Source organism: Sinorhizobium sp. FG01 (genome assembly GCF_002531875.1).
GTDB classification, from domain to species: domain Bacteria; phylum Pseudomonadota; class Alphaproteobacteria; order Rhizobiales; family Rhizobiaceae; genus Sinorhizobium; species Sinorhizobium fredii_C.
In genome coordinates, this window is record NZ_NWTB01000003.1 from 56559 (window position 1) to 110751 (window position 54193).

58 protein-coding genes and 4 tRNA genes (2 of these 62 only partly in view) are annotated in these 54193 nt (G+C 62.4%); 24 read left to right on the forward strand and 38 right to left on the reverse strand.

Going from position 1 to position 54193, the window contains the following annotated elements; translation table 11 throughout:
* Nucleotides 1–737, reverse strand: partial view of an ATP-dependent DNA helicase RecG gene (gene recG / locus CO656_RS02975; RefSeq protein ID WP_097525041.1) — the beginning only. The gene continues 1369 nt to the left of window position 1, outside the view; the window shows 737 of its 2106 coding nt (coding positions 1–737); the start codon lies at nucleotides 735–737; its stop codon lies off the left edge, out of view.
* A 116-nt stretch (nucleotides 738–853) separates the two neighbouring features.
* On the opposite strand from recG, the gene CO656_RS02980 reads away from it, so the two are divergent.
* A complete protein-coding gene (locus CO656_RS02980) occupies nucleotides 854–1159 on the forward strand; it encodes a succinate dehydrogenase assembly factor 2 (RefSeq protein WP_037421826.1) in 306 nt (101 codons plus the stop codon).
* Nucleotides 1160–1167: 8 nt separating this feature from the next.
* A complete protein-coding gene (gene mfd, locus CO656_RS02985; protein ID WP_097525042.1) occupies nucleotides 1168–4680 on the forward strand; it encodes a transcription-repair coupling factor in 3513 nt (1170 codons plus the stop codon).
* A gap of 39 nt (nucleotides 4681–4719) precedes the next feature.
* Here the strand turns inward: mfd and CO656_RS02990 are convergent, their stop codons facing one another.
* Together CO656_RS02990 and CO656_RS02995 are read right to left on the reverse strand one after the other, a co-directional pair.
* Nucleotides 4720–5385, reverse strand: coding sequence for a DsbA family protein (locus CO656_RS02990; RefSeq protein ID WP_037421829.1), 666 nt, complete (start codon nucleotides 5383–5385; stop codon nucleotides 4720–4722).
* A 179-nt stretch (nucleotides 5386–5564) separates the two neighbouring features.
* Complete coding sequence (locus tag CO656_RS02995; RefSeq protein ID WP_097524773.1) at nucleotides 5565–7379, reverse strand: extracellular solute-binding protein; 1815 nt, start codon at nucleotides 7377–7379, stop codon at nucleotides 5565–5567.
* Between the two features lie 322 nt (nucleotides 7380–7701).
* Here CO656_RS02995 and CO656_RS03000 point away from each other — a divergent pair, with 322 nt between their 5' ends.
* Nucleotides 7702–8325, forward strand: coding sequence for an invasion associated locus B family protein (locus tag CO656_RS03000; RefSeq protein WP_037421835.1), 624 nt, complete (start codon nucleotides 7702–7704; stop codon nucleotides 8323–8325).
* 154 nt (nucleotides 8326–8479) lie between these two features.
* Here CO656_RS03000 and hspQ read toward each other — a convergent pair whose 3' ends face one another.
* From hspQ to CO656_RS03015, 3 genes are all read right to left on the reverse strand, one after another.
* Entirely contained in the window at nucleotides 8480–8809 is a 330-nt protein-coding gene (hspQ, locus tag CO656_RS03005; RefSeq protein WP_037421838.1) for a heat shock protein HspQ, read from the reverse strand.
* A 184-nt stretch (nucleotides 8810–8993) separates the two neighbouring features.
* Nucleotides 8994–10403: a type I glutamate--ammonia ligase gene (glnA, locus tag CO656_RS03010; RefSeq protein ID WP_037421841.1), complete on the reverse strand. Its 1410-nt coding sequence runs from the start codon at nucleotides 10401–10403 to the stop codon at nucleotides 8994–8996.
* A 92-nt stretch (nucleotides 10404–10495) separates the two neighbouring features.
* A complete protein-coding gene (locus CO656_RS03015; protein ID WP_003528058.1) occupies nucleotides 10496–10834 on the reverse strand; it encodes a P-II family nitrogen regulator in 339 nt (112 codons plus the stop codon).
* A 342-nt stretch (nucleotides 10835–11176) separates the two neighbouring features.
* Between CO656_RS03015 and CO656_RS03020 the strand changes: the two genes are divergently transcribed.
* Complete coding sequence (locus CO656_RS03020) at nucleotides 11177–12652, forward strand: NAD(P)H-hydrate dehydratase (RefSeq protein ID WP_097524774.1); 1476 nt, start codon at nucleotides 11177–11179, stop codon at nucleotides 12650–12652.
* 13 nt (nucleotides 12653–12665) lie between these two features.
* Here CO656_RS03020 and gpt read toward each other — a convergent pair whose 3' ends face one another.
* Nucleotides 12666–13163 (reverse strand): xanthine phosphoribosyltransferase, encoded by a 498-nt coding sequence (gene gpt, locus CO656_RS03025; protein WP_037421847.1) that lies wholly within the window; start codon nucleotides 13161–13163, stop codon nucleotides 12666–12668.
* 138 nt (nucleotides 13164–13301) lie between these two features.
* On the reverse strand, nucleotides 13302–14057 hold the full coding sequence (locus CO656_RS03030) for a competence/damage-inducible protein A (protein ID WP_097524775.1): 756 nt from the start codon (nucleotides 14055–14057) through the stop codon (nucleotides 13302–13304).
* 71 nt (nucleotides 14058–14128) lie between these two features.
* Between CO656_RS03030 and CO656_RS30095 the strand changes: the two genes are divergently transcribed.
* The 3 genes from CO656_RS30095 to CO656_RS03040 all read left to right on the forward strand — a co-directional run bounded on the left by CO656_RS30095 (nucleotide 14129) and on the right by CO656_RS03040 (nucleotide 15063).
* Nucleotides 14129–14272, forward strand: a complete 144-nt coding sequence (locus tag CO656_RS30095; RefSeq protein ID WP_158255705.1) for a hypothetical protein — start codon at nucleotides 14129–14131, stop codon at nucleotides 14270–14272.
* A gap of 254 nt (nucleotides 14273–14526) precedes the next feature.
* Nucleotides 14527–14769: a DUF2188 domain-containing protein gene (locus CO656_RS03035; protein WP_037421853.1), complete on the forward strand. Its 243-nt coding sequence runs from the start codon at nucleotides 14527–14529 to the stop codon at nucleotides 14767–14769.
* 75 nt (nucleotides 14770–14844) lie between these two features.
* A complete protein-coding gene (locus CO656_RS03040) occupies nucleotides 14845–15063 on the forward strand; it encodes a hypothetical protein (RefSeq protein WP_037383614.1) in 219 nt (72 codons plus the stop codon).
* 175 nt (nucleotides 15064–15238) lie between these two features.
* On the opposite strand, the gene CO656_RS30100 is transcribed toward CO656_RS03040, so the two are convergent.
* On the reverse strand, nucleotides 15239–15415 hold the full coding sequence (locus CO656_RS30100) for a hypothetical protein (RefSeq protein ID WP_172900171.1): 177 nt from the start codon (nucleotides 15413–15415) through the stop codon (nucleotides 15239–15241).
* Complete coding sequence (locus tag CO656_RS03045) at nucleotides 15412–15669, reverse strand: hypothetical protein (RefSeq protein ID WP_162109143.1); 258 nt, start codon at nucleotides 15667–15669, stop codon at nucleotides 15412–15414. Before CO656_RS03045 ends, CO656_RS30100 begins: the two co-directional genes overlap by 4 nt.
* Before the next feature lie 200 nt (nucleotides 15670–15869).
* Here CO656_RS03045 and CO656_RS03050 point away from each other — a divergent pair.
* Nucleotides 15870–15955: transfer RNA gene (locus tag CO656_RS03050), tRNA-Leu, on the forward strand.
* A 25-nt stretch (nucleotides 15956–15980) separates the two neighbouring features.
* Here the strand turns inward: CO656_RS03050 and CO656_RS03055 are convergent.
* On the reverse strand, nucleotides 15981–16571 hold the full coding sequence (locus tag CO656_RS03055; protein ID WP_037421856.1) for a hypothetical protein: 591 nt from the start codon (nucleotides 16569–16571) through the stop codon (nucleotides 15981–15983).
* Nucleotides 16572–16785: 214 nt separating this feature from the next.
* On the opposite strand from CO656_RS03055, the gene ilvA reads away from it, so the two are divergent.
* A complete protein-coding gene (gene ilvA, locus CO656_RS03060) occupies nucleotides 16786–18033 on the forward strand; it encodes a threonine ammonia-lyase (RefSeq protein ID WP_097524776.1) in 1248 nt (415 codons plus the stop codon).
* 77 nt (nucleotides 18034–18110) lie between these two features.
* On the forward strand, nucleotides 18111–18431 hold the full coding sequence (locus tag CO656_RS03065; RefSeq protein WP_037421859.1) for an HlyU family transcriptional regulator: 321 nt from the start codon (nucleotides 18111–18113) through the stop codon (nucleotides 18429–18431).
* Between the two features lie 126 nt (nucleotides 18432–18557).
* Here the strand turns inward: CO656_RS03065 and CO656_RS03070 are convergent, their stop codons facing one another.
* Nucleotides 18558–20540: a bifunctional 2',3'-cyclic-nucleotide 2'-phosphodiesterase/3'-nucleotidase gene (locus tag CO656_RS03070; RefSeq protein WP_097525043.1), complete on the reverse strand. Its 1983-nt coding sequence runs from the start codon at nucleotides 20538–20540 to the stop codon at nucleotides 18558–18560.
* A gap of 223 nt (nucleotides 20541–20763) precedes the next feature.
* Here CO656_RS03070 and CO656_RS03075 point away from each other — a divergent pair, with 223 nt between their 5' ends.
* Entirely contained in the window at nucleotides 20764–22011 is a 1248-nt protein-coding gene (locus tag CO656_RS03075) for a GGDEF domain-containing protein (protein ID WP_037421865.1), read from the forward strand.
* Nucleotides 22012–22023: 12 nt separating this feature from the next.
* Here CO656_RS03075 and CO656_RS03080 read toward each other — a convergent pair whose 3' ends face one another.
* On the reverse strand, nucleotides 22024–22485 hold the full coding sequence (locus tag CO656_RS03080) for an Lrp/AsnC family transcriptional regulator (RefSeq protein WP_037421867.1): 462 nt from the start codon (nucleotides 22483–22485) through the stop codon (nucleotides 22024–22026).
* A gap of 156 nt (nucleotides 22486–22641) precedes the next feature.
* Between CO656_RS03080 and ald the strand changes: the two genes are divergently transcribed.
* A complete protein-coding gene (gene ald / locus CO656_RS03085) occupies nucleotides 22642–23760 on the forward strand; it encodes an alanine dehydrogenase (protein ID WP_037421870.1) in 1119 nt (372 codons plus the stop codon).
* A 46-nt stretch (nucleotides 23761–23806) separates the two neighbouring features.
* On the opposite strand, the gene CO656_RS03090 is transcribed toward ald, so the two are convergent.
* The 5 genes from CO656_RS03090 to CO656_RS03110 all read right to left on the reverse strand — a co-directional run bounded on the left by CO656_RS03090 (nucleotide 23807) and on the right by CO656_RS03110 (nucleotide 27606).
* Complete coding sequence (locus CO656_RS03090; RefSeq protein WP_037421872.1) at nucleotides 23807–24274, reverse strand: DUF1203 domain-containing protein; 468 nt, start codon at nucleotides 24272–24274, stop codon at nucleotides 23807–23809.
* Between the two features lie 81 nt (nucleotides 24275–24355).
* On the reverse strand, nucleotides 24356–24919 hold the full coding sequence (locus CO656_RS03095; RefSeq protein WP_097524777.1) for a GNAT family N-acetyltransferase: 564 nt from the start codon (nucleotides 24917–24919) through the stop codon (nucleotides 24356–24358).
* 5 nt (nucleotides 24920–24924) lie between these two features.
* Nucleotides 24925–25788: a 3-mercaptopyruvate sulfurtransferase gene (gene sseA / locus CO656_RS03100; RefSeq protein WP_097524778.1), complete on the reverse strand. Its 864-nt coding sequence runs from the start codon at nucleotides 25786–25788 to the stop codon at nucleotides 24925–24927.
* Nucleotides 25789–25808: 20 nt separating this feature from the next.
* The gene (locus CO656_RS03105) at nucleotides 25809–26558 is read right to left on the reverse strand and encodes an alanyl-tRNA editing protein (protein WP_097524779.1); all 750 of its coding nucleotides are present in this window, start codon (nucleotides 26556–26558) and stop codon (nucleotides 25809–25811) included.
* 7 nt (nucleotides 26559–26565) lie between these two features.
* Complete coding sequence (locus CO656_RS03110) at nucleotides 26566–27606, reverse strand: cysteine synthase A (RefSeq protein ID WP_097524780.1); 1041 nt, start codon at nucleotides 27604–27606, stop codon at nucleotides 26566–26568.
* 311 nt (nucleotides 27607–27917) lie between these two features.
* Here CO656_RS03110 and CO656_RS03120 point away from each other — a divergent pair, with 311 nt between their 5' ends.
* Nucleotides 27918–28766 (forward strand): SDR family NAD(P)-dependent oxidoreductase, encoded by an 849-nt coding sequence (locus tag CO656_RS03120; RefSeq protein WP_234819680.1) that lies wholly within the window; start codon nucleotides 27918–27920, stop codon nucleotides 28764–28766.
* On the opposite strand, the gene CO656_RS03125 is transcribed toward CO656_RS03120, so the two are convergent.
* The 3 genes from CO656_RS03125 to CO656_RS03135 all read right to left on the reverse strand — a co-directional run bounded on the left by CO656_RS03125 (nucleotide 28754) and on the right by CO656_RS03135 (nucleotide 29591).
* Entirely contained in the window at nucleotides 28754–29080 is a 327-nt protein-coding gene (locus CO656_RS03125; RefSeq protein ID WP_097524782.1) for an SMR family transporter, read from the reverse strand. The two genes, CO656_RS03120 and CO656_RS03125, sit on opposite strands and share 13 nt — an antisense overlap.
* Complete coding sequence (locus CO656_RS03130) at nucleotides 29077–29433, reverse strand: SMR family transporter (RefSeq protein ID WP_037421890.1); 357 nt, start codon at nucleotides 29431–29433, stop codon at nucleotides 29077–29079. Before CO656_RS03130 ends, CO656_RS03125 begins: the two co-directional genes overlap by 4 nt.
* An 83-nt stretch (nucleotides 29434–29516) precedes the next feature.
* Nucleotides 29517–29591, reverse strand: a tRNA-Asn gene (locus tag CO656_RS03135).
* Nucleotides 29592–29732: 141 nt separating this feature from the next.
* Here CO656_RS03135 and CO656_RS03140 point away from each other — a divergent pair.
* Together CO656_RS03140 and CO656_RS03145 are read left to right on the forward strand one after the other, a co-directional pair.
* Nucleotides 29733–30020 carry a hypothetical protein gene (locus CO656_RS03140; RefSeq protein ID WP_037422022.1) on the forward strand — a complete coding sequence of 96 codons (288 nt, stop codon included), beginning with the start codon at nucleotides 29733–29735 and terminating at the stop codon, nucleotides 30018–30020.
* Between the two features lie 200 nt (nucleotides 30021–30220).
* Complete coding sequence (locus CO656_RS03145) at nucleotides 30221–31009, forward strand: YrbL family protein (protein WP_037422025.1); 789 nt, start codon at nucleotides 30221–30223, stop codon at nucleotides 31007–31009.
* 218 nt (nucleotides 31010–31227) lie between these two features.
* Here CO656_RS03145 and CO656_RS03150 read toward each other — a convergent pair.
* The 8 genes from CO656_RS03150 to CO656_RS03185 all read right to left on the reverse strand — a co-directional run bounded on the left by CO656_RS03150 (nucleotide 31228) and on the right by CO656_RS03185 (nucleotide 37807).
* Nucleotides 31228–31301 (reverse strand) — tRNA-Cys (locus CO656_RS03150).
* A gap of 265 nt (nucleotides 31302–31566) precedes the next feature.
* Complete coding sequence (gene lexA, locus CO656_RS03155; RefSeq protein ID WP_097525044.1) at nucleotides 31567–32277, reverse strand: transcriptional repressor LexA; 711 nt, start codon at nucleotides 32275–32277, stop codon at nucleotides 31567–31569.
* A gap of 234 nt (nucleotides 32278–32511) precedes the next feature.
* Nucleotides 32512–32679: a hypothetical protein gene (locus CO656_RS30105; RefSeq protein WP_086022770.1), complete on the reverse strand. Its 168-nt coding sequence runs from the start codon at nucleotides 32677–32679 to the stop codon at nucleotides 32512–32514.
* A 312-nt stretch (nucleotides 32680–32991) separates the two neighbouring features.
* Nucleotides 32992–33067: transfer RNA gene (locus CO656_RS03165), tRNA-Ala, on the reverse strand.
* Nucleotides 33068–33154: 87 nt separating this feature from the next.
* Nucleotides 33155–33925, reverse strand: coding sequence for a sugar phosphate isomerase/epimerase (locus CO656_RS03170; protein WP_037422027.1), 771 nt, complete (start codon nucleotides 33923–33925; stop codon nucleotides 33155–33157).
* The gene (locus CO656_RS03175; RefSeq protein WP_097524783.1) at nucleotides 33922–34932 is read right to left on the reverse strand and encodes a hydroxyacid dehydrogenase; all 1011 of its coding nucleotides are present in this window, start codon (nucleotides 34930–34932) and stop codon (nucleotides 33922–33924) included. Before CO656_RS03175 ends, CO656_RS03170 begins: the two co-directional genes overlap by 4 nt.
* A complete protein-coding gene (locus tag CO656_RS03180; RefSeq protein WP_097524784.1) occupies nucleotides 34929–36782 on the reverse strand; it encodes a DUF2264 domain-containing protein in 1854 nt (617 codons plus the stop codon). The genes CO656_RS03175 and CO656_RS03180 overlap by 4 nt, the downstream gene beginning before the upstream one ends.
* On the reverse strand, nucleotides 36779–37807 hold the full coding sequence (locus tag CO656_RS03185) for a LacI family DNA-binding transcriptional regulator (RefSeq protein ID WP_097524785.1): 1029 nt from the start codon (nucleotides 37805–37807) through the stop codon (nucleotides 36779–36781). The genes CO656_RS03180 and CO656_RS03185 overlap by 4 nt, the downstream gene beginning before the upstream one ends.
* Nucleotides 37808–37950: 143 nt before the next feature.
* Here CO656_RS03185 and CO656_RS03190 point away from each other — a divergent pair, with 143 nt between their 5' ends.
* Nucleotides 37951–39237, forward strand: coding sequence for an ABC transporter substrate-binding protein (locus CO656_RS03190; protein WP_097524786.1), 1287 nt, complete (start codon nucleotides 37951–37953; stop codon nucleotides 39235–39237).
* A gap of 68 nt (nucleotides 39238–39305) precedes the next feature.
* Here the strand turns inward: CO656_RS03190 and CO656_RS03195 are convergent, their stop codons facing one another.
* Nucleotides 39306–40199 carry a LysR substrate-binding domain-containing protein gene (locus CO656_RS03195; protein WP_037422042.1) on the reverse strand — a complete coding sequence of 298 codons (894 nt, stop codon included), beginning with the start codon at nucleotides 40197–40199 and terminating at the stop codon, nucleotides 39306–39308.
* 229 nt (nucleotides 40200–40428) lie between these two features.
* Between CO656_RS03195 and CO656_RS03200 the strand changes: the two genes are divergently transcribed.
* Genes CO656_RS03200 through CO656_RS03220 form a run of 5 tightly spaced genes read left to right on the forward strand, consistent with a single transcriptional unit; the run spans nucleotide 40429 to nucleotide 45683 of the window.
* Nucleotides 40429–41427 (forward strand): ABC transporter substrate-binding protein, encoded by a 999-nt coding sequence (locus CO656_RS03200; protein ID WP_050988304.1) that lies wholly within the window; start codon nucleotides 40429–40431, stop codon nucleotides 41425–41427.
* 38 nt (nucleotides 41428–41465) lie between these two features.
* Nucleotides 41466–42827, forward strand: a complete 1362-nt coding sequence (locus tag CO656_RS03205; RefSeq protein WP_097524787.1) for an MATE family efflux transporter — start codon at nucleotides 41466–41468, stop codon at nucleotides 42825–42827.
* Nucleotides 42824–43834 carry an iron ABC transporter permease gene (locus CO656_RS03210; RefSeq protein ID WP_037422048.1) on the forward strand — a complete coding sequence of 337 codons (1011 nt, stop codon included), beginning with the start codon at nucleotides 42824–42826 and terminating at the stop codon, nucleotides 43832–43834. Before CO656_RS03205 ends, CO656_RS03210 begins: the two co-directional genes overlap by 4 nt.
* Entirely contained in the window at nucleotides 43831–44868 is a 1038-nt protein-coding gene (locus CO656_RS03215; protein WP_097524788.1) for an iron ABC transporter permease, read from the forward strand. The genes CO656_RS03210 and CO656_RS03215 overlap by 4 nt, the downstream gene beginning before the upstream one ends.
* A gap of 8 nt (nucleotides 44869–44876) precedes the next feature.
* Nucleotides 44877–45683 (forward strand): ABC transporter ATP-binding protein, encoded by an 807-nt coding sequence (locus CO656_RS03220; RefSeq protein WP_097524789.1) that lies wholly within the window; start codon nucleotides 44877–44879, stop codon nucleotides 45681–45683.
* Nucleotides 45684–45705: 22 nt separating this feature from the next.
* Here CO656_RS03220 and CO656_RS03225 read toward each other — a convergent pair whose 3' ends face one another.
* Nucleotides 45706–46260: an alpha/beta hydrolase gene (locus CO656_RS03225; RefSeq protein ID WP_037422273.1), complete on the reverse strand. Its 555-nt coding sequence runs from the start codon at nucleotides 46258–46260 to the stop codon at nucleotides 45706–45708.
* 160 nt (nucleotides 46261–46420) lie between these two features.
* On the opposite strand from CO656_RS03225, the gene CO656_RS03230 reads away from it, so the two are divergent.
* Nucleotides 46421–47230, forward strand: a complete 810-nt coding sequence (locus tag CO656_RS03230) for a DUF2189 domain-containing protein (protein ID WP_097524790.1) — start codon at nucleotides 46421–46423, stop codon at nucleotides 47228–47230.
* A 39-nt stretch (nucleotides 47231–47269) separates the two neighbouring features.
* Here the strand turns inward: CO656_RS03230 and CO656_RS03235 are convergent, their stop codons facing one another.
* The 7 genes from CO656_RS03235 to CO656_RS03265 all read right to left on the reverse strand — a co-directional run bounded on the left by CO656_RS03235 (nucleotide 47270) and on the right by CO656_RS03265 (nucleotide 53208).
* Nucleotides 47270–47575: a PilZ domain-containing protein gene (locus CO656_RS03235; RefSeq protein ID WP_097525045.1), complete on the reverse strand. Its 306-nt coding sequence runs from the start codon at nucleotides 47573–47575 to the stop codon at nucleotides 47270–47272.
* Nucleotides 47576–47708: 133 nt separating this feature from the next.
* Complete coding sequence (purB, locus tag CO656_RS03240; RefSeq protein WP_097524791.1) at nucleotides 47709–49016, reverse strand: adenylosuccinate lyase; 1308 nt, start codon at nucleotides 49014–49016, stop codon at nucleotides 47709–47711.
* Nucleotides 49017–49085: 69 nt separating this feature from the next.
* A complete protein-coding gene (locus CO656_RS03245; protein ID WP_179864690.1) occupies nucleotides 49086–49625 on the reverse strand; it encodes a hypothetical protein in 540 nt (179 codons plus the stop codon).
* Nucleotides 49622–50365, reverse strand: coding sequence for a DUF2259 domain-containing protein (locus tag CO656_RS03250; RefSeq protein WP_097524793.1), 744 nt, complete (start codon nucleotides 50363–50365; stop codon nucleotides 49622–49624). The genes CO656_RS03245 and CO656_RS03250 overlap by 4 nt, the downstream gene beginning before the upstream one ends.
* On the reverse strand, nucleotides 50362–51039 hold the full coding sequence (gene rpe, locus CO656_RS03255; protein WP_097524794.1) for a ribulose-phosphate 3-epimerase: 678 nt from the start codon (nucleotides 51037–51039) through the stop codon (nucleotides 50362–50364). The genes CO656_RS03250 and rpe overlap by 4 nt, the downstream gene beginning before the upstream one ends.
* Nucleotides 51040–51112: 73 nt before the next feature.
* Nucleotides 51113–52123, reverse strand: a complete 1011-nt coding sequence (locus CO656_RS03260) for a P1 family peptidase (RefSeq protein WP_179864691.1) — start codon at nucleotides 52121–52123, stop codon at nucleotides 51113–51115.
* On the reverse strand, nucleotides 52120–53208 hold the full coding sequence (locus CO656_RS03265; RefSeq protein WP_097524796.1) for a branched-chain amino acid ABC transporter substrate-binding protein: 1089 nt from the start codon (nucleotides 53206–53208) through the stop codon (nucleotides 52120–52122). Before CO656_RS03265 ends, CO656_RS03260 begins: the two co-directional genes overlap by 4 nt.
* Nucleotides 53209–53368: 160 nt before the next feature.
* On the opposite strand from CO656_RS03265, the gene CO656_RS03270 reads away from it, so the two are divergent.
* Together CO656_RS03270 and CO656_RS03275 are read left to right on the forward strand one after the other, a co-directional pair.
* Complete coding sequence (locus CO656_RS03270) at nucleotides 53369–53896, forward strand: flavin reductase family protein (RefSeq protein ID WP_037422072.1); 528 nt, start codon at nucleotides 53369–53371, stop codon at nucleotides 53894–53896.
* 23 nt (nucleotides 53897–53919) lie between these two features.
* Nucleotides 53920–54193 carry the beginning of a MoxR family ATPase gene (locus tag CO656_RS03275; protein ID WP_097524797.1) on the forward strand. 656 nt of this gene lie beyond the right edge of the window, so the window shows 274 of its 930 coding nt (coding positions 1–274); its start codon is at nucleotides 53920–53922; the stop codon falls past the right edge of the window.

Genomic DNA, 54193 nt, shown 5'->3' on the forward strand with positions numbered 1-54193 from the left:
TGGCGCACCAAGGAGAGCGACAGCTGTCCGGCGAGAAATTCGTCATAGGCAAGCCGGCGGCGGGCCGGTGCCTGCGGGGCGATGTCGGTTTCGTCGCGCGGCTCGTGCAGGCGATGGAAGGAATCCCTTGCGCTCGCAAAGCCTTGCTGGCGCAGCAAGGTGTCGTCCAGCCATTCCGGAAGATCGGGAACGCGCGCCAGCGCCGCTTCGATCGATTTTCGCAACGGCCGCGGCGTGAGGCCGGCGGTCAATCCGTAAACCGGTTCGACGAGCGGCAGGCTTTCGGCTTCGGCCGCGCGGACCATGTAGTCCGGGTGCACCATCGAAGCGCGTCCATTGAACCAGTCCACCTTGCCGCTGACGATCACAGTCTCGTCGACCGGCAGGGCTTTTTCCAGCCAGTTTCCCTTGACCCGGAAGAAGGTGAGAGCCAGTTCGCCCGTATCGTCGTGAAGGAAGACGCGATAGGGGACGTTCGGCCGGCCGCGCGGGGATGGCTGGTGCCGGTCCACGCGGCCGGTTATGGTGACGATCGATCCCTGTGGCGCATACGCGATGCCGGGCTGCCGGCGCCGGTCGATCAGCGAGTGGGGCGCGTGGAAGAGGAGATCGATGACGCGGCAGTCGTCGATCGACTCGCGTCCGAGCAGGCGCGCGTAGAGCTCGCCGGTCCTGGGGCCGATGCCGGGCAGGCTATCGAGCGGAGAAAACAGCGGATCAAGCAGGGCAGGGCGCATGACCATGAAATTGCGACAAGAAATCCGGCCTTGGCAAGGCTGACAAGCCGCTTTCCAGCGTTTATAGAGCCCGTGACAGGATCCGCTGCTGCGGCGGGTGACAGGAAGGACGTTCCATGACCGGCATTTCGCGCACGAGCGCCGATCTTGATCCGCGTCGGCGCAGGATCCTCTTCCGCGCCTGGCATCGCGGCATTCGCGAGATGGACCTGATACTCGGGCAATTCGCGGAAGTGGAGCTTGCCACCCTTTCCGAACAGGAACTGGATGAGCTCGAAACGATCATGCGCGAGGAAGACAACGATCTCGTTCGCTGGATCACCGGAGAAATGCCGCTGCCCGAGCGCTTCGCAACGGCGCTGTTTGCGCGCATAGCCGCCTACCGGCCGGACTTCGACCCCGTTCAGCAAGAGGCGGAATGAATTCGACGATGATCCCTGGCCTTGACGCGAAGAGAATTCTTTCTGCCGCGCGGGAAGTGACGATCGGGCCGGTACCCTCCGGCGCCGAAGCGCTGATCCTTGCCGATCTGGCACGCTCCGGCGCGCCGGTAGCCTATTTTCTGTCCGACGGCCAGCGGATCGGGGATCTCGAGCAGGTGCTCGGTTTCGTGGCGCCCGACATCCCGGTTCTCACTTTGCCGGGTTGGGACTGTCTGCCCTATGACCGCGTTTCCCCGAGCGCCGACACTTCGGCGAGAAGGCTCGCGGCGCTCAGCGCCCTAATTGCGCATCGGCACAAGCCGCACCCGGCAATCCTGCTGGTGACGGTCAATGCGGCCCTGCAAAAGACCTCGCCGCAGGACGTGATCGAGAGTCTCGCCTTTTCGGCGCGACCCGGAAATCAAGTACAGATGGACGATCTCGCCGCGCGGCTGGAGCGAAACGGCTTCGAGCGCGTGCCGACCGTGCGCGAGGTCGGGGAGTTTGCCGTGCGCGGTGGTATCCTCGACGTCTATGTGCCTGGCAGCGGCGAGCCGCTCAGGCTTGATTTCTTCGGCGACACTCTGGAAACGATCCGCTCCTTCGATCCGGCGAGCCAGCGAACCACCGGGCAGGTGCGGTCGCTCACTCTCAATCCGATGAGCGAAGTGTCGCTGACGCCGGAGACGATCAGCCATTTCCGCACGCGGTATCTGTCGCTTTTCGGCGCCGCGACGCGCGACGATGCGCTTTATCAGGCGGTCTCCGAAGGACGCCGCTATGCCGGCATGGAGCATTGGCTGCCGCTCTTCTACGATCGCCTGGAAACGATCTTCGACTATCTCGATGGCTTCCGCATTGTCACGGACCACCTGGCGCGCGAAGCGGCGGCGGAGCGGTCGAAGCTCATTCTCGACTATTACGAGGCGCGCCAGGCCTCCGCATCTCCCGGCAAGTCGCAGATATCGCAGGGCACGCCCTACAAGCCGGTGCCGCCGGACCTGCTCTATCTCAGCGCGAAAGGTTTCGGGGCCGGCCTAGCCGAGCGCAATGCCGTGCGCCTGTCGCCGTTTTCCGAACATGAGGGCGAAGCCCGTCAGGTCGTCACCATCGAGGCGCGGCAGGGGGTGCGCTGGGCGAAGGCCGCAGGGGAAGCAGAGGAGAGTGACCGCGCTCGCGCCAATGTCTTCGATCAGGCCGTCAAACACATAGCCGAGAAGCGGGCGAAGGGCTCGAAGGTCGTCATTTCCGGCTGGTCGGAAGGTTCGCTCGACCGCCTGCTTCAGGTGCTCGCCGAGCACGGTCTCGCCAATATCCGTCCGGTGAAGGCGCTCGCCGATCTGCGCTCGCTGAAGGCGGGCGAGGCCGCATCAGCGGTTTTGAGCCTCGAATCCGGATTCGAGACCGGCGATCTCGTCGTCATTGGCGAGCAGGACATTCTCGGCGACCGGATGGTGCGGCGCTCGAAGCGCCGCAAGCGCGGCGCCGACTTCATCGCCGAAGTGACGGGGCTCGACGAGGGCAGCTACGTCGTGCATGCCGAACACGGCATCGGCCGCTTCGTCGGCCTGCGCACGATCGAGGCCGCCGGCGCACCGCATGATTGCCTGGAGCTCGTCTATGCCGACGATGCGAAGCTGTTTCTGCCGGTGGAGAACATCGAGCTTCTGTCGCGCTACGGCTCCGAGGGGACCGATGCGATCCTCGACAAGCTTGGCGGTGTCGCCTGGCAGGCGCGCAAGGCGAAGCTCAAGAAGCGGCTGCTTGACATGGCCGGCGGGCTCATTCGCATCGCTGCCGAGCGGCACACGCGGCACGCCCCGGTCCTCGTTGCGCAGGACGGCGTCTATGACGAGTTCGCAGCCCGCTTCCCCTATGACGAGACCGAGGATCAGCTGAACTCGATCGAGGCGGTCCGCGACGATCTCGGCGGCGGCCGGCCGATGGATCGCCTCGTCTGCGGCGACGTCGGCTTCGGCAAGACCGAGGTGGCGCTGCGTGCCGCCTTCATAGCGGCGATGAACGGCGTGCAGGTTGCCGTCGTCGTGCCGACGACCTTGCTGGCGCGGCAGCATTTCAAGACCTTTTCCGATCGCTTCCGCGGGCTGCCGATCCGCATTCAGCAGGCCTCGCGCCTCGTCGGCTCGAAGGATCTGGCGCTGACGAAGAAGGAAGTCGCCGACGGCAAGACGGATATCGTCGTCGGCACCCACGCGCTGCTCGGCTCCTCGATCAAGTTCGCCAATCTCGGCCTGCTGATCATCGACGAGGAGCAGCACTTCGGCGTCAAGCACAAAGAACGCTTGAAGGAGCTGAAGACCGACGTCCATGTGCTGACGCTCTCGGCGACCCCCATTCCGCGCACGCTGCAGCTTGCGCTGACCGGCGTCCGCGAATTGTCGCTGATCACCACGCCGCCGGTGGACCGCATGGCAGTCAGAACCTTCATCTCGCCTTTCGACGCGCTGGTGATCCGCGAGACGCTGATGCGCGAGCACTATCGGGGCGGCCAGAGCTTCTATGTCTGCCCCCGGCTGAGCGACCTTTCCGAGATCCACGACTTCCTGAGATCCGACGTGCCGGAACTGAAGGTCGCGGTGGCGCACGGCCAGATGCCGGCAACCGAGCTCGAAGACATCATGAACGCCTTCTACGAAGGCCGCTTTGACGTGCTTCTGTCGACGACGATCGTCGAGTCGGGGCTCGACGTGCCGACGGCCAACACGCTGATCGTGCACCGCGCCGACATGTTCGGCCTGGCGCAGCTCTATCAGCTTCGCGGGCGGGTCGGGCGCTCCAAGGTGCGCGCCTTCGCGCTCTTCACGCTTCCGGTCAACAAGACGCTGACCGGCCCGGCGGAACGCCGTCTCAAGGTGCTGCAGTCGCTCGACACGCTCGGCGCCGGTTTCCAGCTTGCCAGCCACGACCTCGACATTCGCGGCGCCGGCAACCTGCTCGGCGAGGAGCAATCCGGACACATAAAGGAGGTCGGTTTCGAGCTCTACCAGCAGATGCTGGAGGAGGCGGTCGCCGAGCTCAAGGGTGAAGAGGAAATCCACGACACCGGCTGGTCGCCGCAGATTTCCGTCGGCACGCCGGTGATGATCCCGGAGGACTATGTTCCCGATCTCAATTTGAGGCTCGGCCTCTATCGCCGCCTCGGTGAACTGACCGATCTCAAGGAGATCGACGGCTTCGGCGCCGAACTGATCGACCGCTTTGGCCCGCTGCCCATCGAGGTCCAGCACCTCTTGAAGATCGTCTACATCAAGGCGCTCTGCCGCACGGCGAATGTCGAAAAGCTCGACGCCGGGCCGAAGGGCGTCGTGGTGCAGTTCCGCAACAAGGAGTTTCCCAATCCGGCAGCCCTTGTCGGGCATATCGCCAAGCAGGGAACGCTCGCCAAGATCAGGCCGGACCAGAGCATCTTCTTCCAGCGCGAACTCGTCACGCCGGACAAGCGCCTCTCGGGCGCGGCCATGGTGATGACCCAGCTCGCGACGCTCGCCAAGCCAGCGTGAAAGGAAATTGGCGCCGCAGGCCGGCGCCGCTATTGACGATCAGTTGGCCGGGCGGGCCGCCTTCATCTGGGCGATTTCGCGAAGCGCATTTGTCAGCACTTCGACGGATTGCGCCCCCATCACCGCATATTGCTGTTCGATGATGAAGCAGGGAACGCCCGTCACGCCGATCTCCCGGGCCATGTCGATCTCCTGCTTGACGGCATCCTTGTCGGCATCGGAGGAGAAAAGCGCGGCGATGACGGGCCGGTCCAGGCCCGCCTGTTCGGCGATGTCGAGCAGAACGGCGTGATCGCCGACATTCTTGCCTTCCTCGAAATTCGCCTTGAAAAGCAGTCGCACGGTCTCGGCCTGGGCAGCGGTGCCGCTGGTGGACGCCCAGCGAATGAGGCGATGGGCATCGAGCGTGTTGGGGCTGATCTTCACGGCATCGAAGTCAAAGGCGATTCCGGCTTCCCGCCCTAAGCCGTCGAGCGTCTGATGCGCCCGGTCGACCGCGTCCTGACCGCCGAGCTTTGCCGCAAGATGGCGCTTGTGATCGACACCTTCCGGCGGCAGGTCGGGGTTGAGCTGATAAGGGCGCCACTGGATCACGACATCGATTTCGCCTGCGACATTGGCGATCGCCTGGTCGAGGCGGTTCTTGCCGAGATAGCACCACGGGCAGACGACGTCCGAGACGATATCGATATTGACGGTTTCCATGGTGGCGGCCTTTCTGTTCGACAGAGCGGGATGCGCTCCGTTCGCGCTGCCCTCTGCTTGTTTTCTGCCGCATTCGTGCGGCGTCGGGTGATGCCAACTGACCGCAAAATGCTCCGAAGCAGCGACATAGGCCGGCCGGGCACGTCTTTCAATGCGTTACCAAAAGGGAACCAGGCTACCTACTGCACCCGCTCGTCCCACCAGGTCGGCAGTTGATAGCCGTAGAGCGGTACCGCCGAGGGGCGGCCGATGTGTTTCCAGCGGGCAATCCATTGTTCATCCAGATGGTATAGCGGCACGACATAGGCGTTGTTGACCAGCAGCCGGTCATGCGCCCGGACGGCGGCGGTGAAATCCTCCGGTGTGCGCGCTTGAAGGATGTTGTTGATCAGCTTGTCGACATCCTTGTCGGCAACGCCTGCGAAGTTTTCGCTGCCCTGCCTGTCCCGCGCCTGCGAGCCCCAGCGGCCGACCTGTTCCACGCCGGGCGACAGCGAGGAAGGATAGGACTTGATGATCACGTCATAGTCGAAGGATTGGCTGCGCAGCTGGTATTGGGAATCGTCGACCGTTCGGACCGTTGCCGCAATCCCGAGCGGCGCAAGGAAGCGCTGGTAGGCGAGCGCGATCTTCTCCTGGCCGGCATTCTGGCTCATGATCTCGAAGGCAAGGGGCGCGCCCTTGGCATCGACCATCTTGCCGTCCTTGATCGAGTAGCCTGCCTCGCGAAGCAACGTCACCGCCTCGCGCAAGACGTTGCGGTCGCGACCGGAGCCGTCGGTGACCGGCAGCCGATAGGTCCCGTCGAGGATGGCCGGGTTGATTTTCTCCCGGACGTCGCCCATCAGGCCGAGCTCACGATCGTCGGCCGCGACACCAAGGAAGGAGAGCGACGAATTCTGCCAGTAGCTCTGTGTCCGCGTATAGGCGCCGTCGAACAGGTTCTTGTTAACCCATTCGAAGTCGAACACCAGGGCAAGGCCCTGCCGCAGCTTGACGTTGTTGAACATCGGCCTGCGGGTGTTGAAGACGAAGCCGAGCATGCCGGAGGGCGTTTTCGGCTTGAAGCTCTCCTTGATCACGTCGCCCGAGCGAACGGCGGGGAAATCATAGGCGCGCGCCCATTTGGTGGCGCTGCCTTCCGGATAGAGGTCGATCTCGCCCTTCTTGAAGGCTTCGAACAACGTGTTGTCCTGGAGGAAATATTCGACCGAGATCTCATCATAATTGTCGACGCCGGTCTTCGAGGGCAGATCCTTGCCCCAATAGTCGGGATTGCGGCGATAGACGATCCGTTCGCCCGGTCTCACCTCGGCGACGCGATAGGGGCCGGAACCGAGCGGCGGCTCGAGCGTCGTCCTGTCGAAGGCTTCGACATTGATGGCATGTTTCGGCAGCACCGGCGAAAGCGCCAGCAACAGCGGGAACTCGCGGTCGGCATCTTCCTTCAGGGCGAAGCGCACGCTGCGCTCGCCGACCTTCTCCATCTTCTCGACTTTCGCCAGCCGGTTGCTGAAGGGCGCGCGTCCTTTGTCGCGCAGCAGTTCGAAGGTGAAGATCACGTCCTCGACGGTCACCGGCTCGCCGTCGGCCCAGCGCGCCTTGGGATTGAGATTGAACTGGACGAAGGTTCGGTCGTCGTCCCACTCGACCGATTCCGCAAGCAGCCCATACATGGTGAAAGGCTCGTCCTGGGAGCGCTGCATCAGCGATTCGTAGACCAGGTTTCCGAAGCCCGGATCCCACATTCCCCGCGCGGTGGTGCGCATGCTCTTCAGGATGAAGGGGTTGAGGCTGTCGAAGGTGCCGACCACGCCGTAGGAGACCTTTCCGCCCTTCTTGACGTCCGGCTTGACGTAGGGGAAATGCTTGAAATCAGCCGGGAGGGCCGGCTCGCCGTGCATGGAGATGGCGTGCACCGGTGCGGCGGCGGCTTCATTGGCCGATAGGCTGGTCGCCAGAAGCATGACCAGGCCGGATAGAACTGCGCGCAACTTCACCTCCCGTAGGAACAGACGGTCCGATTCCCGGCACGTTACCAATGCGCAGGGATATTTCCAACACGGCAGCGGCAAGACGTCCGCGCGCCGTCCGCATGGACCGACGATGTCATAGTGCGCCTGGCAGACGGTGTCCGCTGTCGCCGAGTTGCAAAAAATGCAACGAAACACTGGATAAACGGCACGAGCCAATGTAACAGGTGTTTCCGGAATCGGGGCCATTCAAAAGCCTCATTTGGCCAACAGGACGGCGGGCTGACGATACTCACCAGCGGAACAATTGTTCCGTGGCCGGTTTTCAGGAGACGGAATCACAATGATCTTCAAGTCGAACTTCACCAAACGCGCGGGTATGGCAGCGCTGGCGCTCTCCGTAGCAGCAGCCGGCGCGCCGGGCATCGCCTCTGCACAGCAGGGCAAGCCGCCGCAGGGTTGGTTCAAGGTTTGCACGAAGCAGGAGGACAACGACGTTTGCATCGTTCAGAACCTGCTCACCGCCAACAATGGTCAGCTTATCACCGCGGTCGGACTTATCACGGTCTCCGGCAAGGTGAACCGCAAGGTCGTGCAGGTTTCCGTCCCCTCCGCGCGCATGATCCCGCCGGGCGTTCAGATGCAGATCGACGGTGGCAAGGGCGTCAAGCTCGACTACGCCATCTGCATGCCCGACAAGTGCGTTGCCGAGGCGCCGCTCTCCGACGCGCTGATCGCCAACCTGAAGAAGGGCAATGAAGTCGTCTTCACGTCGGTCAATTTCCAGCGCGCGCCCAACCCGATCAAGATGACGCTCGAAGGGTTCACCGGCGTCTTCGACGGCGAGCCGATCGAACAGTCGCAGCTCGAAGAGCGTCAGCGCCTGCTGCAGGAAGAAATGCAGAAGAAGGCGGAAGACGCGCGCAAGAAGCTGGAAGAGGCGCAGAAGGCTGCCAAGAAGCAGTAATCGCTTCACTTCTAAAATTGAAAAAGCGCCCGGCTATCCGCCGGGCGCTTTTCTATTTGGAAGCCGCAGTAAAAAGGTGCGAACGGTTTCCCGTCGCACCTTGCGTATCCATGAGCCGGTCTGACCTTGGCCGTGGACGAGCCGTACCATAAGCTCAATGGCGATAGTTGGACTTCGGCCTATAATGCCCCACATCCGCCTTCTCGAACAAGGCGTCTACCTGAGCATGGCGGATCGGCTGGTCACTCTCGTCGGAGACGAGGTTCTGTTCGGAGACATAGGCGACATATTCGCTTTCGTCGTTTTCGGCGAACAGATGATAGAAGGGCTGGTCCTTGCTCGGGCGGATTTCCTGGGGAATGGAGTTCCACCATTCCTCGGTGTTTGCATATTCCGGATCGACGTCGAAGATGACGCCCCGAAACGGAAAGAACCGGTGGCGAACGATCTGGCCGATTTCGAATTTCGCGTTTCTTTGTTTCATGACGCAACACATCCTTTCAGACGATTATTTGGGGTGTCGCATGTGGAACATCAATAGCCCCATGAACCTCGCGGAAATGCATCGCTTCTGTCGCATTTGAGAAAAGGCGGGCTTCGATCGAAACCCGCCTTTCGCTTTCATGTCGATTGGACCAGCCGCATCTGATGCGCCGACAATCCCGTCATCAGACGGAATAGTACATGTCGTATTCGACCGGATGCGGGGTCATTTCGAAGCGCATGACTTCCTGCATCTTGAGCTCGATGAACGAGTCGATCTGGTCGTCGTCGAAGACGCCGCCGGCGGTGAGGAACTTGCGGTCCTTGTCGAGGCTTTCCAGCGCTTCGCGCAGACTGCCGCAAACCGTCGGGATCTTCTTCAGTTCCTTCGGCGGCAGGTCGTAGAGGTCCTTGTCCATCGCCTTGCCCGGATGCAGCTTGTTCTTGATGCCGTCGAGGCCGGCCATCAGCATGGCGGCGAAGGCGAGATAGGGGTTGGCGCTCGGATCCGGGAAGCGGACCTCGACGCGCTTTGCCTTCGGGTTGCTGCCGAACGGAATGCGGCAGGAGGCCGAGCGGTTGCGGGCCGAATAGGCAAGCAGAACCGGTGCCTCATAGCCCGGGACGAGACGCTTGTAGGAGTTCGTTGACGGGTTGGTGAACGCGTTCAGTGCCTTGGCGTGCTTGATGATGCCGCCGATGAAGTAGAGGCAAGTTTCGGACAGTCCGGCATATTCGTCGCCGGCGAAGGTCGGCTTGCCGTCCTTCCAGATGGAAAGATGAACGTGCATGCCCGAGCCGTTGTCGCCGAAAACAGGCTTCGGCATGAAGGTCGCGGTCTTGCCATAGGCGTTGGCAACCTGGTGCACCACATATTTGTAGATCTGCATCTTGTCGGCGTTGCGCACGAGCGCGTCGAACTTGACGCCGAGTTCGTGCTGGGCGGCGGCCACTTCGTGGTGATGCTTTTCGACAGTGACGCCCATTTCGGCAAGCACCGTCAGCATTTCGGAGCGCATGTCCTGGCAGCTGTCGACCGGCGGCACCGGGAAATAGCCGCCCTTGATGCGCGGACGGTGACCGAGGTTGCCGGTCTCATAATCCGTGTCGTCGTTGGAGGGCAATTCGGAACTGTCGAGCTTGAAGCCGGTATTGTACGGGTCGGCCTTGTACTTGACGTCGTCGAAGACGAAGAACTCGGCTTCGGGACCGACGAACACCGTGTCACCGATGCCGGATGCCTTGAGATAGGCCTCGGCCTTCTTTGCCGTGCCGCGCGGATCGCGGTTATAGGCTTCACCGGAAACCGGGTCGAGAATGTCGCAGACGATGACCATGGTGGACTGGGCGAAGAACGGGTCCATATGGGCCGTTTCCGTGTCGGGCATCAGCACCATGTCGGACTCGTTGATCGCCTTCCAGCCGGCAATCGAGGAGCCGTCGAACATCACGCCGTCGGCGAACATATCCTCATCGACCACGGCAACATCCATCGTCACATGCTGCAGCTTGCCCTTCGGGTCGGTAAAGCGCAGGTCGACGAACTTGATGTCGTTGTCCTTGATCTGCTTCAGAATTTCACTGGCAGTCGTCATGGTTTGCAATTCCCTGTGTGAGATGACGCAGTTGGAAAATCGGGGCCGGGCGGCCCCCAGGATCGGATGGGGGTATTTGGACGGTCAGTCAGTCAGATGGCGTCGAGGCCGGTCTCACCGGTGCGGATTCGGATCACTTCCTCCACATTGGACACGAAAATCTTGCCGTCGCCGATGCGGCCTGTCTGGGCGGCGTTGCGGATGGCCTCAATGACGGCTTCCGCATTCTCGTCCGCCAGCACGACTTCCACCTTTACCTTCGGCAGGAAATCGACGACGTATTCGGCCCCCCGGTAGAGCTCCGTGTGTCCCTTCTGCCGCCCGAAGCCTTTGGCTTCCGTGACGGTTATGCCTTGCAGGCCGACTTCTTGAAGGGCTTCCTTCACTTCGTCGAGCTTGAAGGGCTTAATGATCGCTTCGATCTTTTTCATGAGAAAATGTCTCTCCGCTTCTCCCTGTAAAGCTGGGTCTCACCCGCTCGCCTTTCAGTATGCATGTAGCGTGCCAATTTTATAGAGGCATGATGCGAGATGAGGGACTTTTCACCCGCTCAGGTCGAGTCGGCTGCCACCGGCTTGTCTCTCTCATTCGCACCTGCCTATTTTTTATGAAGATTCACTCCCCGCCACGGGTGATCGCAAGGCGTTCGCTGCCGTTTAATGCGATAAGCCTCATATTTGAGCACCAATTATAGGCAAATGCATGAAAAATGCTCAGGCTGCGTTGTCCTGCGGGCTCTTGTCTAGTGCGCGCGGCCGCGCTTAGATCGCGTCATGGATGACGCGCTCGAAGATATGCTGGTGACGCCGGTTGAAATGGCGGCGATCGACAAGGACGCAGCCGATTCCGGCATCGACAGTTTCTCGCTGATGCGCTCGGCAGGGCTAGCGGTGTGCGCTGCCGCGCTGCGGCTGTTCCCGGCCGCCCTGCGCTTCGTCGTACTCTGCGGCCCGGGCAACAATGGCGGCGATGGCTATGTCGCCGCAGAAGTCTTGGCGGAGAGCGGTGCGCAGGTCGCGTTATATATCCTCGGCGACGCCGATAAATTGCGGGGCGACGCAGCCAGGGCGCGCAAGGGCTGTCGGCTCGCAGGACTACCCCTCGAGGCTTACGAGCCGCAGGCGGGCGATATCGTCGTCGACGCGCTGTTCGGGGCGGGGCTCGCTCGCAACCTGCCGGATGCTGCGGAAGCGGTCATCAATCGTGTCAGTGCGAACAGGATACCGGTTCTGGCGGTCGATCTGCCTTCCGGAATTGATGGACGCAGCGGCGAAGTGCGCGGCGCAAGCTTCACCGCCACCCACACGGTCACTTTCATGGCGGCGAAGCCGGGACATGTGCTGATGCCGGGGCGTCAATTATGCGGTACGCTCGAGGTTTTCGATATCGGCATTCCCGCTCGGCTCGTCGCCGCAAGGGCGGGCGCCCTGCGGATCAATGGCCCGGCCGTCTGGAGACACTATGCCGGCGGTCTCGACGCCGGCACGCATAAATTCAAGCGCGGCCACCTTGCCGTCCTTTCCGGCGGGCCGATCTCTACCGGTGCGGCGCGGCTCTCCGCCGCAGCGGGCCTCGTCGCGGGGGCGGGGCTGGTGACGCTCGGCTCGCCGCCGGAGGCACTTGCCACCAACGCTTCGCACCTGACTGCCGTCATGCTCAAGGAAATAGGCAGCGCCGCCGATCTGGCCGAATGGCTGCGCGACAAGCGGCTCAACACCTTCGTGCTCGGCCCGGGTTTTGGCGTCGGCAAGAAGGCGAGGGACTTCGCCCTGATGCTCTGCGACCGCGGTCTGGTCCTCGATGCCGACGGCATGAGTTCCTTTCAGCAGGAAAGGGAAAAGCTGTTCGATAAGATCGCCGAATGCGGCGGCCAAGTGGTCATGACGCCGCACGAGGGTGAGTTCGCGCGCCTGTTCCCGGACGTCGCGGCCGATACCACGCTCTCCAAGATCGAAAAGGCGCAAGCCGCGGCAAGGCTCAGCCATGCGGTGATCGTCTACAAGGGGTCGGACACCGTCGTGGCGGCGCCGTCCGGCCTAGCGGTGGTGAACGGGAATGCGCCGCCCTGGCTTGCCACCGCCGGATCGGGCGATGTACTGGCCGGCATCATCGGCGCACATCTGGCGCAGGGCTTTCCGGCTTTCGAAGCGGCCGCCGCCGCGGTCTGGCGCCACGGCGTGGCGGGCATCCGTGCCGGCCGCGCCTTGACGGCCGAGACGCTGGTTGAAAACATTCCGCCGCGCCCCTGAAGGAGCGAGGGGGTCAGCCGCGGCTGCCCTTGGCGATCGGCTCCTGATAGGTGAAGCCCATGTCCCAGGGGAAGTAGATCCAGGTGTCCTGGCTGACCTCGGTGACGAAGGTGTCGACCAGCGGCCGGCCCTTCGGTTTGGCATACACCGCGGCAAAATGCGCCTTGGGCAGCATGGCGCGCACTTCGGCGGCGGTCTTGCCGGTATCGGTCAGGTCGTCGACGATGAGAACGCCTTCGCCGCCGCCCTTGGCGATTTCCGGCGAGATGCCCTTGAGCACCTTCATCTGCCCCTGCATGTCGTAATCATGATAGGAGGCGATGCAGACGGTTTCGATCATGCGGATGTTGAGTTCCCGGGAGATGATCGCCGCCGGCACGAGACCGCCGCGGGTGATGCAGACCATGGCCCGCCATTCCTGCCCGTTATCGGCCAGCCGCCAGGCGAGCGCGCGCGCGTCGCGGTGAAACTGATCCCAGGATACGGGAAAGGCTTTTTCGGGAAGAGACATATGAGGCGCTCCGATATCTGATCGAATAGGTTGGGAGTCGCTCCTGCGGCGCTTCCCGTTGGCGAATGCAATACCGGCAAGGAAGCCCGCAGCGCAAGGGCTTGTATGGGCAGGATTTGGCCGCGGTGCGGGGCGAGCCTAGGTGCCCTGGCGCGAGCGCGAGATCGCCTCGATCATCGCCGCCACATCGGCTTCGGCTGCTGCAATGGCCGACTCGTCACGGCCGCGGATGACGATATCGGTCGAGAAGCTCTTGCCGTCGAATTTCGGATAGGAACCGATGCTCGTTTCGGGATGGTGCTTCTGCACCTCGGTCAAAAGAGTCCCGATATCTCCTTCACCGAAGGGCGACCGGACCGTACGCGACAGAACCGGCGTACCGGTCGGAAGGCTGGGAAGCAGGCTATCGAGCATCGCCTGAAACACCTGCGGCACCCCGGCCATGACGTAGACATTGCCTATCTTGAAGCCGGGAGCGGTCGATACCGGATTGGCGATGTGGGCTGCGCCGAGCGGCATGCGCGCCATCCGCTTGCGCGCCTCCGTGAATTCCATGCCGCGCCGCTCATACAACGCGCCGAGCAGTTCCATCGCCTTCGGATCGTGGACGCATTCGACCCCGAACGCCTTCGAGATCGCGTCGGCGGTGATGTCGTCATGCGTGGGGCCGATGCCGCCAGAGGTAAAGACATGGTCGTAGCGTCCGCGCAGCGCATTGACGGCCTCGACGATCGCCTCCTCGTCGTCGGCGACGATACGAACTTCGCGCAGATCGATCCCGACCATCGTCAGCATGTCGGCCAGGTGGCCGATGTTCTTGTCCTTGGTCCGGCCGGAGAGAAGCTCGTCGCCAATGGCGAGCATGGCAGCGGTGACAATACTGGCACTGGTCATTTGCGCTCCGGAATGGTTCGGATCGTTCGACACGATCTTACTGCTAGCCCGTTCTGATGGCAGCATGCGCGTTGATAAAACTTGCCGGCGGCGGCGATCAAGCGGAATTGCCGGGCATCGAAGGCGTTTTTCTTCGGTTATCCCGCAACGAGGGTAAATTGGTCGGCAAGCAGGGCGCTCATGTGGCGAGCATGCTCGCCATGCGCGCGGACTGATCAAAGTAGAATTAGCCACGTCTGAGCGAGCGCTGCCGCATCAAGTGGCCGCGCTTGTCGTTGATATCGCTGTTTAATTCTAAAATGGTAGGAGGTGGGCGCACCCTCCTTCAAAAAAGGCACAACGCTAGCCAATTTGTGTTAACATCGCCCCGTCCGAGGTGGACTGCCACAGGCAAGGAGGAGCAGTGCGGCCGTGCGGCAACGGTCCAACCGTGGGCAGGAATGTCCCTGGACATCCATGGGAGTGAAGAATGGCGCGGATCACCTATTCGATCGTTCAACACGACGGAGGCTGGGCCTACAAGGCCGCCGAAGCGTATTCAGAGCCCTTTCCCAGTCGCGAGATGGCGCTGGCGGCCGCAAAGGCTGCCGCCGCGGAACAGCAAGTTGGCGGCGACGACGAGGAAATCAGCTTCCAGGATGAGCAGGGAAACTGGCATTTCGAACACGCTGATGGAGGAGATCGACCTGAAGCAACCGTCGAGGACGGCTGAGATAGGGGCTTTGCCTGCGGACCCCTAAAATCCTGCCCGCCCCTGGCGCGAGCGACAGCGCGACGGAGGATATCTATGCACTACAGCGTTCAGATCTTCACCTGGACCGCTCGGGAGGGCGTTCACCAGGTCGGATCGGTCATCGAAGTCGATGCACCCAACCCGAAGGCAGCCGCAGTATCGCTGCTCGGGTTACGGCTCGAGGACAATGGCGAGTCGTCGAAACTGGCAGTCCGGGTCTGGCGCGGCGAAGACGCCCAGAAGGCCGATTGCGACTGTTTCTTTTATCACTGAGCTGCGTCTGGCGCATCGGCCCGAAAATCGGACGCGATTGTCGGAAGAAACGATGCTTAGTTTCAAAGACTTGCAGCGTGCGTCCTGAAAGGTGCACGGCGCTGCAGGCGTTGTTTTCGTGCACGGAATTTCAGGCGCGAGCCACGCGCCGCGGTTTCACGCCACAGGACGCCTCTCAGCGCGGTTTTCGCACAAGCATGCCAATCCAGCCCGTCCGCTGTCCGGGCAGGTCGCGGGCGCGCAGTTCCGCCTGCCGCGCCTCGATGGCGCTGGCGAAGTCGTCCTTCATCGCGTCGATGACGCGTCGTTTTTCGGCGAGATCCTCGCTGTCGATCGAAACCTGCTGCGTCATGCCGGCCTCTTTTGGGCGAGAGAGCGGTCGATAAACGAGCGGCCTGCCGCCAGCAGCAGGCGCTCGTCCCTGGTGCCGGCCTGATACTCTTCGATCAGCATCCGCCCATATCGCTGCGCCTGGGCACTCTTGCGCGGCCACCGATACTCGTTACACAGCCGGTCGAACACGCGCTGAAGCGCGTCAAGGTCTTCCGGCCACAAAGGTGTGCTGCTAGACGCTCGCAACGGACGCACGCCGATCCCCTCTGCCATCGATGCCAGGACAGTCTTTGGATCGAATATTGCCAGCAACACGCAAGGATTGAACCCCTGGCGAATCAGGGGTTGATGCGAATTTTTGCGCGACTCTCGGTGCAAGATGCGGCTTGAGCATGTTCGCGGAGACGCACATCAAAAAATGCGCTGGCGGCCCTTCCCATCGCTTGAATCGCAAAGTATTCCAAACGCGGTATGCGGACGTGGCGAAACTGGTAGACGCAAGGGACTTAAAATCCCTCGGCCTTAGGCTGTACGGGTTCGATCCCCGTCGTCCGCACCACCACCGAAATGCTGCTGCCTCTCAATCACTCCGCCGCAATCTTGAACGGCTGGTCGACGGTTGCGCTCTTGCCGCTGTTGATGTCGTTGAAGCGGAAGCGCAGGACGTAGTCGCCGGCAGGCGCGCCGCTGACGTCGACGGTCAGCGTCGCATAGATCTCCTGGTTGCGAAGATAGCCGGTGAAGGTGAAGTCGCCGAATGCCTTGCGGGTCGCAAGCACCTCGCCCTTGGGGCTGACGATGTCGAGATCGACGGTGAAGCGCGTTTCGAGCTTGCCCTTGGCGCTTGCGTCCTTCCAGGTGAGGCCGACCGGCTCGACATAGGAGAGCAGCGTCTCGCCGGGCTTGAAGACCGAATCCTGCTTCGGCTCGTACATGGCGTAGCCTGCCGGTTCGGCCGTGACGAAAAGCGCCTTGCCGATCGCGAAGGGAAGGGTCTGCGAGAACGCGCTGACGGCCTGGCGCAGCGTTTCTCGTGCTCCTGCCGCGTCGCCGTCGCTTGCCTGCTTCTCCGCTTTCACCGCGGCATCGGAAAGCGGCCCCGCTTCGGCTCCGGAAACGGCCAGGACAGGGGCGGCCAGAGCCAGCATCGCTAGCATGGAGAGATAGTTCGCCATCGCAGTTTCCCAGCATCCCGATTGCTGAAAACTGTCGGCATTTGGCATGCGCAAGTCAAGCCGAAGGAGACTGCCGTGACCGCAGCCGATCGGCGTAGAGTGATGGTTCGCGAGTCTTTGCCAGGCCAAGCGCCCAGCAAGTCAAATCGGTGGTTTCAGTCGCAGCAATGTGCGATAGCGACAGCGATCAAGATGGAACGGGTGATGGCACGAGATGAAGCAGGATGTTGAACAGGCGGCCGCGGCGATGCGCGAGATCTTTCCGGCGACGCCGCTGCAGCCCAACGATCACCTGAGCGCGCGCTACGGCGCCACCGTCTATCTGAAGCGCGAGGATCTTTCGCCGGTACGCTCCTACAAAATCCGCGGTGCCTTCAACTTCTTCCGCAAGGCACTTGCGGCCGGTGCTTCCGGCAAGACCTTCGTCTGCGCCTCGGCCGGAAACCATGCGCAGGGCTTCGCCTTCGTTTGCCGGCACTTCGGCGTTCCGGGTGTCGTCTTCATGCCGGTGACGACGCCGCAGCAGAAGATCGACAAGACCCGCATCTTCGGCGGCGAATACATCACCATCCGCCTCGTCGGCGATATCTTCGACCAGTGCTACCAGGCCGCCCGCGACCATGTCGAGGCGATTGCGGGCGTCATGGTGCCGCCCTTCGATCACGCAGATATCATCGAAGGGCAGGCGACGGTCGCGGCGGAGATCGTCGCGCAATTGCCGGAGGGGCTGCTTCCCGATCTCGTCGTGCTGCCCGTCGGCGGCGGCGGACTGGCGGCCGGCGTGACCGGCTATTTCCGTGATGCCTTGATGCCCGACCGGTTCATGTTCTGCGAGCCGGAGGGCGCGCCGAGCTTGCGGCGCAGCCTGGAGGCGGGCAGCGTCGTGACGCTCGATCAGGTGGATAATTTCGTCGACGGCGCGGCGGTGGGGCGCATCGGCGATCTCAATTTCTCGGCGCTCCGCGATTTCGCGCCCGAGCAGGTGATGCTTCTCGCCGAAAACGCCATCTGTCTGACGATCATCGAGATGCTGAATGTCGAAGGCGTGGTGCTCGAGCCGGCCGGCGCGCTGTCGATTACTGCGCTGGAAGTACTCGGTCGCGAGCGGCTGGTAGGCAAGACGGTGGTCGCGGTCGTTTCCGGCGGCAATTTCGACTTCGAGCGCCTGCCGGACGTCAAGGAGCGCGCCATGCGCCATGCGGGCTTGAAGAAATACTTCATTTTGCGCATGGCGCAGCGACCGGGCGCCTTGCGCGATTTCCTCAATCTGCTGGGCGAAGAGGATGACATCGCCCGGTTCGAATATCTGAAGAAGTCGGCGCGCAATTTCGGCTCCGTGCTGATCGGCATCGAGACCAAGCACGCGGAGAACTTCCCGCTGCTGAAGCAGCGTTTCGACGCGGCCGGGCTGCGATACCAGGACATCACCGAGAACGAGATTCTCGCCAATCTGGTCATCTGACGCGCTTTGCCGCCGGGCAGCGCAAGCGAACCAATTTTGGCTTTGACAGGGGCCGCAGCCACGGCTAACCATGAGCCATGGCATCGTTTTTCTCGAAATTGTTCGGCCTCTCCGGTGGCTCCGAAAAGCCGGCTCAGCCCGCTTCGGGCAAGACCGAGACCTATGCGGATTGCCTGATCCGCGCGACGCCGATGCGCGAGGGCGCGCAGTTCCGGCTTGCCGGCAGCATCGAAAAGACGATGCCCGAGGGCGGCACGAAAGTGCGTAATTTCATCCGCGCCGATCTCTTCACCTCCGAGCAGGACGCCATCGATTCGGCGCTCCGCAAGGGGCGGCAGATCGTCGACGAGCAGCGCGCGGCGCTCTTTGCCGACGAGGCACAGTCGCGCTCGGTGTAAGCAGGACAATCTTGTTCTGCAGCAATCGGTTGCAGTGTTTTCTTAACATGTAAGTCAAGTTCTTGGGGGCGCTCACCCCTCTGGCCTACCGACGGGGGCCGGCACGCCAGAGGCCACTTGCTCCCGCTATAACCTGATGCGGAAGCGCGCAAAGCCGTCGGCGCCGTCGCCGGCGTCTTCGACGTCGACGGCCTTGACCTGAGCAATAAATTGTCTTGCCTTCGGCCCGCTGTCGAAGACGACGCTGGTGTCCTTGAGCGGTGCAAATTTCCAATTGGCGTCGGCCGACGGATTGATCGTCCCTTGCTCCACGATGTAGCGCACGATCACGTCGCGGTTGGTATCGGGGGCGACGAAGACGACTTTGTCGGCCGCGATTTCCGGGAAGTGCCCGCCGCCGCCGGCGCGGTAGTTGTTGGTCGCCACGACGAATCTTTGGTCCGGGTCGATCGGCTTGCCGTCAAACTGCAGGTCGCGGATGCGGCTTGCCGAGGCGTTTACGAGATTGCCGTCCTTGTCGTATTTGGCCGGTTGCGAAAGATCGATCTGGTAGGTGACGCCGTCGATCACGTCGAAATTATAGGACGGGAAGTCGCCGTTGATGAGGTTCGCGTCGGTCGAGCCCGGCGCGATCTGGTTGAAGATCCCGGAAGACATTTCGAGCCAGTTTCGGACCTGTTCGCCGGTGATGACGACAGCCTGGACCGTATTTGGATAGAGGTAGAGGTCGGCGACGTTCTTGATGGCGATGTCGCCGGCCGGAACGTCGGTATAATAGTCGGCACCGCCGCGTCCGCCGGCCTTGAAGGGGGCCGCTGCCGAGAGCACCGGCAGGTTCTTGTGCTCGGTATCCTTCAGCATGTCGCGGATGTACCAGGTCTGCGCCTGGCTGACGATCTGCACCGAAGGATCGTCGGCAACGAGGGCGAAGTAGGAATAGAGCGGCGCGGAGGTCTTGCCGACCGGGGTGCGGACATAGGCGAGCGTCGCCTCGTGGTCCTTCTGTGCCGCCGCCAGAACTTCCGGCTTGTCGCCGACCTCGGCGATGACCTTCTTCTCCTCCCGCCGGTAGATCGGCCGCGCTTCGCTCGTCGAACCGATCACCCGCCAGGCTCCGCCGTCGCGCTCGAGGAGGAGATCGATCAGGCCGAGATGGGAGCCCCAGAAGCCACCCATCACGCCGGGTTTGCCGGAGATGAGTCCGGTCTTGTTGTCGACGCCTGCGACGGCATCGAACTTCGGCCCCGGGAAATCGAGATGGCTATGGCCGGTGACGATGGCGTCGATGCCGTCGATCGCCGCCAGGGGCACGGAGGCGTTTTCGAGATTTTCGGCATACGCCTGCTGTCCGATGCCGGAGTGGGAGAGGGCGATGACGATATCGGCGCCTTCCTCCCGGATCTGCGGCACCCAGGCTTCCGCGGCCTTGACGATGTCGCGGGCATTCGCCTTACCTTCGAGGTTCTTGGCGTCCCAGGTCATGATCTGCGGCGGCACGAATCCGATCAGGCCGATACGAATCGGGTGTTCCTCCCCGGCGCCGTCCTTCACCTTCCGATCGAGGATGACGTAGGGCTTGAGGAAAAGTTCGTCCTGGCGGGGGCCGGCGGCGAGCGCGCCCTTGGTCAGGTTGGCGCAGACGATCGGAAAATTCGCACCGTTCAACACATTGAACATGAAGTCCAGGCCGTAGTTGAACTCGTGGTTGCCAAGCGTGCCGCAGTCATAGCCGAGGACGTTCATGGCGGCGATGATCGGGTGAATGTCGCCCGCCTTCATGCCGCGCTTGTAGGCGATGTAGTCGCCCATCGGGTTGCCCTGCAGGAAGTCGCCGTTGTCGACGAGGATGGCATTGGTTGCCTCGGCGCGGATCGCGTCGATGATCGAGGCGGTGCGCGCCAGGCCGAGCGTGTCGTTCGGCTTGTCGGCGTAATAGTCGTAGGGGAACACATGCACGTGCAGGTCGGTCGTTTCCATGATTCGGAGGTGGGCCTGGTTGGCGGCAGCTCTGACGGAGAAGGGATGCAGCACGGCGAGGGCGGAGGAGGCGGCCAGCGCGCCGAGCAGGGCGCGGCGGGAAATGGGATGCAGTGCGATCTTCGAAGTCATGGCGGTCTCCGTATTCAAGCTCCGTTCGGGCACGTCAAGAACGTGCAAGGCGCCGGCAATGTCGCGTCGGCAGCGCAACCTTTCCGCGCGACTATGACCGACTGGAGCGGAACGGCAAGCGGCAGAATCTCGCCTGTTTTTCGCCGCCTCGTAGGCCGGTAAAGCTTTGTTCAATTTCTAGCTTTAAGGAACGGGCGAGTGAAAACGGAAGTCTCCTGCGCGCATGCCAAACGCCAATCTCATGCTCCTGCTTGCCGAGGCCTTGGTTTACGTCGCGTCGATGATCGGGCTTCTTCACCTGCGTGCCCGCCTGGGGCTCGGCGTCTTCGTGGCAGCCCTCGGCGTCATGCATTTCATCGAGACCTATCTTGCCGCCGTCTTTTACGTTCAGCTGCCGTTCGGGGTGATCTCTCCGGGCTCTGCCGTGTTCTTTTCCGGCAAGCTCATGATGATCCTTCTCCTTTACGTGAAGGAGGACGCCGCGACAGTCCGGCAGCCGATCTACGGCTTGCTTGCCGGCAATTTTTTGACTGTGGCGCTCAGCCTGCTGTTGCGGCGGCATGATACCGTCTCGGTCGTCGCCGGCCGTGTCGCCGACATCGCCTTCATCGACGAAATGGGCTGGCTGATGGTCTGGGGCACGACGCTGCTATATTTCGATTCGCTGATCATCATCCTGCTTTACGAGAAGCTTGGCCGGTGGTTTCGCCGCTTCGTCACGATGCGCTTCCTAATCTGCGGCGTCGTCGTGCTGACATTCGACCAGCTCGGCTTCTATGCGGCGCTCCGCTTCGTGAACGGTGCGCCCTGGGACGTGTTCTGGGGCGGGTGGATGGCGAAGATGCTGGCCGCCCCCTTCTATGCCGTCGCCATCGGATTCTATCTGAGATCCTCGCGTCATGCCTTCCTGGCGATTTCGGACCGGCCGCTCGGCGACGTGTTCAACGACCTCACCTTTCGCGAGCGCTACGAGGATCTCTTGTCGCGTTCCGGTCACGATACCCTGACCGGTGCCCTGGACCGTGGCCGTTTCGAAGCGGAAGGGAAGCAGATGATACGCGAGGCGGCAGCCGACGGCGCTCCGCTCAGCCTGATGCTCATCGATGTCGACCGCTTCAAGAGCGTCAACGATCAGTTCGGCCACATGGAAGGCGATCGCGTGCTGAAGAAACTGGCAGAAGCGGTCAACGCAAAGCTTCAGCCCGAGGATCGCCTGTTCCGCTATGGCGGCGAGGAATTCGTCGTGCTTTGCCCGGGGCTCCCCTATGCGGGTGTCCATTCGCGGGCCGAGGACATACGGCTGGCGGTCTCCTCGGGAGTAAAGACGCCGAATGGGGACCCGGTGACCACCAGCATCGGCGTGTCGTCGACGCTTGCCGATGGCGCCGGGATCAACGAATTGCTGGCGCAGGCCGATATTCGCCTCTATGCCGCCAAGAATACCGGCCGCAACCGGGTGGTCGGCCGTTAAGCCGCGCGAGTGTCAGATCCCGACATTCGGGCGGTCAATGATTTCGCGAAGCGAGAAGCTCGAATTGATCTTCACCACATGCGGAAGCGCCGACAGCCAGTCGCGGTGAATGCGCTCGTAGTCTTCGAGATCCCGTGCCGCGACACGCAGGATGTAGTCGTATTCCCCGGACATCAGATAGCAGACGAGAACATTCGGGCAGAGTTTGACCGCTGCTTCGAATTCGGCGAGCGTCTTGGCGAACTGGCCGGAGAGCGAAATATGCACGATCACCATAATCTTGTAGTCGAGCGCCTTATGCGCGATACGGGCGTGGTAGCCGGCGATCGTGCCGGTTTTCTCGAGGATATCGACGCGCCGCGAACAGGCGGAAGGCGACAGGCCCACCTTGGCGGCGAGATCGGCATTGGAGATTCTGCCCTCTTGCTGCAGGATCCTCAGAATCGAACGATCGATGGCGTCCAGCTCACTCATTCGAGTTTTCCTTCAATAAAAACGTTTCATACGCAACAAAAGTCGAAAGCAATGCGCTGAGGGGCGCGCCTTTGCAAGGACATTCTCGCCAGCATCTGTTTTCATTGTCTGATCGCCAATGCCGCGAAAGCGCACAGACAGGAGAGGAACGCGAAGATGCGTGTCGGTTGCCCGAAGGAAATCAAAAATCATGAATACAGGGTCGGCCTGACGCCGGGATCGGTGCGGGAATATGTCGCCCACGGCCACGAGGTGATCGTCGAGACCAAGGCCGGGGCAGGGATCGGGGCGGATGACGACGCCTATCGCGCCGCCGGCGCGCGGATTGTTCCGACGGCCAAGGACGTGTTCGAAAAGGCGGACATGGTGGTCAAGGTCAAGGAGCCGCAGCCGTCCGAATGGACGCAACTGCGCGAGGGCCAGATTCTCTATACCTATCTTCATCTGGCGCCGGATCCGGAGCAGACGAGGGGCCTCTTGAATTCGGGCGTCACCGCCGTTGCCTATGAGACGGTGACGGATGAGCGCGGCGGGCTGCCGCTGCTTGCTCCCATGTCCGAAGTGGCCGGGCGGCTCGCCATCCAGGCTGGCGCCACCTCGCTTCAAAAGGCCAATGGCGGCCGTGGCATCCTGCTCGGCGGCGTTCCCGGCGTGCTTCCCGCCAAGGTGGCGATCATCGGCGGCGGCGTCGTCGGCCTGCACGCCGCAAAAATGGCGGTCGGCCTCGGCGCCGACGTTTCGATCCTTGACCGCTCGATTCCGCGCCTGCGCCAGCTCGACGACATCTTCAACGGCCGCGTCCATACGCGCTATTCGACGATCGACGCCCTGGAGGAAGAAGTGTTTTCCGCCGACCTGGTAATCGGCGCCGTGCTGATCCCCGGCGCTGCCGCACCCAGGCTCGTCACGCGCGAAATGCTGTCAGGCATGAAGAAGGGCGCGGTGATCGTCGACGTCGCAATCGACCAGGGCGGCTGCTTCGAGACCTCGCATGCGACGACCCATTCCGAGCCGACCTATGAGGTGGACGGCATCGTGCATTACTGCGTCGCGAACATGCCGGGCGCCGTGCCGATCACGTCGGCTCACGCGCTCAACAACGCGACGCTCTATTACGGCCTTCAGCTTGCCGATCGCGGGCTCAAGGCGATTGCCGAGGACCGGCATTTGCGGGCGGGCCTCAACGTCCATCGGGGCCGGGTGACCAATGCGCCCGTCGCCGAGGCACTCGGCTATGATTCCTACGCGCCGGAAAGCGTCCTCAACGTCGCCTGAGCGGTGAAGCTCAAACCGGTCCGGCGCTGTACTGCCGGACCGGTCCTCAGACCGCCTCTATGCGGCACTGATAGCAATTGTACTTGGCGGAGCGCACATGCACATAGGCGATGTCCGTCCGTGCCAGCAGTTCTTCTGCACGCCGCTCGAGCATCTCCACGGGTACCACGCCGCCACTCCCATAGACGATGCGCTCGTCGCTACCGTATCCGCGAAGCAGGTAGTCCTTGCTGGAGGTCAGGATCGGCGGCCGCAACGCTCCGTCCGGCGCAGGACACGCATCGGCATGCATGAAGATCGGTCCCGTTTCAGCGTAAGGCTGGGCTGACGAAAACGGCCGATAGGCAAGGATCAGGTAAGGCTCACCCTCTTCGACGTTTCGCAGGCAATGCCGGCACGGAACGCCGTCGCCGTCCGAGATGTGCCGTTCGGGCAGGTTGCCATAGGCATCCCGGCCGCCCTGCCATAGCCGTTGCGCATCTTTGTCGGGCATCGCGACATATCGCAGTGTCATGGATCTCTCCTGTTCTTGTCGACGAGGAGATTGGTCCATTGCGCCCGGTTGCGACACCCGAAACTTGCCGGAGAGGTCCGGTCAGAGCTTCTTCGCGAAGCTGAGCAGCTCGTCGTCGCTTAAGGGCCGAACGATCGCATCCCGCGTCGCGACCGGGGAAAAGCCGAACTGCTGGTAGAGCTGCAATGCCCGAGGGTGGTCTAAGCTGTTTGTCGTTACCTTGACTTTGCGCGGGTCCATCGCCCAGGCGGCGAACAGGGTCTGCAGCAGGAACCATTTCCCGAGGCCGAGGCCAAGCGCGTGTTCCATGAGCCCGAAATGGGTAAGCTCCATGATGTCGCCATCGCGCTGCTGCAGTTCGAAGAAGCCGGCGGGCGCACCGTTGACATAGAGGACCGTCAGGTTCGTCCTCTTGTCGTGGAGTACCGCCGCCAGGTCTTCATCGCTCATCCGCAGCCGCTCCGCCCAGTGCCAGCGCTTGCCGACACGCAGATAGAGGAAGCGGTAATAGGGAAGCGGAATGTCGGACACCCGCAGGATCGCGGTGTGGATGTTGACGGGCACCGGCAGGCTTTGCTTCGGCGGCGCCGTCATCTCGAGCTCAGTAACGTGGGCCGTGATCGCAGCAGGCTTCGATCCTTGCATGGTTTTCACTCTCTACCGATGGCAACCGGGGTGTCGGGGCGGCTACCCCATTCCGACCAGGAACCATCATAGAGCGTATTGTCTGTATGTCCCAATGATTGAAGCGCAAGCGTGATGATTGCCGCCGTCACACCCGATCCGCAGGTCGTGACGACCGGCTTCGTCAGGTCGATGCCGGCCTCCGCGAAGCTCTGGCGCAATTCGTCAAGATCCTTGAGTTTGCCCGCTTCTGAGAAGGTCCCGGAGGGAAGGCTTCGAGCGCCGGGCATGTGGCCCGACCGCATGCCGGCGCGAGGCTCCGCTTCCTCTCCGCTAAAGCGCCCGGCGCTACGGGCATCGGCGACCTGGGCGAGACGGTTTTCGACGATGTCCTTCATGCGCTCGAAGGAGGTGATGGCCTTGGCGTCGAAGCTTGCATGGAATGAACGCGGTGCGGGGCTCGAAATCTCGGCGGTCGTGGGGCGTCCCTCGGCCTTCCAGCCGTCCATGCCGCCATCAAGGACAAAGACGTTCTTCGCGCCCATAATGCGGAACATCCACCAGACCCGCGGCGCCGTGAAGATGCCCGGTCCGTCATAAATGACGATCGTGTCGGTCTCGCCGATGCCCATGGCTCCGACGGCTTCGGCAAAGGCTTCCGGCGAGGGCAGCGTATGCGGCAGGTCGCTCGCCTGGTCGGCGATCGCATCCTGGTCGAAGAAGACAGCCCCCGGGATATGTGCTGCCTGGTATTCAGCCTTGGGGTCGCGCTTCTGGGCCGGCAGGTACCAGGCGGCATCGACGATCTTGACGCTGGGATCGTCAAGCCGCTGCTCCAGCCAGTCCGGGGAAACGATGAAGGCGCTTCTTTTGTTGTTCTCGTTGCTCATTGTCGTTTCCTCCGTGGACTTTAAGAGGCGGCACGGTCTTCGGGCGTTCCGAAGCGGATCCGGAACCGCCGGTTTTCTTTACCCTTCTTCTCGATCTTGGCGATGTAAATGGCGCCGACTTCCTGCGTCTCCGAAACATGCGTGCCGCCGCAGGGCTGGCTGTCGACGCAGGACTCTTCGCCGATGCAGACGAGGCTGACGCGTCCCATGCCGACGGGCGGCCGGACATTCTTGGATTTGACGAGGTCCGGATTGGCGGCGAGTTCGTCGTCGGTGATCCATTGCACATAGACCGGATGGTTCGCATCGACGAGCTTCATCAGCGCCGCCGTCACTTCGTCCTTGTCGATCGATTCGCTCATGTCGAAATCGACACGGCTCTCCTCCTCGCCGACGGCGGCGCCGGTGACAGGGAAGGGACAGACGACCGAAAGCAAGTGGCATGCCGTGTGCATGCGCATCAGCCGGTAGCGGCGCGGCCAGTCGATATGGAGTACGAGCTTTTCGCCGACTGTCGGCCGGGGGTGTCCCTCGGCGGGAACATGCACGATGACATCCTTGGTTGCGCCATGCCGGGTCTCGACGATCGGGATCCGGCTGCCGTCCTCGCGCTCGAAAAAGCCCGTGTCGCCAGGCTGGCCGCCGGACGTGGCATAGAAACAGGTCTGGTCGAGTTCGATCCCGCCGTCTTCCAGGACCGCCGTGACGCTTGCTTCGCAGGTCGAGAGGTAGAAATCCTCGCGGAAGAGGGCGGTCACGGTCCTGGTCATCGAGAGACTATCCGACGGGTTCGTATGGAACGGTAATGTTCGAACTTCTATTCAGCCAAGCCGGGACCGGCAGGCCCTTTGAGGCAAGGAAGTCCGGATTGAAGAGCTTCGACTGATAGCGGTTACCATAGTCGCAGAGGATCGTCACGATCGTATGTCCGGGGCCGAGCTCGCGGGCCAGTCGAACCGCACCGGCAATATTGATGCCGCTGGAGCCGCCGACGCAGAGGCCTTCCCTCTCGATGAGGTCGAAGACGTAGGGCACCGCTTCGGAATCGGGAATCTGATAGGCGAAATCCGGCGTAAAGCCGTCGAGATTGGCGGTGACACGGCCCTGGCCGATGCCCTCGGTGATCGAGCTCCCGCTCGCCTTCAGCTCGCCATGGGCATAGTAGTTGAAAAGTGCCGCGCCTTCCGGGTCGGCAATGCCGATCTTGACGGCGGGGCTCTTGGCGCGCAAGCCCTGTGCGACGCCGGCGAGCGTCCCGCCGGAGCCGACGGCGCAGATGAAGCCGTCGACCTTGCCGTCGGTGTCGCGCCAGATCTCCGGTGCGGTCGTCTGGACATGCGCCTCCCGGTTCGCGACGTTGTCGAACTGGTTCGCCCAGATGGCACCGTTCGGTTCGGTCTTGGCGAGTTCGGCCGCCAGCCGCCCGGAGACCTTCACGTAGTTGTTGGGGTTCTTGTAGGGTACCGCCGGAACCTCGACCAGTTCGGCGCCGAGAAGCCGCAACGCGTCCTTCTTCTCCTGGCTCTGGGTTTCCGGGATGACGATGACGGTGCGATATCCGAGCGCGCTGCCGACGACCGCCAGTCCTATGCCGGTATTGCCTGCCGTGCCCTCGACGATCACGCCGCCGGGGCGCAACTGGCCGGCCTTCTCGGCCTCGCGGATGATCCACAGCGCTGCCCGGTCCTTCACCGATTGACCGGGATTGAGGAACTCCGCCTTGCCGAGGATGGAGCAGCCGGTAGCTTCGGAAACGGCATTGAGCCGGATCAACGGCGTATTGCCGATGGCTTCGAGCACGGACGGATGGACACTCATCTTGGAAAACCTCACGCTGGACGGAACGATGGCCGGGCCTCAGCCAAGCATTAACCTCGACGAACGGCAAGCAGCAAACATTTGGAGCAGAATCGCCGAAATATTGGCGTGTTTTCGGCTCAGGCTGTTCAACAGGCAAGAAAAAGCGTTTCGCCGCTTTCCTGTCGCGGGCAAAAATCGTCTCCGCAGTCAATTTGACGGGCGGCAAGCGGAGAACGGGGACAGGATCTGCCGTCGGAGAGGCAACGGGTTCGGACCTGCCGAGCCTTCCGGGAAGGAAAGCTTCCTGAACGACGTGCGAGGACGAAATGATGACTGCATTTACCGCCCGCCCCGAGCATGGATGGGCATGGGTAACCGGGGCAAGTTCCGGAATAGGGCGCGCCGTTGCGCTTCGACTGGTGGGGGAAGGCTATTCGGTCGTCGTCACGGCGCGCAGTCACGAGAAGCTCGTCGCTCTTCAGCATGAGGTCGACGGACCGGGCAAGATCGTCGTTCTCGACGGCGACGTCACCGACCCGCGCGACATGGAGCGGTTGCTGACGGCGATCGAATATGAGCATGGCCGGGTGGCATTGGCGATCCTCAATGCCGGCGTAGCCATACCCGTGCGCGGAGACGACCTCCATCTCGAGGCATTCGACAAGAGCTTCGCGGTCAATCTGCACGGCGTCGTCAACTGTCTCGTGCCCCTGGTTGAGCACATGAAGGCGAACGGCCATGGCCAGATCGCCATCATGTCGTCGGTGGCCGGCTATGGCGGACTGCCGATGAGCGCCGCCTATGGCGCCACCAAGGCGGCCCTCATCAACATGACCGAGAGCCTGAAATTCGACCTCGACCGGATCGGCATCAGGCTGCAACTGATCTGTCCAGGCTTCATCGCGACGCGTGGCTCGGTGAAGAACAACCTGTCGCGCCCGGCCCCCCTTGTCAGCGCCGACGAGGCGGCGGAATGGATTTGCACGGGTCTGAAGTCGAGACATTTCGAGATCACCTTCCCGAAACGCTTCACCTATGCCGTCAAGTTGCTGCGGCTCCTGCCCTACGGCGCCTATTTCGCGCTTGTCGACTGGCTCGTGTCCGGGCCCGGCCCGCATGGTACAGCTCCGAAGCACAAGCAGTCGGCATCCGACAAGCGGCCGCGTCAGGCGGTGTGAAGCACGAGCACTGCGCCGAAGACGAGGATCAGGCCAACCCAGCCGATCGGCTTGAGCTTCTCTCCGAACAAGAGGCGGCCGGAGATCGCCGTGCCGAAAATTCCGGTGCCGCCCAGCACGGCATAGGCGATCGCAAGCTCCATGCCTTTCACCGCCTCGGCGAGCAAGGCGAACGCGGCGAGCACCAGCAGGATCGAAAGCACGCCCCATCCGCGTTTGACGAAGCCATCCGACTTCGACGAAGCGAGATTTGCCGCGACATCGAGCAGGCCGGCCATGAACGCGAAGGCGAAGGAGAGACCGGAGGCCGTCACGGCGCGGCTTCCTCGCCGATGTCGTCGTCGTGAGCCTTGCCCGCATTGACAAGCAGGATGCCGAGCACTGCCATGGAAAGCCCGACCACTTCGCGGCCGCTCAGTACATGGCCGAAGATGAAGACAGAGACGAGGGTGATGAGCGCCACGCCCGAGCCTTCCCAGATGGCATAGGCCACGCCAACCGGTACTGTCTTCACGGCCCTTGCGAGAAACACGTAGGAGAGGGCGATCGAGGCATACATGACCGCGTGGCCGATATAGGCGCACGAGGCCGAGGAGGCCTTCATGACGGTGAGACCGACCACTTCGGTCGCAATCGCGAGCGCCAGGAAAAGCCACGCCAAGCGCATGAAGCACCTTCATGTAAGGTCGAGTAAGGACGACAAATGAAAAGAGCCATTCGGGCGCACGCCGCGAATGGCTCTTTCGAAACTGGCTCCCCGGGCCGGATTCGAACCGGCGACCTATCGATTAACAGTCGAGTGCTCTACCGCTGAGCTACCAGGGATCATCTGCGCCGCAGAAGTGAGGCTGCTAATACAAATGCTTTTCCGATTTGCCAAGCGATTTTTCAAAAAAAATCTTGGGCCGCGGTTGTCACCCTGTGGAGAAGGCACCAACTGTTGGGGAGTTGGATTAAAGAGGCATAATGGCGAACGGCGGCAAGAAGAGATATTTCGGCATCGATCCGCAAACACGTCAAATCGTGCTCGGCAACTGGCGAATTCGGCTGCCCGACTCGCCGGCCCTGCGCATCTTGATCGGGTCGCTGCTCGTCGTCTGTGGCCTGCTCGGTTTTCTGCCGGTTCTCGGTTTCTGGATGGTCCCGCTCGGCCTGCTCGTATTGTCGCATGACATCCCTGCAGTGCGCCGCGCCCGCCGGAAGCTCGCCGTCTGGTGGGCGCGTCGGCGCGGCACTGAGAACTCCGGGAAGTAGGCCGGGCACAGGCCTGCAGTTCCTCCCACGGGGAGGACGGCCGGAAGGTTGCTTTCACCCGTCGCTCCCTGTCACAGTGGCAAGACTGCAACTACCGCATACTATGTACGGTAGAGATAGCGCCGCCAAGCACGCCGCTCTTGAACTTTTCCCCCAGACACAGTTTTTTTACAAAACTGTCACAATCCGGGGTTCAGAAAATGTTCGACGACAGGATCGAACTTTCCGACTGGCGTGAATGCGCTGCCGGCCATCAGCGCAGCATTTTCGAGAATCGTCTCCATCCGAGTGTTCTCATCAAGGTTCTGAAGCTGGGATCCAGAGAAGCAAGCGGCACACGCCAGTCAAAGAGGGCGTTTGCATTCCTCAACCAATTCAAACGTTTCGGGGCCTATCGAACGTTTCGGCGTGAAGTCGACGAATTCCTTGAGCAGGCGAGAAAGTTCTCCCTCGCGGACGCCATCGAACTGCCGATACCGAAGATATTCGGCTTCGCCCAGACCGAGTACGGCCTGGGGCTCGTGGTGGAAAAAATAACCAGACGCGATGGGAAGCTCGCGCCCACCCTCGCTCAGTTGGCGTTTTCGGGGCAGCTCACCGCCAGGCATCTCACGATGATCGACGAAATCTTCGAACGGTTTCGCCGCCTGCACATCGTCATGATGGATGTAAATCCCGGCAATTTCGTCGTTACCGATCGCCGCGGTTACGATGAACTCATCTGCGTCGATGGGACGGGAGAGAAGAGTTTCTTACGCATTTTCGCTCTCTGTCGCCGTGCGAACGACATCAAGCTCAGACGGATGCGTTCGAAGCTGCTGACGAAGCTGGCGAGAATATTGGAGCATCCAGCCGCGATAGACGGAGAACAATCTGTCCACGCCGCACTGATGCGGCATTCAAAGCCGACCGGCCGCTATCTGCGCTTGTCAACTGCCTCGCCGCATCCGGCGCTCTTGGCGGCGGTCTTGTCGAGCGTACCGGTCTAATCGCCTCAACAGCTAAAGCTCCGGGGCAGGTTCGCGCCAAGCTTATATGCCTCGGCAGGCGAAAAATGCCTCGATTCAACTTTGGGTCGCCGATCGACGGGCTATAAACATCGACCTGAGCTGTGGGAAAACCCTGGAGCAGATTGCTACCAGCCAAGGGCGTGGCACCGGATCGAGCACCTGATCTCGTGACGTAGAATCGGCAATTAGATGTGTAATGGAGGCCTCGCCCGGAATTGAACCGGGGTACAAGGATTTGCAGTCCTCTGCGTCACCACTCCGCCACGAGGCCTCTCGTGCTCGTAAAATCGAGCGATGGCGGGCGTTTAAAACGAATCCATGTGGAGCGCAAGAGGGAGACGTTCAAAAAAGACGCCCACAAACAGCTTTGAACAGGCCGGAATACGAGAGCGCTTCTTGCCGGTGGCATGGCGGACGCCGAGACCAATAAACGCCGGCCGCAGTAAGCGAGATCACGGAAGGCAAAGAGAACAGTTCTGTCGTCGCGACCGCGCGAAACGACCGCACACAGGATCGGCACAGGAACCCAAATCGGCCTAGTGATAGCGCCGGATCAGACCGACGAGTTTGCCCTGAATTTTCACGCGGTCGGGTCCGAAGATGCGCGTTTCGTAAGCCGGATTCGCCGCTTCCAGTGCGATCGATGCGCCCTTGCGGCGGAATCGCTTCAAGGTTGCCTCCTCGTCGTCGATCAGGGCGACGACGATGTCGCCCGGGCTGGCGGTGCTGGCGTTGCGGATGATCACCGTGTCGCCATCGAGAATGCCCGCCTCGATCATCGAATCGCCCTTGATTTCGAGGGCGTAGTGCTCGCCGCTGCCGATCATCTCGACCGGCACGGAAATCTCGTGCGTATTGTTCTGAATGGCCGAAATCGGCACGCCGGCGGCGATCCGGCCCATGACCGGCACTGTTATAGACGCGCTCTCGACCGGCGGCGTTGGCGCCGGCTTCGGTGCCGGGGGCTTGCCGAGGCTGCCCTCGATGACGCTCGGCGAGAAGCCGCGCCGCGGCTGGGCTGGGCTCGAATAGGCTTCCGGCAGCTTGATGACCTCGAGCGCTCGGGCCCGATTGGGTAGCCGGCGAATGAAACCGCGTTCTTCCAGCGCAGTGATCAGCCGGTGGATGCCCGATTTCGACGCAAGATCGAGCGCATCTTTCATCTCGTCGAAGGAGGGCGGGACCCCGGATTCCTTCATCCGTTCATGAATGAACAGAAGCAATTCCTGTTGCTTGCGGGTCAGCATGCGCGTCACTCCAGATTCGCGAAACAAATCAAGAACAGAAACTATCCGTTCCATATGTGTTCCGCAAGCACTTAATATTCCGTGAACTCATGCGTCGAGGCGCGTCCGCTATCAGGGCGGCACGGACGGTTTGCGGGTTTCGATGGTGGTGAAGACTTGCGTGCGGCAAGCGTCACACATAGGCGAGCGTTTGCTCACCTTTGACGACGCTGTGCATCGTCTTGACAAGCCGTCCTAGTAGGCGAGGCGCAGCCCGCCGGGGCTAAGAACGTCGAAGTCGGGTTCAGGGTAGGGGCCGTACCACTGGGTGTAGGTCGTGTTGCCCGTAGCGCCTGTCGTGGCGCATCCTGAAAGTGTGAGAAGAGCGATTAAGGCGGCGGCGATCAGAGATTTGAGAGGCATGGTAGTCCCCACTTGCGGGAGTTGCCGATATGCAATGATGCCAGGTGCTAAGTCTCTCTCAAATCAGGCTCTTTGGCAAGCGAGGGGCAAGGCGGGAAGACGGCACATCGGGTGGAAAACACCGCTCCCTCTGACTTCGGGTCGCTCGCTTCTTAACGGAATTCGCGTTCGCAATGGGTCTGCTGCGAACACAGTCTGAAGTGGTGGTCGTCCGAGGGTGACGAGCCACGTCGGATCGGCCCGCTACAGAGATGTCGCTGATGTCTTAGCGATGTTCTGTTACCTATGTCTCCGGGTCGGACAAAGGTCGTTTGGTGGAGTCGAAGGGAGTCGAACCCTCGACCTCCGCAGTGCGATTGCGGCGCTCTCCCAACTGAGCTACGACCCCAGCCGTTCACCTATATAGGCGGATTTGAGCGCCCGCGCCAGTCCCTCCCGGCGTCTCGCGTGGGGAGGATCGGGGCCGTCGTGGATGTCACTCGAGGAGAATTTGCTTGAGCGTCGCGGCGTCCTCGATGAAGGCGGCGGGATCGTCATTGGCGACGAATTCCAGCATTGCAAAGCGTCGCCCGGTCCAGCGCGATGCGGGGAGGGCCGTGAGGACGCTTCGCCAATAGTCGGATGCCGATGCCAGGGGAAAACGGTTGCGATTTCGATCCCAGGCGAAGACGTGGACATGAGATACATGCTGACCGATGCGGGCGACCTCTGCGAGCGCCTCGCCGAGCTCCAGCCCGGGCCGCGGCTGCCAATAGAGATAAACATTGTCGTGGGCGATCGCGTCGATCAGGCGGCTTGCCGAGTCGGTCGTGTCCGTCAGCGATTGCGGGTGATATTCCAGCGAGACGGTCACGCGGTGGCGCGCGGCTTCGGCGCCCATGTCGCGGATCGCCTTTGCGGCATCACGTCTTTCGCCTGCGCTGTAGTCCTTTGAATCGCGCCGGCGGGTGCCTGGCCAGATGCGGATATTCGAGGCACCGAGTGCAATCGCGCTCTCGAGCGCACGCCTGAATTCGATGAGGTCGTCAGTCGGTGGCGCGACATAGGATCCGTAGGATGTCGTCAGTTCGGCCCTTGCGCTGAGGAGCCCGACGATCCGGGCGTTGGACGTGTCGCCCGGAGCAATATGAGCGTCGCCTGCCCATTCGATCGCCGCAAGACCGGCGCTCCGGGCTAAGCCGACGATTTTTTCCGGAGGCAAGCTCCTGAAGGTGACGGTGCAGAGCCCCGGTTCGAAATCGCTCATGCAATGCGCTCCAGGTCGTGCTTGCGGACTTCGAACAGCAGCTGCCGGCCTTCCAGAAAGCGCTCGATTTCGTCGACGGCCATTTCGCCGAGTCGCGTCCTCTCAAGTCCGATGGCGCCGGCAATGTGCGGCGTTAGGAAGACGTTCGGCAAATCATAGAAAGGCGACGTTCCTTCCGGCACCTCGGGATCCGTCACGTCGATGACGGCATTGATTGCGCCCGTCTTCAGCCGGTCTATCAGTGCGGCCTCGTCCACGAGCGCACCCCGCGCCGTATTGATCAGTGTCGCACCGTTCTTCATCAGGGACAGCCGCCGCCCGTCGATCATGTGCTGGGTCTCGGGCAGAGAAGGCGCATGCAGCGAGACTATATCCGAATGCGCCATCAGCGTCTCGAGATCGGCTTTTTCGACACCGATAGCCGAAGCGCTTTCTTCCCCGACCAAGGGATCGTAGAGCAGCACCCGATAATCGAAGGGGCGAAGCAGGTCGATCACCCGCCTTCCGATCCGCGAGGCGCCAACGATGCCGATGGTGCGGCGGTAGTTTCCAATAGCCTGCCCCTGCAGCAGCTGGATGCGCTGACGCCCTCTGTCGGCGGCATAAAGGTCGCGGAAGCGAAAAACGTGCTTGCCCGAAAAAATGATTGCCGCCAGCGTGAACTCCGCGACCGGCACGGCGTTGGCTTCGGCCGCATGGCTGACGGTGATTCCTGCATCGAACACGGACAAATCGATCAGGTCCTTGACCGTTCCTGCCGCATGGACGATGAGCCGAAGGCGAGGGGCCGATCGAAGGGCGTTCGCATCGAAGCTCGGGGCGCCCCAGCCGGTCACCAGGATCTCCGCTTCGGCGAGCAAGCGGCTTCCCCGGCCGTCGCCGAAAACGGTCATGGGTTGCCGATCGAGTATGCGAGCGAGACGGTCTATGCGTGCGAAAAGTTCCGGTGTGAGTACGTGTTCCGTCCTTTCGGGCTGCATCGCGAAGGCAATCGCCGGGGGGGTCATGACATGCGTCCCGGCGCTTGCATGGCGCTGACCCTTACGCCCTCTTCGGCGACGGTGCGCAGTTCGGCGATCTTGGGGACAGCGGGCGGACCTTCCCAATCGCCCGACACGGCCGAGATGTCGCGAACGGCCAGCACGGCGCAGCGGAGAATAGTCTCACCGGCGGGGATCGTGCCGCGCAATTGCGGCACCAGGGTCTTTGCGGCGATGAGATTGGTATTGGGCGCCGCCTTCTGTGCCAGACCTTGGCGCGTGACTGTCGAGCCGAGGTCGTGGATTCCGCTGAAGTCCTCTTTGCCGATGGCATAGGCCCAACCCGCCTGTGCGGAAAGTGTATCGGCTTCGAAGTCCCGTCTGGCAATGGCAAAGCCGCCCTCGGCAGTTTCAAGCGGCCGCGGCGTCGTGATCCTGTGCACCCGGACATGCCAGGGCGTGGCCGGCAGCAGCCAGGTCTCGACGGAGACGTCCGGCCAGGGCGACCACCTCGCAAAGAGCACGTTACCGGCAAGCCGTGCTTCCTCGTTCGCCTCGCGCACACGGTAGTGAATGCCGTCGTCGCTGAAGGCCAGCATCGAATCGAAGGAGCCTCCGCTGAAGGCCCGCTCGTCGCTCTCGACGCTGAAGCCGTAACGCGTCGAGTAGGCGAATTTCGCGTATTTTTCCGAGCCGAACCGCATTTGCCGGTTCTCCTGCCCGGAGGAAAGCGCCACGACGTCGCCCTTGGCGGGCATCATCACCATGCCAGGATGGGGGAGCGCCACCGGGTCGGGCGACGGGCTCGGGGCCGTTTCCTGGGAAGTCCAGAACGGATGGTTCTTGGAAACAGCGAGCGGCAGGAAGGCCTTGAACGCCCAGTAGGGAGAGCCCGCTGAATTGTAGTTTTCCGACATCAACAGGTTCGGATAGCCGTAACCGACCGACAGCACGCCGTCCCGATGGGTGATCGGTTTGTCCGCCCACCATCTGAGGTGGCGAAGGCAAAGGCCCTTGATCTCGCCCCAGGGCAGCGCCTCGAGATCGGCAAAGGCGAGCGCCGACCAGAAGCTGGCGCAGGCGAAGCGATAGGTGAGGCTGCGGCCGAAGGGGACGGTCGCTCCGTCCTCGGCGAACCAGTGGCGAAAATCCTGGGCAAAGGCCAGCGCACGCTCGCGATAGCGCCTGGCATAGTCATCCTCGACGAGGCGCGAATAGATGAGGCCGTAGAAGTGCATCGCAAACGGGATGTAATGGTCGACACGCCGCACATTGCCGTCCCGATACCATCCGTCCGCTATGTAAAATCCGTCGAGTTCCGAGAGATAGGCATCGGTCAGGCTGCGGTCGTAGTCGATACCGAGCCGATCGAGTGCGATGTCGACGAGGATACGGAAGAACTTCCAATTGTTTTCGGCATAATCGAACTCTCGCGCCCGGAGCAGATAGGTGACGAGGTTGTCTCTTGCCCGGCCGCTTAGCGGGTCCCACAGTTTCTCCGGGATCAGGGCAAGGGTGAAGCCGAGGGCGGCGAGTTCGACCATGCGCTGGTCGCGGTTGCCGACATTGCCCCAGAACTCCGGATGGTTCGGGTCGGTGCCGTTTGCGATGCCCTCGACATAGCGGCGCCAATGGGGGAAATCGCCGCCGGCGGCGGCAAACGGTGCAAGCCCCCAAAGCGGCCGCGCGAAGCCCTCGAGATCGGCTGCGGCCCGGTCGAAGTGGGCGGCGGCGGCATCGAGGCGGACGCGCGCGTTCCCTTTTGAAAAATACGGCAACAGCGGATCGAAGAGGCCCAGCAGGGCGTGCTGCATGTCGCTGCGTGTTTCCAGCGGATTGCCGACGAGCGGGTTGGAACTGGCGGGATCATAGGTCATGGGTGCCGTCTCGCCTCCAAGCTTCCGCCGGCGACGGGGAACACCGCGTGCGACACGTGCCGGGCGGGCCTATCGCGATGATGGAGACGGAAGTGCATCATACCGATCGCGTCGCGGCCGAGGGCCACGCGGTTGACACGCATCGTCGCGAGCCGTGGATTTGCCATTTCGGCGCAGGGCAGATCGTCGAAGCCGACGATGGCGAAATCCTCGGGAACGCGCCGGCCGAGCTCGGTGACCGCTTCGAGCACGCCGACGGCGAGAAAGTCGTTCATGCAGAACGCAGCCGTGAAGCCGCCGTCCTCGGCAAGGGCGGCGAGCGTCGCCGCATGCGCCTCGACGCTGGAATTGCCCTCGAAGGGCAGGCGGATGACGCGCCCTTCGCCGCCGTCCGCCGAAGCGATTGCCGCCTCGAAGCCGCGAACACGTTCACGGATCGTATGCCGATGCGATCCGGTCAGGTGAAGGATGCGGCGATGGCCTGCCTCAAGCAATCGCCGGGTCGCCGCATAGGCGCCGTGGAAGTTTGCGGGCGAGATGCCGTCGAAACGCATTTGCGGGTCGGTGCCATTGACCAGGATGACCGGCGTGCGACTTTCCTCGAGCCATTTGCAAAGTGCGTCAGCGGGGTCGATCCCGACCAGGAAGAGCCCTTCCGCTTCGACGGATCCCAGGTGTTCCCGGACCGCTTCAGGTGTCGCCTTCGCCTCTCTGGCAAGGCGGATATCGAAAGGCATGCCCAACTTGGCTGCCTCGGACCGCAGACCCTCGACAATCCCCTCGTAAAAGACACTGAGGCCGCCCGTCACGCCATGGCTTGCGATCAGGGCCAAGGCGCCGGGGCTTGTCGCTGGCGGGGCTTTGATCGGATAGCCGATCTCGGAGGCGACCTGGAGGATCTGCCGGCGGACGTCGTCGCTGATGCCCGGCTCGTTCGCAAGGACACGCGAGACGGTGGAAACGGAGACGCCGGCCCGAGTAGCGATGTCGGCCTGCCGCAGTCGTTTGGAAGAAATGTCTGTCATGGCGCAAAGATCGCGCAATTTGTGCAAATTTGCAAGTCGCGAACAAAATCTTGCAAAATCAATTTTCTTGCATAAGCTTTCGCAGAATGGCTTCGCCTGGCGCTGGAGGAGAGCGCGAGGCAGACAACGACAGGAGGAACGGCATGCTACTCAATCGACGTACATTCCTGCTCGGCTCGGCCGGCACGGCCGCTGGTCTTGCACTCGGCGCGACCTCGGCTTTCGCTGCCGAAAACGTGCAGCTCCGCGCCATGTGGTGGGGATCCAACGATCGCTCGAAGCGGACCTTGAGCGTCGCCAAGCTCTTCCAGGAGAAAAATCCGGACATTGCGATCGTTGGCGAGAGCCTGAGCGGCGACGGATACTGGACGAAGCTTGCGACCCAGATGGCCGGCCGTGCTATCGCGGACGTCTTCCAGCTCGAGCCGAGCACGATTTCCGATTACTCCAAGCGCGGCGCCTGCCTTGCTCTTGATCCGTTCATTCCATCGACGTTGGACGTGGATTCGTTCGGCAAGGATGTGCTGAAGCTGACGACTGTGGATGGGAAACTCTGGGGCGTCGGGCTCGGCCTGAATTCCTTCGCACTGTTCTATGACGCCGACGCCTTTGCGAAAGCAGGCATTACACCTCCGGGAGTCGACACCACCTGGAAGGAATATGCCGACATCGCGACCGAGATGACCAAGGCCGCCGGCAAGAAGAACGTCTGGGGCGGGCCATACGGGGCCCGCTACGCATATGTCTTCGATGCGTGGCTGAGGCAGCGCGGCAGCAGCCTCTATACCGAGAGCGGCCTCGGTTTCGGCGTCGAGGAAGCGAAGGAGTGGTATGCCTATTGGGAGGAACTGCGCAAGCGTGGCGGCACCGTCGGCGCCGATATCCAGACGCTCGATCAGAACACGATCGATACGAACTGCCTTTCGCTCGGCTATTCGGCCATGGGCATGGCCTATTCGAACCAGATGGTCGGCTATCAGCTGATCATGAAGAGCAAGCTCGGCATCGGCATGCTGCCGCGCGCGGAGAAGGGCGGCCCCTCCGGGCACTATTACCGGCCGGCATTGATCTGGAGCATCGGCGCGACCACCAAGCATGGCGAACAGGCCGCGAAGTTCATCAATTTCTTCGTCAACGACGCGGAAGCCGGCAAGATCCTCGGTGTCGAGCGAGGCGTGCCGATGTCGCCCAAAGTGCGCGAGGCGATCCTGCCCTCGCTCAATCCGACTGAGGCGGAAACGGTGAAATACATCAATGCGCTCAAGGACCAGGTGGGCAGCTACCCGGCTCCCGCGCCGCTCGGATCGACGGAGTTCGATCAGCGGGTGCTGCGCCCGATCGCCGACGAACTGGCCTTCGAACGCATTTCGGTCGCCGATGCGGCGACGCGTCTGGTCGAGGAGGGCAATGCGACGGTTCGCGCCGGCTGACGCCTGCCAGCACATCGTCTCATCGAGATTTGACGGCGGACGGGCAGGTCGCTCCGGCCGCCGTCCGTTCACTGTTCGCCGCCGGTCTCCCTCCAGGCGGACAGCCAGTCGTTGAAGGCAAGTGCAGACGGCGTTCCCGTCGAAATGGAAATTTCATAGGCCCCGACGATAGGATTGATCGCCGGGCACAAGGCGATCAACTGACCTTCCCGCAATTCCCGCTCGATCAGCGAGGGACTCGCCTGGCCGATGCCGAGCCCCGAGATGCAGGCGTCGATCGACGCCTCGTCGGTGTCGAAGGCGATGCTGCCGCCGCGCGGTTTGAATGCCATCTGCGCCGCGCCGCACCAGCGCTGCCACGACCAGGCATCCGCTGTGTCGAGCAGGAGCGGCAGATCGAGGAGATCCTGCGGCTGGACATGCGGCCCCGAGCCACCGGAGAGCAAGGGAGAGCAGACGGCGATCGACCTGTCGAGCAGGAAGGCGACCGGGAAGTCGGCTTCCGTCGTGCCGCGCCTATAAGTGATGACGACATCGGGCACGCCGGTCGCCCCGAGCGCCAGCGACTGGATGCTGAGATCGACATTCGGGTTGTCTTGACGGTACGAACCGAGACGCGGAATGAGCCAGCGCCGCGCCAACGTTATCGGCGCCTGTATGACCAGGGTTGCCCGGTCAGGCTGCAGCGCACGTGTACCGTTTTCGATCGTCGCGAGAGCGGCGCTGACATGCGCCAGATATTGCCGCCCCGCGTCCGTCAGCGAGATCGCATTGTGGCTTCGATGAAAGAGCGAGACGCCAAGTGCATCCTCCAGCGACTTGATCTGTCTGCTGATTGCGCCGGGCGTGAGGTTCATCTCGCGGGCTGTGAGCGTCAGGCTGCCGGTGCGCGCGGCGCTCGCGAAAGCCGGCAGGGTCGAAAGCGGAGGCAATTTGAAACGCTGCGTTTGAGTAATTCTCATGCCGGCCTGAAAATCTTTCGCTTGCAAATAAGTTGACCATGACTATCCAGATTCCAGCCAGACAGCAACTGATAACTGGAACTCGCCTGCTTTGAAGCCCGTACAGGACATCGCCTGTTCCCGCGACCGCCGCGTGCGAGCCGCGGGGGCGATTGCACGTCACGCAAGCGCGGCCCGTCAGACCGAGCAATCTACTGATTTCAAGAATTCCCATCCGGAGTGACCGTTCATGTTCCCGAGCCCCGCCAAAATCGAGAATCGCGCCGTTCTCGGTCGGTTTCTTGCCGCAAGCCTTGCGCTGTCGGCATGTATCGCAAGTCAATCGCGTGCCGAAGATGCGACCTTCAACGTCATTGACGACCGCGGCGTTGCCGTCTCGGTTCCGGCGAAGCCGAAGCGGATCGCGTCCGTCTCTTATTTTGCCGCGGACGTGGCGCTTGCACTGGGCCTCAAGCCGGTCGCCGCCACCTACATGGTCGAAGGCCGAAGCCCCGATTTCCTCGGCGGCCTTCTCGATGGGGTGAAACAGATCGGTCAACGCGCGACGCCCAATCTCGAACTGCTTGCCGAGGCAAAGCCGGACGTAACCGTCGCGATCCGGCGCTATACGGAAGGCAATGCCGACCAGTATCAGAAGATCGCCCCCTACCTTGCCTACAGCCTCGAGCTTTTTGCCGATAGCGACCGGACCATCGGCCAGCTCGCGACCGTTCTTGGCGAAACCAAGCGCGGGCAGGAATTGAACGCTCAATTCAAGGCAGATCTGGCGGCCTTCGCTGAAAAGGCGCCGAAGGACAAGCACCCGCGCTTCGTCGTGATGTGGGGCGGCGACACGCCATGGGTCTTCCGTTCAGAAAACATGACGGCCGCGATACTCGTCGCCCTCGGCGCAGAGAACATTGCCGGGCAGAACCCGACCCCGTCGGTCCCGGACAATTGGGGCATGGAGATGAGCCTCGAAACCATGCTGGAAAAGGATCCGGAAGTCATTTTCGTCTATGACTACGGTCCGGATCGTCCGCATGAAAACAATCCGATCTGGCAGCAGCTCTCGGCCGTCAAGAACGGGCGGGTCCACTATGTCGGCGATCACTGGGTCGAGGCGCATGGGCCGATTGCCCGCGAGATGGTCCTGCGCGAGGCAGCGAATCTTCTTTACCCGGATGTCTTCCCGGCCATCGACGTCAAGGCCGAGGCTCGCAAGATGATCCCGGCGACCGTCAACTGATCAGTCGGCGGCCGCGAAAAGCGGCCGCCAAACCGGATATGCCTGCCGTGTCGCTTTCTTATCCCACATTCGCCCAGGCGCGCCGCATCGGCGCGCTCGCCATGCCATTGTCCGCCGTGCAGCTGGCGCAGGTCGCCATTTCCACCACGGACATGATCATGCTGGGCTGGGTGGGCGGCACGGCGCTGGCGGCCGGCGCGCTCGGCTTCACTCTGTTCAATTTGCTGCGAACGATGGGCTTCGGCCTCGTCGTCGGCACGTCCAACCTTGTCGCGGAGAACAGCCGCGCTGGTATCTTCCGAGCACATCTTCTCGCGGGGCTTGCCATCGCGACGGGTGCCGCCGCCATAGGTGCGTTGGTTCTGGCTTTCGGCGGCTTTCTTCTTCTTCCCTGGTTCGGGCAGGACGAGGACGTTTCGGAATTTGCGGCGCGCTATCTTCTCTTCGCTGCGCCGGGGCTGTTCCCCTTGTTCTGGTTCTACGCTTACCGTGGCGTCGTCGTCGGCGGACGGCGCGCCAATCTGCTGCTTCTGATCACCCTCGGCACGGTTGTAGTGAACGCCGTGTTTGACTACGGCTTCCTGTTCGGAGCATTCGGCTTGCCCGCGCTCGGTGTTGCTGGTGTCGCCGCGTCGAGCTCGATTTCCTATCTGTTGCAGTTCGTCGCGATCGCGTCGGTCACCCACGGTACGACGCGTTTCATCCGGGAAAAATCCGCAGTGGAGATCGGATCGGCCTTGAGGCGCACTTTGAAGATCGGCGTGCCAACCGCGGGCTCCTATGCCTTCGAGGCGGGATTCACCACGCTGATCGCCCTCATGGCAGGAACCTACGGGGCGGCCGCGCTCGCGGCGCATGCGGCCGTCAACCAGATCATCTATGTCGTATTCATGCTGTCGATCGGCCTTTCGCACGCCACATCCGTCGGCGTCAGTGAGGCGATCGGTGCGCGCGACGGCGCGGGCGCGCTCGGAGCTGGCCGCAGCGGCCTCTGTCTTGGACTTGCGGTAGTTTCGGCCTTTTCGGCCCTGTTGATGCTTTTCCCATCCGAGGTATTGGCTCTTTTTTCCATAAAGCCGGACGGGGACGCTGGTCTGCATGAAATCGCAACCGGGCTTCTTTTCGCAGCGGCGCTTTTTCAGATCTTCGATTTCCTGCAGAACATCGGCATCGGCGCGGTGCGGGGCATCGGCCGCGCCGGGCAGGGGTTCTGGATCACGTTCGGTAGCTACTGGATCGTTGGAGCCCCGACTGCATGGCTGGTGGGCTTCCACCTCTACCCGGGCGTGCTCGGCGTCTGGATCGGCATGGGTGCGGGACTGGCCGCGGCAGCCACGGGCATGGTGCTGCTGTTCGAACGGGGCGCCGCTCCTGCTGCTGTTGCGGAGCCGGCGCGATGAGCCTCTCTTCCCGCTCAGCCTTCTTGACTATGATCATCTCGGCAACTGCCTTTGCTGTCGCGGTGGCTGGCCTGGTGATCGGCGCAAAGCCGATGACGCTGGCAGAGGCTTTGACGGCACTCGCCTCTCCCAACCAGGGAACTGATGGCATCATCGTCTGGACCCTCCGCATGCCGCGCAGCATTGCCGCCTTTCTCGCCGGCGGCGCGCTGGCGGTTTCCGGGTTTCTTCTGCAGTCGCTCACCAGGAACCCGTTGGCTGCACCCGACCTGACCGGTGTTTCGTCCGGCGCCGTAGCGGCGATCGTCAGCACCTTCGTCTTCTTCCCGGCCATATCGTCGTTCTATTACCCCGGGATCGGCATGGCCGGCGGGCTAGCGGCAGCCTCCATGACGATCTGGGTTGCGCGCGGCGGTCGGGCCTCGGCCCTCCACACCGCGCTCGGCGGCATTACGGTCGCCTTGTTCCTCAACGCGATCACGACCTACGTGCTCCTCAGGGGCGGTCCGCAATCGCCCTCCGTGCTGTTCTGGTTGTCGGGAGGTTTCCAGGGCAGGTCCTGGCCGCAGATCATGTACATGCTGCCCTGGATAGTTTCCGGCCTGGCGGTGGTGGTCGCCAGTCACCGGGTGATTGGCGTGTTGGCGCTCGGAGACGAGGTCGCCGCAGGCATGGGCGTCAATCTCTCCGTCTGGAAGCCACTCCTGTTGCTCGCAGCGATCGGCCTTGTGGCCGGGGTCACCCCGGTTGCGGGACCTGTCGCCTTTGTCGGGCTGGCGGCGCCGCACCTCGTGAGGCTCCTGCGTCCAAGGGATAGCTTCTGGTCGCTCATGCTCAACCTTGCGATTGGCGGCGGCTTGCTCCTGACGGCCGATGTGCTGGCACGCTCGGTCGCGGCCCCGCGTGAGATCCCGGTCAGCATATTCACTGCGATGATCGGCGGTCCGATTTTCATCTATTTGGCGCAGCGCCGTGAGATCTTCATGGGCAGGGGAGCGCTCGCATGACTCTTGCTACCGCCTCCGCTGCAAGGCCTTTCACCCGCCAGCAGGTCGCCGGCCTGACCCTCGGAGCAATCGGCCTCATCCTTCTTTCGGTCTTCTTTGGTGTCGTGGACCTGCCCGCGGCGGAGATCATGGCGGTACTGACCGGCCATGGATCTGACCAGGGCAACCTCATCATCGCAACGATCCGCATACCGAGGATCGCAACCGGGATACTCGCGGGCATGCATTTCGCCGTTGCCGGCGTGTTGCTGCAATCGATCACCCGCAACCCGCTTGCAGACCCGACGATCATGGGAATCTCACAGGGTGCGACCCTCGCCGTGACGGTCTTCCTGTTCTTCGCCGTTTACCGTCTGAACTCGGATTCCAACACGCTTTATGCTTTGCCTGTCGGCTGGCTGCCACTTGTGGGATGCGGAGGCGGGCTCTTCGGCGGCGCGCTGATCTATGTCCTGGCGCTCGGCAAGGGCTTGAGCGCTTTGCGGCTGACGCTATGCGGCATTGCGATCGGAGCCTTCCTGCATGCGATCGCCATGGGGATCGTCGTTGGATGGGGCAGCGCCCGGATCGAGATCGTCATGCAATGGCTTGCGGGCAGTCTCTATGCCCGGGGCTGGGAGCATGTATTGTTTCTCCTGCCATTCACGATCGCCGGATTCCTGGCGCTCCCATTCGTAGTCCGACCCCTGGCAATGTTACGGTTCGAGGAGGATGCCGCCCGCTCCTTCGGCCTCTCTTACCGCCTGTGGTTCAGCCTCGTATTGGCGATCTCCAGCATGCTGGCGGCAAGTGCCGTCGGCGCGGTCGGCCCGCTGATCTTCGTCGGGCTCGTGGTGCCGCACCTGGCGCGCTTCGTTGCGGGCCGGCATTTCCATCTCGTCCTGCCGCTCGCCGCCCTTATCGGTGCGGCGTTGGTAACGGCCGCCGACCTTGCCGGGCGCCTGATCGGTGGCCCGGAGGAAATTCCGATCGGCGTCGTCACCGCCTTCGCCGGTGCCCCCATTCTCCTTATCCTGTTGCGACGCCACCAGTGAGGACTCCGATGCTCCTGTCCGCAAGAAAGATCTCGGTTCGATATGGCGAACTGACCGTGCTCAGCGACTTTTCCATCGATGTCGCTCCCGGCGAGATCATCGCGCTCATCGGCCCGAACGGTTCCGGCAAGAGCACGGCGCTCCATGCCCTTGCCGGCCTAAACCGGCCCTCATCGGGAAGCACGATGATCGAGGGGCGTACCGTAGACCGGTGGACGAGACGGGAACTGGCGAAAAGATTGTCCTTCCTGCCGCAGGCGCCGCTGGCACCCGAGAACATGACCGTGGAACAACTCGCGCGCCAGGGACGCTTTGCCCATCTCGGCCTCTTCGCCGGCTTCTCCTCGCGAGATCAGCAGGCGGTTTCGTGGGCACTGAAGCAGACGGGGTTGGGCGAGCTTGCCGAACGGCGCCTTGACGCGCTATCCGGCGGCGAACGGCAGCGTGCCTGGATCGCGGCGGCGCTGGCCCAGGAAGCGCGGATACTCCTTCTCGATGAGCCGACTTCCTTCCTCGACATCGGTCACCAGGTCGAGATTCTCGAACTGCTTTGCCGGCTCGCGCGGGAACGCAAGGTGGCGGTCGTCCTCTCCATTCACGATCTCAACCACGCGATGGCGATCGCCGACCGGATCGTGCTCATGACCGGCGGCGAAATTCGCTACAGCGGCGATGCCGTCGCACTTGCGCGAAGCGGTTTGGTCGAAAAGGCCTTTGAGGTCGAAGGTGAATTCCTGCTTGCGCCCGCTGACGGCAGTCCGCCTCATTTCCAGGTGCGGATCGCGGTCAGGAATGCGTCAGCCGCGGCTGCATGAAAGGTTCGGTCGTCCGGCTTGGTCAAGCCTGAAGGCGCGTCAAAAATTGGGCGAAGACCATCGTACCTTCCGGCCAGGGCCCGTGGCCGGACTCGGCGTTGATGTGGCCGGCCTCGCCGGCATCGATGAGCAGCGATCCCCAGGCATTGGCAATGTCGCCCGCCTGCTCGTAGGAGCCGAACGGATCGTTGCGGCTGGCGATCACCAGCGATGGAAACGGCAGCGGGTCGCGCGGATAGGGCCCGAAGGTCATCAGATGCTTCGGACGGACATTCGGGTTTGCGACGTCGGGCGGGGCGACTAGAAAGCCGCCCGCGATCTTCTTCTTGCAATGCGGAATTGCATGAACGGCGGTGGCGATGCCGAGCGAATGGGCGACAATCACCACCGGCTTGGTCGCGGCATTGACCTCTTCGATCATCCGCGCCACCCAATCCTCGCGCACAGGTTTCGACCACTCCGCCTGCACGACGCGGCGCGCCGTTGACAGCTTGCGCTCCCAGCGGCTTTGCCAATGGTCCGGACCGGAGTTGGTATAGCCCGGAACGATCAGGATATGTGCTTCTGAAACCTTCATGATCGCCGCGATTTGGCGACGAAAAGAGCCGAAGTCAAGGCGGAGGCGACAAGGGTTGCATTTTCTGTATAATCCGAGATGGCGGTCGCGGTTCGCAACGGCCATTTTTCGCCGCCGCTGCGAATCCATGGCTGCTCTGGTTCGTTGAGGAGTGTGAGCCATGACAACCTTCCATGTCCTCTCGGGGGCGAACGAAAGCGCCGTTCATCCCGAGATACGAAAGATTGGCATTGCAGATGTGTTCGATGCGCTGCGTCGCGGATTTGACGATTTCCGCGAAAAGCCGTCGCATTATGTTTTTCTGTGTCTCATTTATCCTGTTGCCGGCGTCGTGCTGATGACCTGGAGCGCGGGGGCGAACATGCTGCCGTTGCTCTATCCGCTCGCATCCGGCTTTGCCCTCATCGGGCCTGTCGCGGCCATCGGTCTCTACGAGATCAGCCGGCGCCGCGAACTCGGCATGGACGCGTCATGGCCGCATGCGCTGCGGCTGCACCGCAATCCGGCAATTCCGTCGATCCTGGCGGTGGCGGCCCTGCTGTTCGTCATTTTCGTCGTCTGGCTCCTGGTCGCCCAGGGGCTCTACGTAACGATGTTCGGCGCAGCCCCGCCGAACTCCATCGCCGAATTCTGGAACGGCGTTATCGGTACGGAGCAGGGCTGGAACCTGATCCTCGTCGGCAACGCGGTCGGCTTCGTCTTCGCGGTGATTGTGCTGTCGATCAGCGTCATCACCTTCCCGCTGCTGCTCGACAGGGATGTCGGCGCCTTTACGGCAATCGAGACCTCAGTCCGAGCTACACTCGCCAATCCGGTGCCGGTCGCCCTGTGGGGGTTGATCATTGCCACGGGCCTGGTGATCGGGTCGATCCCGGTTTTCGTCGGCCTGGCGGTGATCATGCCGATCTTTGGGCACGCCACTTGGCATCTCTATCGAAAAATGGTGGAGCCGGCCCAGCCGATCCGTTAGACCGCAAAGCGGGCGGTCGGCCGTTTGGCCGGCCGTCTGCTACCGGAAAAATTTGTAATAAGACGAAATCTGCGCAGCCGTATTCGATGACAGTTTGAGCTTGATGCCGATCCTGTCGCCGCGCGACCAGCGCACGATCCCGGTGAGGAAGCCGAGCTCCTCGCTGCGGATTGTTACTTCCTGGCCCATTCGGGCTCCGATATCGAACAGCAGCTGAAAACAGATACCTTCGTCGGAAAGATCCTTCACGACACCGTTGCTCGAGCCGGTCTTGCAGGTGACCGTGCCGGTAATCTTCGTCTCGTTGCGCGTGGATGCGCGCTGAACGCTCTCCCTAAACGCCATGGCTTCCTCGAACCTCATTGTTTGAGGTTCAGATTCCACGAGAGCGCTAAAGGACGGGCTAATAAAATCGGCCGCATTTGAAGCAAGCGCTCAAATGCGGGCCGATCCGAGGCATTCTTGAGTGGGACGCGGTTCAGACCGTCCCGAAAACCCGGCGGAAAATCGTGTCGACATGCTTGGTGTGATAGCCGAGATCGAACTTCTCGCGAATGTCCTCTTCTGAGAGCGCCGCACGGACTTCCTGGTCCGCCAAGAGTTCCTCCAGGAAGTCTTTGCCTTCCTCCCAGACCTTCATGGCGTTCCGCTGGACGAGCCGATAGGCGTCCTCGCGAGAGACGCCGGCCTGGGTAAGGGCGAGAAGTACCCGCTGCGAATGAACAAGTCCGCGGAACTTGTTCATGTTCTTCAACATGTTGTCCGGGTAGACGAGCAGCTTGTCGATAACCCCGGTCAACCGCGCCAGCGCGAAATCGAGCGTCACCGTCGCGTCCGGCCCGATCATCCGTTCGACCGAGGAATGCGAGATATCGCGCTCATGCCAGAGCGCCACGTTTTCCATGGCCGGAACGACAAAGGCGCGGACCATGCGGGCAAGGCCGGTCAGATTCTCCGTCAGCACCGGATTGCGCTTGTGCGGCATAGCCGAGGAGCCCTTCTGGCCGGGCGAGAAATATTCCTCCGCCTCCAGCACCTCGGTGCGCTGCAAGTGGCGGATTTCCGTTGCAAGCCGCTCGATCGACGAGGCGATGACGCCAAGCGTAGCGAAGTACATGGCGTGGCGGTCGCGCGGGATCACCTGGGTGGAGACCGGCTCGGGCCTCAGGCCGAGCGCCTCTGCGACATGTTCCTCGACGCGCGGATCAATATTCGCGAAGGTGCCGACGGCACCGGAGATGGCGCAGGTGGCAATCTCTTCACGGGCGGCGAGCAGGCGCTCCTTGCAGCGGTCGAATTCCGCATAGGCAAGCGCCAGCTTGACGCCGAAGGTCGTCGGCTCCGCATGAATGCCATGCGAGCGGCCGATCGTCACCGTATCCTTGTGTTCGAAGGCGCGGCGCTTCAGCGCCTCGAGCAGCCTGTCGAGGTCGGCGAGCAGGAGGTCCGTGGCACGGACGAGCTGCACGTTGAAGCAGGTGTCGAGCACGTCCGACGAAGTCATTCCCTGGTGGACGAAGCGGCTGTCCGGACCGACGAATTCGGCAAGATGCGTAAGGAAGGCGATTACGTCGTGCTTGGTGACGGCTTCAATTTCATCGATGCGCGCCACATCGAACTCGGCCGCGCCGCCCTTTTCCCAGATGGTCTTGGCCGCTTCCTTCGGGATCACGCCGATTTCGGCGAGAGCGTCGCAGGCATGCGCCTCGATCTCGAACCAGATGCGGAACTTCGTTTCCGGCGACCAGATGGCCACCATTTCCGGCCGGGAGTAACGGGGGATCATGGGCTCTATGCTTTCATCGTCAGTGGAGGATGGCTGTGCCTCTATCAAAGATGGGACAGAAGCTCAACGCTATTGCCGCCGAGCAAGTCCGAGGCTCGCCAGCAGGAGGGCGAGCGCCCCGAAGGGCAGGTATAGCCTGATCCCCAGCACCAGAAATTGGTAGAACGCTGAGGCCGACGTGAACAGCGCCTGATAGAACCAGATGCGGGATCCAGTCGTCGCATGCCACTGCGCATAGAAGAGCCGGTAATCCAGGGCGAAGAGCAGCCCCGTCAGTCCGACGGTTCCGGCGATCAGGCTCAGGAGATAGGCAGCAAAGCGCGTTTCGATGCCGCGGCCCTCTGCCATGCAGCGGCCACCGAAAAGCGAAAGCGGCCAGGCGATGAGGCCGCCGAAAGCGTAGAGCAGCAGAATGCTTTCGAGGTGGAACGTCGCGTCATGCTCGCGCAGCCAAAGCGCGTACCAGGCGGAAAATGCCATCGCCAGAGCCCAGGCGGGAGCACCGAGGAAGGTTTCTCGCCAGGGCGGGATGGCACGACGGATGCGCCCACGTTTCGAGCGGCTGCCAGGACCGGCGACATTCCCCCCGGCGGCCGGCTGCTCGTTCATCGCCCGGGCCAGAACGGCACCGCGATCCAGCGCCCATCGGTCGTGCCTTCGAAGCCAAGGGATTTGACGAGGACCATGACGACATGCGCCTGCACGCCGTCGTCATCGACGTGAGTCACCACCCCGCCGATCCGGTAGCCGGTCGGGCAGCGGCGGCTTTCCGGAATGCGGCTATCATCCTGCAGCACCTCGGATACGGGCTTTCCGGCTTTCTCCGTCATGACGAGGCGGAAGCCTTTGACGTCTTTCAGGAGGTCCTTGCAGATGCCCTCGGCTGCCAAGCTCTTTTCTTCAAGCTGCAACTCGTAGGTCTTGCGGAACGGCGGATCGGCTGGGAATGCATCGTAGCGTAGCCTGTGGTCCGCCGTGTCCGGCTCCGTCACTGGATTGTAGGCGGCGAGTAGTCCGGGCGTGTCGAGAAGGCGGTAGGCGTCGATCAGCGGCGCCGCGCGCCGGTGCGCGTCTCGGCGAGCGCGGGGAAGGGCTCCGTTATCCTCCTCCACACGGGCGCGTACGGGCGCGCCGGGCAGGAACGTGTCGGTCTGAGTGTCGAGGACATAGATAGACGAATAGGGAAAGCCGGAGCCGTCCTGTATGCCATATTCCTCGAAGCCGAAGACCTTGCCGTCCGAAGAGAAGCCGATTGGCTGAAGGCTGGCATAGTCGCCGGCGATCGCGGGCGGAGCGGCAATCACCTCAGCAATCAGAACTGCAGCCGCGATCGCTGCCCGCAAGCTCATCGCCGACCCTTCTCGGCCGGCGTGCGGATCGCCTCGATGGCGGCGCGGTAGGCGTCGACGGAGTCGCCCTTGAAGATCGCCGAGCCGGCGACCAGCACGTTGGCGCCGGCCCCTGTGACGATGCCGGCGGTCTCGGGCGTGATGCCGCCATCCACCTCGATTTCGATCGGCCGATTGCCGACCATTTTCTTGATGCGGCGGATCTTCTCTTCCATCGCGGCGATGAACTTCTGACCGCCGAAGCCCGGATTGACCGTCATCACCAGGATGAGATCGACAGTATCGAGGACGTATTCGAGGGCGCTTTCGGGAGTCGCGGGGTTGAGCGAGACCCCGGCCTTCTTGCCGAGTGCCTTCACCATCTGCAGGGAACGATGCAGATGCGGGCCTGCCTCGGCATGGACAGTCAGGATATCGCATCCGGCCTTGGCAAACGCTTCGAGAAATGGATCGGCCGGCGCGATCATCAGATGGCAATCGAAGGTCGCGTCCGTGTAGGGGCGCAGCGACTTGATGACGTCGGGTCCGAAGGTGATGTTCGGCACGAAATGCCCGTCCATGACGTCGAGGTGGATCCAATCGGCGCCGGCATCGACGACGTCGCGGACCTCCTGGCCCAGTTTGGAGAAGTTGGCCGCCAGGATCGATGGGGCAATGCGAATGGGGTGGGTCATGAACAGCCTCCGGTCTTTCCCGCGCCCATAGCATTCCGCGACCGGCCGAACAACATGCGAAGGCAGGCCTTCGTCATAGGGCCAATGCCGACCAGGCCGGTTTGATATCGCTCGCGGCCGGTATGGCATCGTGGACGCCCCGCGCGATCGCCCGGGCCATTGTCGCCGCCGCGGCGGCGCCGAGGTCGATGAAATCCTCCAGAAGCAGCGTCTTGCCGGTGGCGCCCGTCGAGAGCGCGAAAACGAGGTCGCCGTCAAGCGGTGTATGGGACGGCCACAGCGCTCGGGAGAAGCCGTCATGGGCGGCAATCGCCAGGCGTTTCGCCTCGGCCTTCGAGAGGACCGCATCCGTGGCGATGACGGCAATCGTTGTGTTGGCGGCTACTGCCTCTCGCTCCCGGAACTTGAGCCGCGGCTGCGCCGCATCCTGCGGCCAGGGAGACGGCATACCGAGCCCACCGAATTCGCCATCCAGTTCAAATGGGGCAGCCCAGAAATGGCGGGTGTCGCCGATGGTTGCCGAGCCGAGCGCGTTGACGGCGACAAGGGCACCGACGGTGATGCCATTTGCGAGGACGGTCGAGGCGGAGCCGAGGCCGCCCTTGAAAGTGGCCGTGAGTGCTCCCGTTCCGGCGCCGGCACTGCCGGTCGCGAAGGTCTCGGCCGCGGCGCGTGCCGCGTCATAGCCGAGGTCGCGATAGGGTGAGAATTGCCCCCAATCCTTATCTCCGCCATTCATCAGGTCGAAGAGGATTGCCGCCGGAACGATCGGGATCCGGTGCGGGCCGACGGGAAAGCCGCGTCCCATTTGCCGCAATGCAGCCTGAGCGCCCGAGGCCGCGTCCAGCCCGAAGGCTGAGCCGCCGGAAAGTACGATTGCGTCGACCGCCTGGACCGTATTGTGCGGGGCGAGGAGATCGGTCTCACGCGTTCCCGGTGCGCCGCCCAGGACCTGAACCGCGGCGGTGGCCGGCGGGTCGCAAAGTACGGCCGTGACGCCGGATTTCAGCCGGTGATCCTCGGCGTTGCCGACCAGGATCCCCGCGACGTCGGTGATCAGATTGGTCGGTCCCTTCCGCATCACTCGGCCTTGCCTGCATCGGGCGCGTCCACGAAGCGGCCGTCCCGCCATTGCATCAGCCGGTAGGGGCTTTCGGCCCGTTCATGGCTGCCGTTGAAGCCGATCGGCCCGAGGACGGTCGCGTAGGGGCCCTTCGAAAGAGCGTCCAGAACAGCCTTGTCATCCTTCTCCGCTTGATCCTTCGCCTGCTCGAGAAGCGACACGGCTGCAAAGGCGGGGAGAACGTAACCATCTGGTTCAATCCTGGCGGCGCGCATTGCCGTGACGACCGGTGCTGCTTCGCTCGACCGGGCGGGATCCGGAATGGTAACGGCCAGCACGCCATTTTCCAGCGGCACGTCCAGATCCGCGGCGTTCAGCGTATCGCCGCCAAGCAAGGTTATCGAAACATACTCCGCCTTCGCGTCGCGGGCGATGACGGCCGTGTCGTTGCGGTCGCCGCCGGTGAACACATGCGTCGCGCCGCTTTTCGCCAGGCGCCGAACGAGACTCACCTGCTGTTCCTGCGCCGGCCGGTAGGTGTCGGTGAAGACAGGGGTGATACCGATCTCCGCAAGGGCGTTACGGACGCTTTCGACAAGTTCGCGGCTGTGAATCGTTCCGTCGTCGATGAGGGCCAGCGGCTTGTCCCTCCAGTTCGTCACGATCGCATCGGTGATCGCCGCGGCCTCGGCCTTGCCGCTCGGTGCCAGGCGGAAGAGCGGCCATTTCTTCTTGAGGGCGTCCTCGATGAGAATGTCCGAGCGCACGCTAAGCGTGATGGCGGGTATCCCGGCCACGGCCAGCGCCGGCAGAGCTGCTTCCAGGCTCTCGGTGCAGAGAAAGCCGATCGCCGCCTCGGCACCGCTGGCCAGCAGCGCCTTCGTCAACGCCTCGCCGCCTGCCGGATCGCAGCTTTCTGCGATGGGAACGATCTCGCTTCCCCGGTCGCCTGCCTGGAAGGCGGCGCCATCGGTGATCTGCTTGCCGAGCGCCGCAAACGGTCCGTCGGCGGGAGCGACGACGGCAATCTTCAGGCCGGCGGCAAGCGCGGGAGAAGTCAGCGTCAGCGCGGCGACGAAAAGGGTCGTACCAATTGATTTCAGCATGTTTTTTCCCGCTATCGCACGTCCTGTTTTAAGGAAGTGGCTCAACTCGTCAAAGGAAAAGATGCTGGCAGGAACGGGGGATCGCCCGATCTGCGTCATGCGTATGCGCTGATCGGCAAGATTCTCGGTCGGCCTAGTTTCATATTCCTTGCGACAGTCTATGTATGTGCGAGATACCGATCCGGAGCGTGATGTGTTGGAGAAGACCCGGCTGGACCCGATAAGCTACCGCGATACGATGAGCCGCCTGTCTCATCACGTGCAGTTGATCACCGCAGCGGATAGTGACGAGCGGCGCGGCGTTACCATCACTGCCTCCTGTTCGGTATCGGACGAACCTCCGACGATCCTTGCCTGCCTCAATGCGGCAAATCCCCGCAACGATATCTTTTTCCGCAACGACAGTTTTGCACTGAACGTCCTGGGCAGGCAGCATCTCGCCTTGGCCCATGCTTTTTCCGGACGCGATCAACTCGAGATGGAGCGCCGATTTGCCCTCGGCCGCTGGACGCAGCTTGCGACCGGGGCGCCAATTCTCGCCGACGCCATCGCCGCCTTCGATTGCCGTCTGATCGAAGTGAAGATCATGGCTACCCACGCGATACTCTTCGGCGAGGTGGTCGACGTACGGATCGGCGAAAAGACACCACCGCTCATTTATGTGGACCGGGGATACCGCACGCTATAATTTTCCTCGGCAGAGGAGCGAACATGGCGAGACACGAGACAGGCAGAACGCCCCAGTCCATCGACGAGACGATGGCGCTGCTGGAATCGGAGAACTATCTCGCCGGAACCGCTCTCGCCACCGTTCTTTTCCTGGCACTCAGAATGAAGCGCCCGCTCTTTCTCGAAGGAGAAGCCGGGGTCGGCAAGACCGAAATCGCCAAGGTGCTCTCCCGCTCGCTCGATCGACCGCTGATCCGGCTGCAATGCTATGAAGGACTCGACGTCGCCTCCGCCGTCTATGAATGGAACTACCCGG

Bases quoted from the DNA above. Each gene is read 5' to 3' on its own strand.
- CO656_RS03015 (WP_003528058.1), bottom strand. From the start codon at position 10,834: ATGAAAAAGATCGAAGCGATCATTAAGCCCTTCAAGCTCGACGAAGTG.
- gpt (WP_037421847.1), bottom strand. From the start codon at position 13,163: ATGTCTCTTCCCGAAAAAGCCTTTCCCGTATCCTGGGATCAGTTTCAC.
- CO656_RS03195 (WP_037422042.1), bottom strand. From the start codon at position 40,199: ATGAGAATTACTCAAACGCAGCGTTTCAAATTGCCTCCGCTTTCGACC.
- purB (WP_097524791.1), bottom strand. From the start codon at position 49,016: ATGATCCCCCGTTACTCCCGGCCGGAAATGGTGGCCATCTGGTCGCCG.
- CO656_RS02990 (WP_037421829.1), bottom strand. From the start codon at position 5,385: ATGGAAACCGTCAATATCGATATCGTCTCGGACGTCGTCTGCCCGTGG.
- CO656_RS03130 (WP_037421890.1), bottom strand. From the start codon at position 29,433: ATGCGCTTGGCGTGGCTTTTCCTGGCGCTCGCGATTGCGACCGAAGTG.
- CO656_RS03020 (WP_097524774.1), top strand. From the start codon at position 11,177: ATGGATGACGCGCTCGAAGATATGCTGGTGACGCCGGTTGAAATGGCG.
- CO656_RS03040 (WP_037383614.1), top strand. From the start codon at position 14,845: ATGCACTACAGCGTTCAGATCTTCACCTGGACCGCTCGGGAGGGCGTT.
- CO656_RS03000 (WP_037421835.1), top strand. From the start codon at position 7,702: ATGATCTTCAAGTCGAACTTCACCAAACGCGCGGGTATGGCAGCGCTG.
- ilvA (WP_097524776.1), top strand. From the start codon at position 16,786: ATGAAGCAGGATGTTGAACAGGCGGCCGCGGCGATGCGCGAGATCTTT.
- CO656_RS03095 (WP_097524777.1), bottom strand. From the start codon at position 24,919: ATGCAAGGATCGAAGCCTGCTGCGATCACGGCCCACGTTACTGAGCTC.
- CO656_RS03075 (WP_037421865.1), top strand. From the start codon at position 20,764: ATGCCAAACGCCAATCTCATGCTCCTGCTTGCCGAGGCCTTGGTTTAC.
- CO656_RS03170 (WP_037422027.1), bottom strand. From the start codon at position 33,925: ATGAGCGATTTCGAACCGGGGCTCTGCACCGTCACCTTCAGGAGCTTG.
- CO656_RS03235 (WP_097525045.1), bottom strand. From the start codon at position 47,575: ATGGCGTTTAGGGAGAGCGTTCAGCGCGCATCCACGCGCAACGAGACG.
- CO656_RS30105 (WP_086022770.1), bottom strand. From the start codon at position 32,679: ATGCCTCTCAAATCTCTGATCGCCGCCGCCTTAATCGCTCTTCTCACA.
- CO656_RS03140 (WP_037422022.1), top strand. From the start codon at position 29,733: ATGGCGAACGGCGGCAAGAAGAGATATTTCGGCATCGATCCGCAAACA.
- lexA (WP_097525044.1), bottom strand. From the start codon at position 32,277: ATGCTGACCCGCAAGCAACAGGAATTGCTTCTGTTCATTCATGAACGG.
- CO656_RS03105 (WP_097524779.1), bottom strand. From the start codon at position 26,558: ATGACCAGGACCGTGACCGCCCTCTTCCGCGAGGATTTCTACCTCTCG.
- CO656_RS03080 (WP_037421867.1), bottom strand. From the start codon at position 22,485: ATGAGTGAGCTGGACGCCATCGATCGTTCGATTCTGAGGATCCTGCAG.
- CO656_RS03145 (WP_037422025.1), top strand. From the start codon at position 30,221: ATGTTCGACGACAGGATCGAACTTTCCGACTGGCGTGAATGCGCTGCC.
- CO656_RS03180 (WP_097524784.1), bottom strand. From the start codon at position 36,782: ATGACCTATGATCCCGCCAGTTCCAACCCGCTCGTCGGCAATCCGCTG.
- mfd (WP_097525042.1), top strand. From the start codon at position 1,168: ATGATCCCTGGCCTTGACGCGAAGAGAATTCTTTCTGCCGCGCGGGAA.
- CO656_RS02980 (WP_037421826.1), top strand. From the start codon at position 854: ATGACCGGCATTTCGCGCACGAGCGCCGATCTTGATCCGCGTCGGCGC.
- CO656_RS30100 (WP_172900171.1), bottom strand. From the start codon at position 15,415: ATGACGCAGCAGGTTTCGATCGACAGCGAGGATCTCGCCGAAAAACGA.
- CO656_RS03090 (WP_037421872.1), bottom strand. From the start codon at position 24,274: ATGACACTGCGATATGTCGCGATGCCCGACAAAGATGCGCAACGGCTA.
- CO656_RS03205 (WP_097524787.1), top strand. From the start codon at position 41,466: ATGCCTGCCGTGTCGCTTTCTTATCCCACATTCGCCCAGGCGCGCCGC.
- CO656_RS03185 (WP_097524785.1), bottom strand. From the start codon at position 37,807: ATGACAGACATTTCTTCCAAACGACTGCGGCAGGCCGACATCGCTACT.
- CO656_RS03190 (WP_097524786.1), top strand. From the start codon at position 37,951: ATGCTACTCAATCGACGTACATTCCTGCTCGGCTCGGCCGGCACGGCC.
- rpe (WP_097524794.1), bottom strand. From the start codon at position 51,039: ATGACCCACCCCATTCGCATTGCCCCATCGATCCTGGCGGCCAACTTC.
- CO656_RS03250 (WP_097524793.1), bottom strand. From the start codon at position 50,365: ATGAGCTTGCGGGCAGCGATCGCGGCTGCAGTTCTGATTGCTGAGGTG.
- CO656_RS03175 (WP_097524783.1), bottom strand. From the start codon at position 34,932: ATGACCCCCCCGGCGATTGCCTTCGCGATGCAGCCCGAAAGGACGGAA.
- ald (WP_037421870.1), top strand. From the start codon at position 22,642: ATGCGTGTCGGTTGCCCGAAGGAAATCAAAAATCATGAATACAGGGTC.
- CO656_RS03065 (WP_037421859.1), top strand. From the start codon at position 18,111: ATGGCATCGTTTTTCTCGAAATTGTTCGGCCTCTCCGGTGGCTCCGAA.
- CO656_RS03220 (WP_097524789.1), top strand. From the start codon at position 44,877: ATGCTCCTGTCCGCAAGAAAGATCTCGGTTCGATATGGCGAACTGACC.
- CO656_RS03200 (WP_050988304.1), top strand. From the start codon at position 40,429: ATGTTCCCGAGCCCCGCCAAAATCGAGAATCGCGCCGTTCTCGGTCGG.
- sseA (WP_097524778.1), bottom strand. From the start codon at position 25,788: ATGAGCAACGAGAACAACAAAAGAAGCGCCTTCATCGTTTCCCCGGAC.
- CO656_RS03245 (WP_179864690.1), bottom strand. From the start codon at position 49,625: ATGAACGAGCAGCCGGCCGCCGGGGGGAATGTCGCCGGTCCTGGCAGC.
- CO656_RS03120 (WP_234819680.1), top strand. From the start codon at position 27,918: ATGACTGCATTTACCGCCCGCCCCGAGCATGGATGGGCATGGGTAACC.
- CO656_RS03055 (WP_037421856.1), bottom strand. From the start codon at position 16,571: ATGGCGAACTATCTCTCCATGCTAGCGATGCTGGCTCTGGCCGCCCCT.
- CO656_RS03225 (WP_037422273.1), bottom strand. From the start codon at position 46,260: ATGAAGGTTTCAGAAGCACATATCCTGATCGTTCCGGGCTATACCAAC.
- CO656_RS03215 (WP_097524788.1), top strand. From the start codon at position 43,831: ATGACTCTTGCTACCGCCTCCGCTGCAAGGCCTTTCACCCGCCAGCAG.
- glnA (WP_037421841.1), bottom strand. From the start codon at position 10,403: ATGACGACTGCCAGTGAAATTCTGAAGCAGATCAAGGACAACGACATC.
- CO656_RS03030 (WP_097524775.1), bottom strand. From the start codon at position 14,057: ATGACCAGTGCCAGTATTGTCACCGCTGCCATGCTCGCCATTGGCGAC.
- CO656_RS03265 (WP_097524796.1), bottom strand. From the start codon at position 53,208: ATGCTGAAATCAATTGGTACGACCCTTTTCGTCGCCGCGCTGACGCTG.
- CO656_RS03045 (WP_162109143.1), bottom strand. From the start codon at position 15,669: ATGGCAGAGGGGATCGGCGTGCGTCCGTTGCGAGCGTCTAGCAGCACA.
- CO656_RS03270 (WP_037422072.1), top strand. From the start codon at position 53,369: ATGTATGTGCGAGATACCGATCCGGAGCGTGATGTGTTGGAGAAGACC.
- CO656_RS03210 (WP_037422048.1), top strand. From the start codon at position 42,824: ATGAGCCTCTCTTCCCGCTCAGCCTTCTTGACTATGATCATCTCGGCA.
- CO656_RS03230 (WP_097524790.1), top strand. From the start codon at position 46,421: ATGACAACCTTCCATGTCCTCTCGGGGGCGAACGAAAGCGCCGTTCAT.
- hspQ (WP_037421838.1), bottom strand. From the start codon at position 8,809: ATGAAACAAAGAAACGCGAAATTCGAAATCGGCCAGATCGTTCGCCAC.
- CO656_RS03035 (WP_037421853.1), top strand. From the start codon at position 14,527: ATGGCGCGGATCACCTATTCGATCGTTCAACACGACGGAGGCTGGGCC.
- CO656_RS03070 (WP_097525043.1), bottom strand. From the start codon at position 20,540: ATGACTTCGAAGATCGCACTGCATCCCATTTCCCGCCGCGCCCTGCTC.
- CO656_RS03110 (WP_097524780.1), bottom strand. From the start codon at position 27,606: ATGAGTGTCCATCCGTCCGTGCTCGAAGCCATCGGCAATACGCCGTTG.